Raw genomic sequence first — 55,915 nt, forward strand, 5'->3', positions numbered from 1 at the left:
GTGACAAAACCTGAATCCTGGTCGTTAAAGTGTTTGTTTGCACTCATATTTTAACTGTTAGGACTCAGGTTTTTTTATTTAAAGCAAACTATGGGACAGCAGTGCTCCTCTGAGTCCTTTTTTAAATTCTAACTTTATTTAAAGAAATAACCGGTTTCAGGTGAACTGGCATTGGCCATACGTTTACGAGGCATACGGCCTGCAAGGAATGCTTCGCGACCCGCTTCAACCGCTTTTTTCATCGCAGAGGCCATTAAGATAGGATTTTGCGCCGCAGCAATAGCAGTATTCATCAATACGCCGTCACAACCCAATTCCATTGCAATCGCGGCATCACTGGCAGTACCTACACCAGCATCGACCAGTACTGGAACTTTGGCATTTTCCTTAATAATAGAAATGGTATGCGGATTTAAAATCCCTAAGCCTGAACCAATCAGACTGCCTAGAGGCATAATGGCTACACAGCCCATGCTCTCTAATTCCTGAGCAATAATCGGGTCATCCGAGGTGTAGACCATAATCTCGAAACCATCATCAATTAAGGTACGTGCTGCTTTTAAGGTTTCGGTAACATTGGGGTAAAGGGTTTTTTCATCGCCGAGTACTTCCAGTTTTACCAGGTTGTGCCCATCCAGCAGTTCACGCGCCAGCATACAGGTACGCACAGCACTGTTTGCATCAAAACAGCCTGCGGTATTAGGCAGAATGGTATATTTTTCTGGTGGGACTACAGAAAGCAAATTCGGCTGATCAGGATGCTGGCCGATATTGACCCGACGGATTGCGACTGTGACAATCTCTGCACCGCTGGCCTGAATGGCTAAATCGGTTTCAGCTAAATCTTTATATTTACCTGTACCAACCAATAAGCGTGAATTAAAAGTACGAGAACCAATTATAAGTGGGGTGTCTTCCATGGGAGCTCCGATTAACCGCCACCGACGGCATGAATAATTTCAATATGATCTTCAGCGCAAATTAGGGTCTGTGCCAACTTGCTTTTGGAAATGATCATTTCATTCTGTTCTACAGCAAAACGTTTACCTTCAAGTTCAAGCTCTTGAATTAATTCTAGTAAATTAGTGCATGAGGTGTTTTTTTCTTCGCCATTCAAATAAATTTGCATCGTTAATTACCTTATTCTATTTCACGTATTTAAAGGCATTCCATGCCAGTACCAGCCAGCCTGCAATCATTAAAGCGCCGCCAATTGGGGTAATTGCTCCTAAACCGCGGGGTAGGCCTAAGGCCATGACATAGAGTGAACCACAGAAAAAGAAAATACCGACCTGAATCAGGATAAAACTGGCTTTAATGGGAAGTTGGGGGATGACTCTGGCTAAAATGGCCAGCGCCAAAAGCCCAAGCGCATGATAGAAAAAATAATCAGTTGCGGTATGCCACCACGCCAATTGAGCTTCTGTTGCACGTGTTTTTAAGCCATGTGCACCAAAAGCACCAAGCATGACAGCAAAAGCTAAATTGAGGGCTGAAATTGCAATCCACATAAGCAATGACTACCTGAGTAAATTTGCCCCATAACTTAGCATATTCTGGTACTTGCACGGAAGGCAAAAAGCAACATTACTGCAGCCTGCATATGAAAAAAGAGCACTTGGCCCTTTTTTCGAAATACCTTGCATATGTTCGGTCATCTAGTTGGAAGACATGGCCACTTTAATTTTTTCCATGGCGTTTTTTTCAAGCTGGCGAATCCGTTCCGCAGATACATTATATTCAGCGGCCAGTTCATGCAGGGTTGATTTTTCATCATCCAGCCAGCGACGCTGTAAAATGTTGCGTGAACGGTCATCCAGTTGATCCATGGCATCATGCAGGGCAGAAGTACTTTGTTCTTCATAGTCGTCTTCTTCAGCCAGGCGTGCCGGGTCATAACGGTTATCTTCCAGATATAAGGCTGGAGCAACATGGGTTGAACCTTCATCGTCATCATCGCCTTGCGCTTCAAAAGCAGCATCGTAGGCGGTCAGGCGGCCTTCCATTTCCAGCACCTGTTCAGGTGTGACATTCAAGTCATTGGCAATGGATTGTGCTTCATCCAGAGTGAGTTTTTTACTGGATTTTTTTAAACTGCGTAAATTGAAAAACAGTTTACGCTGTGCTTTGGTCGTGGCAATTTTAACAATACGCCAGTTACGGATCACGTATTCATGAATTTCAGCTTTAATCCAGTGTACGGCAAATGACACCAAGCGCACGCCCATATTTGGGTCGAAACGTTTCACTGCTTTCATTAAGCCCAAGTTGCCTTCCTGAATCAGGTCGCCTTGCGGCAAACCATAACCGGCATAACTGCGGGCAATATGAACCACAAAACGTAAATGAGACATCACGAGCATTTTCGCAGCATCTAAATCTTGGTCATAAAAGTAGCGTTCGGCCAACTCTTTTTCTTGTTCAGCCGTTAAAATAGGAATCTGATTGACAGTACTTATATAAGCACCGAGATTTACCCCTGGTGCCGATAATGACAGGGGCATCAATTGATTGCTGCTGTCACTCATGTGTTCTCCTTGAGAGTTGGATGACATAACCATCTTAATAAATTTATCTTAATCCAATATTTCAGCGAGTTTAGGAAATTTGGGTAGAGAAATGTAATTTTTTATGCACATTTGAAACGTTCTAGTTTAATTGAAAATAATTAAGATTCAATTAAGTAGTGATATTCAAAATCAGAAATTTTAGTCATATTGCAGTTCATTTGATGCATTGAACAATAACGCGTTACATCTTGCTGACTATGTGGATCTGAAGATTTGAGTAAAAATATGCCGCCTGATTTGTTCTTGATCGCTCGCTTAAGCATCAATAACGGCATGGGGCAAGGCTTACCCATGGCATCAATGATTATTGCTGAATTGGTCAGATCATTCATCGCATTTAATATCTAATTCAATTTCGATAAATATTAGCAAATTTAGTGCCAAAGCCCAATAAAATTATAGAACTTCAACATAAAAGTACTTCTCTAAAATAAGGAAATAATTAGTAAAAAAGAAGCCGAATCAAAAAGAAGATTAATCAAAAAAAACAGTATGAATTGTCATAAACCCGTGTTAAGCTCGTTGCGTATTCAAATTTATGACAGCATTTTAAATGTCTTAAAATTGGATATTGCAATGGATGTAACCGGGATTTTGTTAATAGTAATACAGAATGATTACAAGCTTAGAAATAATAATTATTTTTAAACCTTGTTTACTCTGCTGTTTGCAACACCGGGTGGTCCTTTAATTAAATACAATGAGGATTAACTTATGACAGCTCGTGAACAAGGCGTAGTTAAATGGTTCAACGACACTAAAGGCTTCGGCTTTATTCAACGTAACGGCGGCGACGACGTATTCGTTCATTTCCGCGCTATCCAAGGTGACGGCCACCGTTCACTTCGTGATGGTCAACGTGTTGAATTCAGCGTAGTTAAAGGTCAAAAAGGCTTCCAAGCGGAAGAAGTACAACCTTTAGACTAATCGCCTGATTATTCATGAGAACGCCCCAATGTAATTTGGGGCGTTTTTGTTTATAATAGATTCCTATTTTTCCTGATCATTAAGTTAGAGCACCTTTATATGTCATCTGGTTTTGAAACCTTAAATTTACATCCGAAACTGAAACAGGCGATTGATGCTTTAGGTTTCAAAGAAATGACACCTATTCAGGAAAAGGTTTTAAAATTCACTTTGGCTGGACATGATGCCATTGGCCGTGCACAAACCGGTACAGGAAAAACAGCGGCTTTCCTGGTCAGTGTCATTAATGATTTGCTGAATAATCCGATTAAAGAACAACGCTTTCGTGGCGAGCCGCGTGCGCTGATTCTTGCGCCTACACGTGAGCTGGCTTTACAGATTGAAAGTGATGCCAAAGAGCTGACCAAATTTACCGACCTGCATCTGGTGACTTTGCTGGGTGGGGTAGATTTTGATAAGCAGAAAGCCCAGCTGGATAAAAATTTTGTCGATATTATTGTGGCGACACCAGGTCGTTTAATCGACTTTGTGGAGCAAAAAGAAGTCTGGCTGGACCAGATTGAATTTTTGGTGATTGATGAAGCAGACCGTTTGCTGGATATGGGCTTCATTCCATCGGTAAAACGTATTGTGCGTTTTTCTCCGCGTAAAGAACAGCGTCAAACTTTAATGTTCTCTGCCACCTTTAGCTATGATGTGTTGAACCTGGCGCAACAGTGGTTGTTCGAACCGGTGACTGTGGAAATTGAGCCGGAAAAGAAAACCAATGCCGATGTAGAACAGCGCGTGTATATGGTTGCCAAAACAGATAAATATAAGTTGTTGCAAGAAATCCTGCGTGATGAGCCGATTGAAAAAGTCATGATTTTTGCCAACCGTCGTGACCAGGTACGCAAGCTTTATGATCATCTGAAAAAAGATGGTTATAAGGTGGTAATGCTTTCAGGTGAAATTGCACAAGACAAGCGCCTGAAAATGCTGGATCAGTTTAAGAACGGTCAGCATAATATTATGATCGCAACCGATGTTGCAGGTCGTGGTATTCATGTGGATGGTGTTTCCCATGTCATCAACTTTACCTTGCCTGAACAGTCGGATGACTATGTTCATCGTATAGGTCGTACCGGTCGTGCGGGAACGCGTGGGGTAAGTATCAGTTTCTTGTCTGAAGATGATGCGTTCTATCTTCCGGAAATTGAAAAAGCGATTGGCCAGAAATTACCTTTGACCCGTCTGGAAGGGTATTGCTAGTTTTAAGAAATTTATTGCCGCATTAAAGAGTAGATACAACAAAAAAGCCGCTTCAATAAGCGGCTTTTTTGTTTGGGCTTTAGACAGCTTTATTCAATGAGTAAGATGAAATAGAACATTATTTGAATGTTTAGTTGGCTCGACAAGTGAAGGTCAGTACGGTTTGATAGTCTTCATCGCGTGCCAGACTGCCGCTTTTGCCAGCCAAGGTGCCAAGGACGGTGGTTGCAGCCTGAATCATTTGTCCGGTTTGCTCATCGACTACACCTTTTAAGGCACCGTTGTATTCGGTTTTTTCATTCACGATGACAGGGGTGGCTTTTTTGCCACAGGCGTTATTTGCTGCAGTAATCGCGTTATTTTTAGATATTAAACTGCTTTTACCAATTCCCGTCACTTCATATTGATTATTTTCTTTTTGAATCGCTAAAGATGTGGTCGGATTGGATGCACAGGCAGTTAAGGCGAGAGCAACGACAACAGTTGAAGCGAGTGCAAAGACTTGTTTCATCTTTTTCCCCTGGATTGTTTTAAAGAGAATTTAAGCTATTTGAACATGATTTTTTGAATGATTTTTGAAGGACTTGTATGAAATATGCAGCTTTATATGAACTCTCTGTGACTGAAGCTTAGTTCAGTGGGCCATTGTGGAGTAGACATTCACTTAACGCTCTAGAGTAACTGAACAAGATTATGCTAATCTTGGTGAAATATTTTAGTACACAGATATAAAAGTCAATGACGGATTCAGTGGTAGATACGGTTCATCAGAATATTCATCAGCGTCAGTCGATTGGGCATTTGGTTGAACCTGCTCCGAATGCAGAGCAACTGGAGAAAGCCTTTCAGGCGGCTTTGACTGCGCCGGACCATCATCGGTTAAAGCCCACCCGTTTTGTTGTTATTCCGAGTGATCAGCGTGAAGCCTTTGGTGAGTTGCTCTCCAGAGCTTTGGCGGATTTAGGTGAAACTGATCCTGTTCAATTGGATCGGGTAAAAAATCATCCATTTCGTGCACCATTACTGGTTTTGGCCTTAACCCAATTTCAGCCACATCCGAAAGTGCCTAATTTTGAACAGACCTTAAGTTCAGGCGCAGCAATTGAAAACTTCTTGTTGTCTTTGCAAGTGCAAGGCTTTTCAACTATGTGGCGTAGCGGGGCAGTGGTTGAGTCGCCATTGTTTAAGCGAATCTTGGGGCTGTCAGAAGATGATTTAATTTCTGGAATTATTTATATTGGAACCGCAGCGAAAGCGATTCCAGCGCGTACAGCAGTGGATACACAAAACTATGTCAGTTATTGGAATAAGTAACTGTATTGAATCATGAGTTGAGATATAAAAATAATGTCAGAGTTGAAATTTTCAGATCTTGTTGAACCGGTTGCAATTGATCAAAAAACGGCCTTGCGTGTAACCGTGTTGGGTGGTGGCAGTTTCGGTACGGCAATGGCCAATACTGCTGTACGCAATGGTTGTGACACCATGATCTGGATTCGTGATGAGGCAGCAGCAGCAGAAATTAATCAGACCCATATCAATAAACGCTATTTACCCGATTTTGTTTTGGAGCCGGGTTTAAAGGCGGTATCGGATTTAGAAACGGCTGTCTGTAATCGTGACATTATTCTGGTGGCTATTCCTAGCCATTCTTTTCGCGATGTACTGAAACAAATCAAGCCTTTTATCAGCTCGCAGGCCGTCATTTCCTTAACCAAAGGCATTGAGGCGAAAACCTTCCATTTCATGAGTGATATTATTCGTGAAGAATTGCCTCAGGTTCCCTATGGTGTGCTTTCCGGGCCGAATCTGGCCAAGGAAATTATGGCCGGGCAACCTGCAGGAACGGTGATTGCCAGTCAATCTGAACTGGTACGTTATGCTGTACAGCAAGCATTGCATAGTGCATTGTTCCGGGTTTTTGGTAGTGATGATGTGCATGGTGTGGAACTGGGTGGAGCTTTAAAAAATATCTATGCGGTTGCCATGGGCATGGCTGCTGCTTATAAAGTGGGTGAAAACACCAAGAGCATGATTCTGACCCGCGCACTGGCAGAAATGAGCCGTTTTGCGGTGAAACTGGGTGCAAACCCGTTGACATTCCTGGGATTGTCTGGCGTGGGTGACTTGTTTGCAACCTGTAATAGTCCGCTCAGCCGTAACTATCAGGTGGGTTTTGCCTTGGGTTCAGGGAAGCCCCTGGAGCAGGCCACCCAAGAATTGGGTCAAACTGCGGAAGGGATCAATACCATTGTGCAGGTGCGCAGCCGTTCGGAAGAATTAGGTGTGTATATGCCCATTACCAGTGCTTTATATGATGTGATTTTTGAAGGTGCGCCACCTTTAAGCATTGCACTTTCACTGATGAAAAATGGCCACCGCAGTGATGTAGAATTTGTTTTACCTCACAATGAAGTGTAATTTTTAAATCATCTTATTGCGTTCATAAAGCTTGGTTATAATGGCTGCATATTTGAAAATAAGGAATTTTTATGCAACTTACCTTAGTCCGTCATGGTGAAGCCGCTCCTGCGGTGCATGGCAATGATGACAAGCGTCCTTTGACCGAGCGTGGACATACGCAGGCCCAACTTACCGCAGAATATTTAAAGGATATTATCCGGCCTGATGCTTTTGTGGTGAGTCCCTTATTGCGCGCGCAGGAAACCCTGGCACATTTGCAACATTATTTTCGTGATGTACCCGTACTGGTGTGTAATAAGATTAAACCGGATGATGATGCAAAATTGGCAGTGGACTGGCTGTCACAGCTTCCTTATGAGTCTATTGTGGTTGTGTGCCATATGAATGTGGTGGCGCATATTGCAGCATTGTTGACCGCAGAACCTTTTCATCCGTATGCTCTGGCTGAAGCGCGGATATATGAACAGGCAGTGATTGCAACAGGATTATCAACACAGTTAAAAAGTTTTATTCCAAATGTATAAAATATTAATTAAAACGGCAGAAAAATATTGATGTTGTATTTATGGATGCCTGAAGCCAATGGGGTTTGGCACTGGTCAACTGGAGAGAGTTGGTCTCAGGCCTTTAGTCTTGAACAATTAATTCAAGATATTCAAGGCTATCATGGACAAGAAGCTGTGGTATTTTTTCCCAGTCGTGATGTACAAATGCTGCAACAGAGTCTATCCAGGCCCCAGTACAAGAAATTGGGTACGGATGGGGTTAAATATTTATTAGAAGAATTTGTGCTTTTGCCCATCGATTCCATGAAAATATTGCATCATTTTCAAAATCCCGATCAGTTAATCATTTTGGGTGTGGCAAATAGTACGGTTGAAACCTTGCAACATGCTTTGAACTTAATCCCGGTTAAAGTTGCTTCCTTATTGCCCGATTTTCTCATTTTACCAGCTCCAGAAGTGGGGCAGATCATCATTGCGAACCTGTCCGGGCGCTTGCTGGTGCGTGAAAGTGAATTTATGGGCAATTCGGTGGATGATCTGGCACTGTTTTTAGATTATCAGCCTTCGGGGCAATCTTATAAAATCAGTAATTTTACCGCTGAACAAATGCAAAGCCTTGAAGCCATGGTGACGCAGGAACAGATTGAATCTTTCCATTATGAAATACCGGTATTAAAAAAAGCGCGACTTCATCCTTTTAATATTCTACCTAAAGCTAAAAACAGTCAGGCTATGTCCGGTTATTGGAAAGCCTGTGCTGCTGTCTTGGTTGCTGCTATTGTTGTCCAGTTTGGCTATGATGCAACATGCTGGTATAAATATAAAAAAGTGGCAGACCAGACTGCGTTGCAAGCGATTGATCAGTATAAGTACTGGTTTGGACAGAGTAGTCGTGTGACCGAGCAGAATTTAAAAAGCCAGTTTGAAAGTCATGTACGCTTAAATAAAAGTGCCAATACTCAAGCTTTACAGCTGCTAAGCCGGATTGGTCCAGTGCTGATGCAAAATCAGATCGTGGCTAATCGTATCAATTATGAAGCTTCTATTTTAAATATGGAATTGAAAGCCAATTCTGCGGCTGCTTTGCAAAATTTAACCCAGCAGCTCAATCAGCAAGGCTTTAAGGCAGAATTAGGCACTGTTCAGCCCAATGGTCCAGGTGCAATTGGATTGGTGAAAATACAATAATGAATACATCAGAAAAACTGCAAAACTCGATTGATCAATTCATTGAAAGAGTCACGGATTATCTGGACCAGCTGTCGCAACGTGAACGTTATATGGTGATCTTTACCACTATTTTTGTTGTGATTGCGGTTATTGGTTCGGCACTCTGGTATATGCATGCCGCTGCGAATAAACAGCAGAATCGGGTCAATGATCTTAAGGATATGATTGTATGGATGCAAAGTAATGCAGTCACCATGAAACCTGCAGATGACGTGCAGTTAACTGCTGCAGAAAAGGTTCAGCGTGTTGCCCAGCAGCAGGGATTATCGGTGGCTTCCCAGCAAACGGGTGAGCAAATCCAGATTGTTGCGGCACATGAAAATTATGCCATCTTGGCAAATTTTTTAACCCAATTAGTACAAATGGGTCTAAGCCTTGAGAAAATAGAACTAATTTCTGATGCTGGTCAGATTAAATTAACAGCGACAGTGCAATAAAGGGTAAAAATAAAGATCTGTGAAGCATGGCGTTTTCTGCGGGCTATGCCTATAATATGCCGACTTAAAAAGCAGTAGACTTTTATAGATATGTTGTATTCTCTTGCCCGCCCTTTGTTGTTTTCTTTAGCACCAGAGCGTGCACATGAGCTCACACTATCGTTATTGAAATCAGCTCATCGCATGGGCATGATGCGTCAAAACGTAGCGTCCAAACCTGTGACCTGTATGGGAATTGAATTTCCCAATCCGGTAGGTTTGGCAGCTGGTCTGGACAAAAATGGCGCTTATATTGATGCTCTGGCTGGGCTGGGCTTTGGTTTTATTGAAATTGGAACCATTACACCACGTCCCCAATCGGGCAATCCACATCCCCGTTTATTCCGTTTGCCTGAAGCCAAGGCCATTATTAACCGTATGGGATTTAATAATGACGGTGTAGACAAGCTGATTGAAAATGTCAAGGCAGCAAAATTCAAAGGTATTTTGGGCATTAATATTGGTAAAAATGCCGATACCCCGGTTGAAAATGCTGTAGATGATTATCTGATCTGTCTGGAAAAAGTCTATAACTACGCTTCCTATATCACGGTCAATATTTCATCGCCGAATACTAAAAATTTGCGCAGCCTGCAAAGCGGCGATGCGTTAACAGAATTGCTGCAAACCTTGAAAAAACGTCAGCTTGAACTGGCGGAAGAGTATCAGCATTATGTACCTTTAGTGCTTAAAGTTGCTCCTGATCTGACCGACGAAGATATCCAGTTCATTGGGAAACAGTTAATCCAGTTTAAAATTGATGGTTTGATTGTGACCAATACCACCTTGTCTCGTGAAGGGGTGGAAAACCTGAAATATGGCAATGAAGCGGGTGGTTTGTCCGGTGCGCCTGTATTTGAAAAAAGTACCGCTTGTCTTGCTGCTTTTGCTAAAGTATTAAAAGGTCAGATTCCATTGATCGGGGTAGGCGGGATTTTGTCGGGCGAACAGGCTGTTGCGAAACAACAGGCCGGTGCCAGCCTTGTACAAATTTATAGTGGTCTCATATATACAGGTCCAGCCCTGATTAAAGATTGTATTGATGCTTTAAACACACCATGAATACACTGGATATCTTTATACTGATTATCTTGCTCATTGGAGGGCTCAACGGTTTGCGACAAGGATTGGTTTCAGCCTTTGCGAACTTGGTAGGATGGGTTCTTGCGCTGGTCATCGGTGCAAAATACGCAGCCATCCTGGCACCTTCGATGGTCTCGCTCAGTGGAGATCCAGTGGTACAAAAAATAGCAGCTTTTGCATTTATTGTATTGGTCATGGTGGTGTTAACCTGGATTGTCACCGCATTTCTGAACAAAGTATTGAAGAGCCTGAAACTCGGCCCATTGAACCGTTTGGCAGGTGGTGCTTTTGGCTCTTTAAAAGGTTTATTGATTGTACTCATCACCATGCAGGGCCTGGGTCCCTGGGTGGAAAGTTCTCCTCACTGGAAACAGTCTAAATTTGTACAACTCCTTATTCCGTATGCGCCCTGGGCGACCGAACTTTCTAAAGAAGCGGCGCAAGGGGCACTTGCTCATATCAAGTCTGAAGACGCAGCGTCATCTTCCGACTCATCGTCTGAAAAAACGCAGAAGCATGCAGCGCGTACAGGCGAATCAACAAATAATCCTTTTTATTAATCCTAGCTTGTTTGCGAGGTTGCTATGTGTGGAGTAGTTGGTATAGCTGGTAAGTCACCCGTTAACCAAATGTTGTTTGATGCATTAACGATGTTACAGCATCGTGGTCAGGATGCAGCCGGAATAGTAACCTGTCATAAAGGGCGGCTATTCCTGCGTAAAGACAACGGTATGGTACGAGATGTCTTCCATACGCGTCACATGCGTGCATTGCTAGGGAATTACGGTATTGGTCATGTGCGTTATCCGACAGCGGGTTCTTCGAGCAGTGCAGAAGCACAGCCATTTTACGTGAACTCGCCTTACGGAATTACCCTGGCGCATAACGGTAACTTGACCAATGCTGAAGAAATTCATGAAGATTTGTTTAAAACAGATCTTCGTCACATGAATACCGATTCGGATTCTGAAGTACTGTTAAACGTTTTTGCTCATGAAATGCAGAAAAGTGGCGAGTTGAATCCGTCGCCGGAAGATATATTCAATGCGGTGACACGTGTACATGAGCGCTGTAAAGGTGCCTATGGTGTGGTTGCCATGATTACTGGACATGGTCTGGTGGGTTTCCGTGATCCAAACGGTATTCGTCCATTGATTTATGGTTCTCGTGAAACGGAAAAAGGCCTTGAATATATCATTGCTTCCGAGTCTGTAGCGATTACCGCTTTAGGCTTTAAAGTTGAACGTGATATTGAACCAGGCGAAGCTATTTTGATTACTTCAAAGGGTGAGCTGTTTAGCAAACAATGTGCTGAAAATCCTGAATATCGTCCTTGTATTTTTGAATATGTATATTTTGCACGTCCAGATGCCATCATTGACGGCATTTCAGTGTATAAGGCACGTTTAAAAATGGGCGAAAAGCTTGCCAGCAAAATTATCCGTGAATGGGGTGATGAGCATGACATTGACGTGGTGATTCCAATTCCGGATACTTCTCGTACTTCCGCTTTGGAACTGGCAAATAGTTTGGGTGTTAAATTCCGTGAAGGTTTTGTGAAAAACCGTTATATCGGACGTACCTTCATTATGCCGGGTCAGCAGCAACGCGAGAAATCGGTACGTCAAAAGCTCAACCCGGTTGAACTGGAGTTTAGAGGCAAAAACGTTTTACTGGTGGATGACTCGATTGTACGTGGTACCACCTGTAACGAAATTATTCAAATGGCACGTGATTCCGGGGCGAAAAAAGTATTCTTTGCTTCGGCTGCACCGATGGTAAAATATCCAAACGTGTACGGTATTGATATGCCAGCAAAAGCGGAACTGATTGCCTCAAACCGCAGTGTTGAAGAAATCCGTGAAATTATTGGTGCAGACCGTTTGATTTTCCAGGACCTGGAAGATCTAAAAGGCGCAGTTCGTACCAACAAGGTACCAGCATTACAGGAATTTGACTGTTCGGTGTTTGATGGTGTGTATGTAGCGGGCGGTATCGATGAAGCTTATCTGGAGGAACTGGAAAGCAAGCGTAATGACTCTGCTAAAAAAGCTCAAGATGGTTATATTGATGTCAATATTGATGCGGCGTCAGTGGACTTGACTGGCGTGAAAGAAGAATAAATTCTTCTTGCATGCGATGAAAAGCGGGAAATTCCCGCTTTTTTAATTTATGATGAGTAGATAAATACAATGTAATAAAGGAACTTTACATTGAAGAGTGCGGGTTATTCTTTTATTCAAAACAAAAATATGATTTGGTCTGCAAGTATCTGTGTACTCGCGGTGTTGCTGACATTATTTATTTTAAATACCATTTTGGGGTTGAATGTTTTTTATTTTGATCAAACTCAATCCATCTTCTGGCATGTGTTAAGTCCCTATTTGATTGCTTTATTACTGAGTGTGATGGCTGTTTCTATAGGGTATGAGTTCTATGTTTTTCGTTCTGGTGGACATTCACTGGCGAAACAGATGGGGGCTCGTCGTTTAAATTTAATCGAAAGTATTCCTGAAGAAAGCATAGCCCTAAAAATTACCGAACAGCTGGCTGAAACCTTTTTAATTGATACACCTACGGTATATGTGTTGCCTGATGAAGTTGGGGTAAATGCACTGACAGCCGGATTTTATCCACGTGATATTGTGATCATTTTAACCTGGGGTGCTTTGCAGAATCTGGATGAATTAGAACTTTATGGTTTGTTAAGTCATGAATTCAATAAAATTTTATCGGGTGAAACAGCTGAAAATACGCGTCTAAAAATTCTTTACAGCAGCCTGACGACTTTGAGCCAGTGGGGCAGTAAAATTGCCAAATTAGGCTTTACCAAGCATGGTCGGGCATATAGGCATAAACTTGCGACTTTCTTTGTAGCTATGGGTGGGCTGATCTGGTTGGTTGGGAGTTTAGGGGTTTTGATTACCCGTTTTATTAAATATATTTCACTCGGTAGCCGCACTTTTAAGAATGATCAAAAAACCAGGCGTCTGATTCAAAATGATGCCAATGTGCAAACCTTATTGAGAATTCATGTACATCATTCAGGATCACAAATTCATAGCGAATATGCAGAATCCATTTCGCATATGTGTTTTGCTAATTCTTTAGGTCCACAAAACTGGATGAATATTCATCCGCGTATTGATCAACGTATTTATGAGTTGAATCCTGGTCTGGTGCAGGATTTACAGCTTGAAAATTTGAAGAAATTACGCAATCAGCCCTTATTTAGCCTGTTTCGTTCGCTTGAAGAGCTGAACAGTGAAGTTTATATACCCTGGAGCTCCCCGCAACCCTTGCCATTGCTGCGTCTATCACCGATCAGTTTTGCCCTGAAGGATGCCATTAAACCCTTAAATCCAGAAATTCGAAACAATATGCAGCGTCCTGAATTAATCCAGCGTGCATTGCAGACTGCTACGGGTTCACGGGAAGTGATGGTGGCCATTTTAATGATTCGGCAGTACCGTGAATTTATTCCGGCTGAAGCCGAAGTCAGCCGTGCCATTGTGGATTCATTACTGCATTTAGATGGACGGGTTCATATCTCGATCTTTCGCGAGGCATGTAAAAATATTGGCTCTATGCCAGCGACCATTGCACGCCAGTTTTTGATGAAACTGGCGCGAATTATTCAGGAAGATGGTGAAATTGGTTTATTGGATGCTTTATTGCTTGAATATGTGAAACATGAATTGAATCTTTTACCGATTCATACTCCAACGTCTTTGGATGAGGTGAAACCGCATATTGTGCGTTTGATTGATGCCTTATTGCATGTGCAGCAAATTAATAGCCACAATCAGCTTGATGTGCGTGAAAAAATCCTGAAACGGGTATTAACTGTAAAAGAACTGGAAATTTATGCTGAAATTTCGGACGAGCCGATTGATTTAGCAGAAATTTTGAATGATATTGCGGGTTTACTACTGCGTGACCGTCTGAGTATTTTAGGCATTGCAGAATTATGTTTGTGGAATGATCGTATTATTACCCAAGATGAACTGGATGTTCTGGAGCTGTTGTATTGGCGTTTTGGTTTTGAAACCGATGAAATTGTCGAGTTGATGCAGAAGAAAAACAGTTTGATGATAGTCTAATCCCCATACGACAAAATGCCGGATGATTCAATAAAAGCCCAGCAAAAAATCGCTAATCTCGTTAGAATATCCACTATTCAATTGGTGATGAAAAAAGATGATAGGGCATCAGCGTGACATATTGGCAACTTTAGGAATTGATATCTGGGTTCCTCGGGATGTTGTATGTCAAAAAATGCCATCTTCATCGCTGTGGCGAGATCAGGCAGCAGCTGAATATCAGACTGAAATTGTGCTGGCAAAAGCACCAGCCGTACTACCACTAGCCCTTAAAGCAGACCAAAGGCAAGAGCCTGAACGCACCGAGTCTTTAATCTCTCCAATTGCAGCAGTAGAAAAAAAAATAGAAATTGTCGCCGAGGAGATAGCAACACGTCCGGCACAGCAAATTTCCCCTTTTCAACTGCAAGCATTCGCTTTATCACACTGTGTAATTGTAGTGGACACAACAGAAATTACCGCTGAGCAGCAGCAACTTTGGCATAATATTCAACATGCAGTATCGGGTGAATATAATGAATTGCAGTGGCCATTTCCTTTAATGAGTTTTCAGGATGGTCACGGTGCGGAAAGTTATGTACAAGGCTTTTTAGATGCAATCAGTGAAGATAAAAATATTATTTTTCTGGGGCAGAGTGCTTATTTAAAACATTCAAAAAGCATCAATCTGGCGGGTTTGCAGGAAATGCTGACTCAGCCCCTGTTAAAAAAACGCTTGTGGCAGTTTATGCAAAAATCGTCTCAAAACACGGATAGAACATGAACAAGAAAGTCGTGGTTTTTAGCCAGTTAGATCAGGATATCCTTCAGCGCTTGCAACAGCAATATCAGGTGGTCATCATTAACCCGAAACAGGGGGATGTCAACCAACAGATTCTTGAGCAAGTTAAAGATGCCGATGCAATGATTGGTGCAGGGCGGTTATTGAATGAAAATAATCTAGCAACTGCGCAACAGCTTAAAATTATTTCCAGTGTCAGTGTGGGTTATGACAATTACGATCTGTCCTATTTAAACCAGCAAAAAATCTGGTTATCCAATACCCCGCATGTATTAACCGAAAGCACTGCCGATTTGGCGTTTAGTCTGCTGATGAGCGCAGCACGTAAAGTTCCGACTCTGGATCAGTGGGCCAAGCAGGGTAAATGGCAACGCACTGTGGGGACGGCGCAATTCGGGCAGGATGTTTTTGGTAAAACTTTGGGGATCATCGGTTTGGGCAATATCGGTGCTGCGATTGCACGCCGTGGCTTTTATGGTTTTAACATGAACATTCTTTACCATAACCGCCGTGAAAAACTTGAACTGGCGCAGCCTTTAAATGCCCGTTATTGTGCTTTGGATGAGTTGTTGCAGCAGTCTGATTTTGTAGTGGTTGCTGTTGATCTCAATGCTGAATCTCAGGCCTTGATTGGGCAGCACGAGTTCGATCAAATGCAGTCGCATGCAGTTTTTGTCAATATTGCCCGTGGTTCTGTGGTGGATGAGCAGGCACTCATTAATACACTTAAAGCCGGCAAAATTTTTGCTGCTGGACTGGATGTTTATGTAAAAGAGCCTTTGCAGGAATCAGAACTTTTTGCTCTGGAAAATGTGGTGACTATGCCGCATGTCGGTTCTGCGACTGCGGAAACGCGTAAAAAAATGGCTGAGCTGGCCTATTGTAACCTGGTGGATGTGCTGGAAGGCCGTACACCGCCTTATCTGGTGAATCCGGCCTTTGCTTAAACTTTGATAACACTTCATTGCAAATTGCTCCAATTTTCAATGTTATAGTCAGGTGAATTGAAAAAAGCAGTTTGAGAACATCACATTGAAACGGTTTTTATGGGCGTGTAACCTGACTTTGATTTCAGCAATCACATTAACGCACAGTGCAAATCTCAATTTAACCTCACAATTTAATGTTCCTGAAATTGGTAGCGGTGTTGGTCTGATTGACCAGCAAAAAGAAAAAATGATTGGTGAAAAGGTCTTTCGTGAAGTCCAGCACCAAATGCCTGTCTTGCAAAATCCGTGGCTTGAAGATCAGTTGGGGAGTGTATTTTCACATATTTTAAGCCAGACCCAGCTGGGTCAGCCCATAGGGCTGGTGATTATCGATGATCCTCAAATCAATGCTTTTGCCGTTCCGGGTGGATTATTTGCCATCAATACGGGCTTAATCACTTCTGCCCGAAATATGGATGAAGTGGCTGGGGTGATGGCTCATGAAGTGGCCCATGTGTCACAGCGTCATTACAGTCGATCACAAGAGGCGTTTAAGGGGCAGGGCCTGTTAACTGTGGCAGGATTACTGGTTGGCGCGCTAATTGCTTCTCAAGCTGATGGTGATGCTGGAACTGCAGTCATGCTGGGTTCTCAGGCGGCATTGATGGATAAACAGCTGAACTATAGTCGGAATCAGGAGCGTGAAGCAGACCGGATTGGCATGCAGTATATGTATAGCGCAGGCTATAACCCACAAAGTATGGCGGACTTTTTTGAAGTCATGGACCGGGCAACCAGTAAAGTCAGTTTCTTGCCTGATTTCTGGCTCACCCATCCACTCAGTACAGAACGGATGAGCGAAGCGCGTTTAAGAGCTAATCAATTCCCTCTGGTAAAATCAAATTTACATGATGAAGATTTTGAAATACTGAAGTGGTACAGCAAGGTCATTTCTAACCAGACCACAGAGCAACAACTTCAGGTTTTGGCGAATCGCAATAATTTTGCCGGCCAGCTGGCATTGGCTGCATTTTATTTAAAACAAGGCGATTATGTTTTAGCTCAGCAAGTTTTAGATCAGGCAAAAGCACAGCAGCGTTTAAATAATCTGCTGGTTCTTATTCAAACCGATATTTATTTGGGACAAAATAAAACCGAGCAAGCTTATCAGGCGATTCAATCAGCAGCACGGATTATGCCGGAAAACAGGGCTTTGGCTTTTAAACTGGCGGAAGTCTATATCCGTCAAAAAGAGCCTGCACAAGCTTTCAGTCTGATCCAACGCTTTATTAATAAAAATCCGCGTGATATTCAGGCTTGGCGCCTGATGCAGCAAGCGGCCAATATAGACCGGTTGTCACCGTTTAGAACGGTGAATGTGCTGCGTTATCGGGCAGAAGTAGAATACTGGTCGGGTTCGGAAGAAAATGCGATTAAGTCTTTATTACATGCACAGCGCTTGGCTAAAGATAATGCTGTGTTAGCTGCAAAATTAAAAGTACGGATTCAGGAAATGCAAAAAGAGCGACAGCTCAGAATTTAATTGCATATGATTATGTTGCCGTGATAATAAAAACAAGGAGTAACACATGCTAGAAGGTCAATGCTTATGTGGAAGGGTGAAATATCGTTATCAGGGTGAAATTGAAAAAACCATCGTCTGTTACTGTAAAGATTGTCAAATGGCGCAAGGCTCAATCTTTGCCTGGAACAGTCCGTTACAGCAATCAAAATTTGAAATTACCACTGGACTTAAATTTTTAAAAGAATATTTCCATAGCCCGAATAAAGCACGGGTTTTTTGTCAGGAATGTGGTAGTCCAATTTATTCTTATCGGGTCGATTTACCTGACATTATTCGTTTACGTTTGGGAACGGTCACTCAAGGTCATTTACCTGCGCCTTCCGAGCAAGCCTATGCACAATATAAACCTGATTTTCTGTATATGGATGAATAAAATCTGCAGCTGAATTTGCTCACTTTGTGATAATCTGCGGGTGAATTTATGGTTTTAATGATTAAATGTATTAATTTATGAAAAAAATATTATTTTCCTTAATATTGTTGGGGTGTGCAGGATCAAATGTAGCGGTTGCGAGTGTTGAGCAATACGTCGCAGCGGTGGATCAAATTTCTGCTGAATATAAGCAACAAACGAGAAATTTTTTTACAAGCTTAGATCCACAGCAAACCACCTTTACTTCACAGCAGCAAGCACAGTTTTGTGGAATCGTGGGTAATTATGTCGAGCAGTTATATCAAGCGGCAGATCAGAACAGGGAGTCTTTAGATCGTCAATTTAGACATATGACCAAGCAAGACGTCATTAATAAAGTGATGTCATCAAAAGAAATGCTGATTTTGAAAAAATATAATATTCAGTGTGATCTGAAATAATCGGGAATGTTTATAAGAGATTAGATGAAACATTTGAACTGTCTTTGCTTAAAGGCAGTTCAACAATAAAGAACGATTTTAGAAGTGGGGTTAGCTAAGTTTAGCTTTAATTTTAGCTGAAACTTGTGCAGGATCGGCGCGCCCGGCTATGAGCGGACGCAGAGAATTCATCACCTTACCCATATCTTTCATGCTAGTAGCTTCTTGTGCAGTAATCGTCTGCGCAATGATAGAATCAAGCTCTTCCTCAGTCATAGCTTCTGGTAGAAATTGAGATAACACTTCAATTTCGGCTTGTTCCTTACTAGCTAAATCATCTCGGCCAGCGCCTTTAAAGGCTTTAACCGATTCTTTACGTTGTTTAATTTGCTTTTCAATGACCGCAAGAACTTGAGCATCGTCAAGCTCTTTGCGCTCATCGACTTCGATTTGCTTAATTGCTGCCTGCAGACTACGAATAACCGTCAACTTATTCATTTCTTTAGCACGCATTGTTGCTTTCAAAACTTCAGTGATTTGGTTTTTTAAAGTAGTCATTTATTTAGTCCAGGCAGTCAATCACAAATTAATCTTAGTAAAGGCGTGTAGTACGAACTGATTCGCGAGCCAATTTCTTTTGGTAACGTTTAACAGCAGCAGCTTTTTTACGTTTACGTTCTTGAGTTGGTTTTTCGTAGAATTCACGTTTACGAACGTCAGCTAAAACACCTGCTTTTTCGCATGAACGTTTGAAACGACGGATAGCTACGTCTACTGGTTCGCCTTCTTTCAATTTAACTTGTGGCATGAAGAATCCTCATTAAGTTATGGATAAGATCTAGGCTGAATTGCCTTCGATCACAAGTGAAGTGCAGTATTTTACTCATTTACATCTCATATCACAAGTCTATAATAGCTTTAGCAATATTTAGATACGGGTAAAAGGCAGTTTAATGATCGTTCTGGGCTTGGAAACTTCTTGTGATGAAACTGGGTTAGCACTCTATGACAGTGAAGTCGGCTTAATAGGACAGGTGTTATATAGTCAGATTAAACTGCATGCCGAATATGGTGGAGTGGTCCCGGAACTGGCTTCACGCGATCATGTGCGTAAGTTAATTCCTTTAATGAATCAGTTGCTTGAACAAAGCAATATTAAAAAATCAGATATTGATGCAGTCGCCTATACACGTGGTCCCGGCTTGATGGGAGCGCTTATGACCGGTGCACTGTTTGGTCGTACCTTGGCGTTCGCGTTAAATAAACCAGCGATTGGTGTGCATCATATGGAAGGTCATATGTTGGCGCCTTTGTTGTCTAAAACTCCGCCAGAATTTCCGTTTGTCGCTTTATTGGTCTCTGGCGGGCATACTCAGCTCATGGCAGCTCATGGCATTGGTCAATATGAATTGCTGGGTGAATCAATTGATGATGCTGCTGGTGAAGCTTTTGATAAAGTGGCAAAGATGATGGGCTTGCCTTATCCAGGTGGTCCGAACATTTCAAAACTGGCTGAGCAAGGGAATCCAGAAGCCTTTGCTTTCCCGCGTCCAATGCTGCATCAAGGTCTGGATTTTTCATTTAGTGGTTTAAAGACGGCTGTTTCCATTCAATTGAAAAAAGTGGAAGGTCAAGGTCGTGAAGCCGATATCGCAGCAAGCTTCCAGGAAGCGCTGGTAGATACATTGGTAAAAAAATCGGTAAAAACACTGAAACAGACCGGTTTAAAACGTTTGGTGATTGCAGGTGGTGTAAGTGCCAATAAGCGCTTACGTGAACGTTTGGAAGCGGATTTGGCTAAAATTAAAGCCCAAGTCTATTATGCAGAACCCGCGTTATGTACTGATAATGGTGCCATGATTGCCTTTGCCGGTTATCAGCGTTTAAAAGCAGGGCAGCATGATGGTCTGTCTGTGACGACTACGCCACGCTGGCCAATGACAGAGTTGACCAATCCAAGCGAAGCTTAAATATAAAGAATTAAAAAAGAGGCGAGAGCCTCTTTTTTAATTTTGGAAAAGAATATGAGAGATTCTTTTCCAGTGTTCACAAATTTAAGCTAATTATTGAGACTGAAGTAGTTGTGATCCAATCCAATGCTTAGAGAATTGATACGCTGCACGCCCTGAACGCTGTCCACGTGCCTGACACCATCTTAAGGCTTCGGCGCGTACTTCATCTGTCATGGACATACCAGCTTTTGCTAAATAGTGCTGCACGATTTCCAGGTATAAGTTTTGATCCATCGGATAGAACGACAGCCACATACCGAAACGGTCAGACAGTGAAATTTTTTCTTCAATGGCTTCTTGTGGGTGTAGCTCGGTGTATTGAGGAACATCCATACGCGTTATCGGGGTGTTTTCATGCATAAATTCCGGCAATAAATGACGGCGGTTGCTGGTGGCATAAATAATAAAATTGCTTGAACCGGATTGTAATGAACCATCCAATACACTTTTTAAACTGCGATAGTTTTCATCTTCTGCGTTAAAAGCCAGGTCATCACAATAGACAATAAATTTTTCAGGACGATTTTCAATCAATTTCTGAATCATCGGCAAATCGGCCAAATCATCACGTTCAATTTCAATTAAACGCAAGCCTTCAGATTCATACTCGGTTAATAATGCACGTACAATTGAGGATTTCCCTGTGCCGCGTGAGCCAGTCAGTAGTACATCGTTGGCAGGCAAGCCTTTTAAAAATTGCCGGGTATTTTGAATCACTTTTTCTTTTTGTTTTTCTATACCTTTTAAATCGTCCAAATAGATTTTTTTAGGCTGCTGAATGGCGTTTAATTGTTTATTTTGCCACTTATAAGCCGAAGCTTCAAAGTTGGTTTCTTGTTTCAGTTCAGGTAGGTTTTGCTGTAGCTGTTGGAGTACAGTCGAAAGAACTTGTAATATATTGTCAGGTAAATCAATTGTTGCCATGATGGTTCAGCTTATACGGATAAAGTGAAAAAGGTCATTTTACATGGAAACTGTATGTCAAATAGCCATAGTTTGCCAATTGAATAGGCGGTATGATGATGGATTAATCACTTGTTGATTGTACAAAGATGATGTTCGATACCCGATCAGGGACAGGAAATAACAATGAAAGTGTTTGAGGGATAGATATGTTATTTAATGATTTCACGACAAATATTAATCCACATCAAGCATACCGTATAAAAAAATTAAAAAGTCAGCTCGCTGCGGCTGAAACATATGAAGAATGGAAAAGCATTGCCCTAAAAATAGATGAAGAATCCGGTGCTCAAGAATGGAAATTGGATAACTGTTCACCTTATTTTGATGCCGAAATTATTTCTGGGCGATTAAGCAGGTTAAAACGCTACCGTTTTCAAAAACGTACCCAAGATCTCATGTATATATTGCGTGAAGGTTTAAGCTACGATATCGCAAATATTGCACATCCCATGCTTTTTAATGCTACCTATGTGGGCACTAAAAAAATTATTGAAGATTATGTGGAAGAAGTCAGTGACAGCCTGGCTTATATTGCTTCGAGCAACTGTACTTGCTTGCCTATGGAAAAAAAAATAGAGTTCTTTCAGCAGTGTAAAAAAGCTTATGGCCAGCCTGCGATCATGTTTTCAGGTGGAGCAACTTTAGGACTGTTTCATACCGGCGTATGTAAAGCACTGCTTGAACAGGATTTAATGCCTAAAGTATTATCCGGTTCGAGTGCCGGGGCAATCATGACCACCATGCTCGGTACTTCAAAACCTTCAGATATTACCGGTCTTTTAAATGGTGAAAACTTTTTTACCGAAGCTTTTCACTTTCGTAAATTTGGTGACCTTTTAAAGGGAAACGGTGGTTTTGCCGATGTAAAATACCTGAAAAAATTCCTGATTGAAAACTTGGGTGATGTGACATTTGAAGAAGCCTTTAAAACTTCCGGTTTACATATTAATGTCGCTGTAGCACCTTATGACACCTCACAACAAGCCCGCATCATGAATACTTATACTTCGCCAGATTTACTGGTTTGGAGTGCGGTGTTGGCATCCTGTGCTGTGCCCATCCTGTTTCCACCAGTTAAGCTCACCAGTAAGCGTTACGATGGCAAATTGACCCCTTATATGTCCAATACCCGTTGGGTAGACGGCAGTGTAAGAAGTGATTTCCCGCAAGAAAAAATGGCGCGACTGTATAACTTAAATTACACCATTGCCAGTCAGGTGAATCCACATATTGTGCCATTCATGCAAAGTGATGCAGAACGCTACCGTCGAGATGTGATGAGCTGGCCAGAGCGCATTGTACGTCGTCAGGGCAAAGTTATTACCAAGGGAATTATGGATTTTGCGCGTGGCCGAGTCGGAATGCTTCCTCCTGTACGCCGTTTGCTCGATCATGGATATGGGGTGATTGATCAAGGTTATTATGGGGATGTGAATATCGTAGGTGATTATAGTCTGCGCCATTATAGTTACATGTTCCAGAATCCACGCCCATATTTGTTCAAGTTATTGCAAAGAGAAGGAGAGCGGGCAACCTGGCCGAAAATATCTTCTATCGAAACCCATGCCCGTGTCGGTAAAACCATTCAGCACTGTTTAGAGCTTTTAAGTTATCAGCATGATCCAGAGAAAAAAACCGCAGAATTTATTGCAGTTTAAAGATGTGGATTTTTCTAATATCCATTTAATGTTAAAGACCAAGCCCAAAAGTTTAACTTTTGGGCGTTGTTTATATACCTTTGAATATCAGCAACAACGTTATTGGTTAAAAACCCAAAGCTTAAATAGCCACCCCAGTATTGAAGACGGGTTTCGAAATGAACTGCTTTTTTATCAGCAATTTTTAGCTCAAGCTAATTCTGCCAGCAGCCAGCCTGATTTTTTATTACCTTTTCAAATGATTTCTCATTTTAAAAGCCTGGCTGAATCACACATGTCGGGCAGTGCAGCATTGATTCTAAGCGATGCAGACTTATTGCTTGGTAATTGTGCCGAGATGTCACTACAACAGATCAAACAGACATTCTTGAAGCTTTTAGATGCCGTGGATCAGTTGCATCAGTTGGGTTGGATTCATGGTGATTTAAAACATGAGCACCTGGTTAAATATCAAAACCGCGCATGTTTAATCGATTTTGAGCAGGTACAAAAAGTCAATGCAATCCACAATCCGAAAAATCTAACGGCAACACCACGCTATATGGCACCTGAACTTTTTCAGGGTTCTGAAAAAACCGTGCAAACGGATATTTATGCGTTGGGTATTATTCTGTATGAATGGTTGAACAATCAGCGCCTGAGTGCAAAAAATTATCACGATTGGGCCTATTTGCATTGCCAGCAGCTAAATATTGAACTGCCACAACCTTATTTAGCATTTAAACAGCTTTTATGTGGCATGTTGGCCAAGCAAAAACAGCAGAGATTTACCGACATTGCTACAATAAAATGCTGCTTAGTCACTGAAAATGCTTAAGAAAAATACAGAAAAACGGTTTTTGTTTTTTATTTAAACAAACAAGTGGATTTTTCATAAAAAGGTCTTGTCATCAGGAATCGATCTCTATAATATACACAGCCATTGGGGACGTGGCGAAATTGGTAGACGCACTGGATTTAGGTTCCAGCGCCGCAAGGTGTGAGAGTTCGAGTCTCTCCGTCCCCACCACTTAAATATCAGCATAGTTTGATAATTAGGTTACAGAGGATTGGTGTAATGGTAGCATGACGGTCTCCAAAACCGTTCGTCAAGGTTCGAATCCTTGATCCTCTGCCAAGCTTTAAAAAATCCAACACACAGTTGGTACCCTGATGGGGACGTGGCGAAATTGGTAGACGCACTGGATTTAGGTTCCAGCGCCGCAAGGTGTGAGAGTTCGAGTCTCTCCGTCCCCACCATCATATTAAGGCAAGGTAAGCTACCTTGCTTTTTTGTTGTAAGAAAAATCCAGCACTAAGCTGGTCCTGACGGGGATATGGCGGAATTGGTAGACGCACTGTGTTCAGGTCGCAGCGCCCTCTGGGCGTGAGAGTTCGAGTCTCTCTATCCCCACCATATTAAAGCAAGGTAAATAGACCTTGCTTTTTTATTGCCTGTAAAAAGTGAACATAAATAAAAAGCCCAAAAAATGGGCTTTTAAAAATAGATTTAAAATTATTATTGTTTTGTCCTAATCCAAAATGACCAATAGTCTTTTAAGCTTTTAAATGATCTTCGAATTCTTCACCAAGTTGCATGGCAAGTGCATTACCTGCTAAATCACATGTGACCAGACCGTATTCTTTTTTGAAGCTAAAGGTAAACCCACGATTATCAGTCAATGATTTTACTGAATAGCCCAATTTTTCTAACCAAATACGAAATGCAATTAAATTTTTTGCCTTAACAACTTTCTTCACGAGAGAACTCCTTGTGTATTAGATACTGACCGCTATTAAATAATTAATAGGGATGCAGATATTTTTTTAAAGGGTAGCTTGAACAGGTTTTTTATAAAATAAATATTTTGTATTTTTTTTATGCAAGAAATGCGTAAATAATAATTAAATTGCGGATAAAACTAATCTTGTATTCAAGGAATTATTTTACATATTATTGATTTTTATTTATTTTAGTCTATTTTCTTGATTTTTTGAAATGGAAATATTTAAACACAATTTTAAGTAGAGCATGAATGTTTTTATCTTTGAGCAGTTTTGGGGAAGAATAAATTGGGGGGAGAATACCGAACTGAAGTGGAACAGCCATGTCATTTTATTCACAAATCAATAGCCGCCAAAAATGACAGTGCTTCATATTTAAAAAAAAGATAAAATATATGGCATTGTACCAAGAGAATTTATTGAATTCTGGCAGGTGCAAAATGTTGATCAAGGTGAAGACTGGATTGTAATGACCACAGAAACTATTGAACAGAATGTAATCAAGCAAATTCAGCAGATGCAGCAACAAGGTCAGGTACCTGTTGCTGTTATGCTGGGCCATGAGGACTGGCTATTTTTCGGCGAACAATCCAAAGTGTCCTATACGCCTTTTGGCAGCGCCCGTCGTTATCAACCGGCTTTAGGTGGGTTACTGCTAGTTCGTGTGGACGAGATGCATGTCACCAAAGTGGTTACGCAAGCCGAGCTCGATGCTTATACCCAAACCCATCAAATTTTATAAACTGTCATCGCTGCTACATGCTACACCCATTAAAAGTTATCTTTTAACTGTCGTATGTACCGAAATTCTTCCACGCTGTCCACCCTTAAAAAGGGATTGGTTTGCAGTTCCAGTTCAATGCTACTTGGTAAGGTACTTTGACCGAGCATACGCAGTGCTTCCACCTGTTCGAAGCGCTGCTGAATCGCCAGGTTGTCAGGTTCGACATGTAAAGCAAACTTGGCATTTGCCAGTGTATATTCATGGGTGCAGTAGACTTTGGTACGTGCTGGCAAAGCAGCCAGACGGTTCAGCGAATGGTACATTTGCTCATATGTTCCTTCGAACACACGGCCACAACCCATGGCAAACAATGTATCGCCACAGAAAAGTACATCCAGCGCATCAATAAAATAAACGATATGCCCCAGTGTATGTCCAGGTACGGCAATAATCTCAATATTTAAATCATGAAAACTAAGATGATTTTCATGTTGCAGGGGATGAGTGATAAAAGGAACTTTGCTTAATTCTTCCCGTGGACCATAAACGGGGATATGACGATTTTGTAAAAGCTCGGGCACACCGCCAATATGGTCTTTATGCCAATGTGTCAGCCAGATCTGAGTCAGCTTTAAACCTTTCGCTGTACAAAATTCTTCGACCAGATGTGCTTCAGTAGGGTCAACTGCAACTACTTCTTTACTCGGGATATGTTCTAATAACCAGATATAGTTCTGCAATTGATTTTTCACATCAATCATATGGACTTGAAAATGCATAAGATAGAAATCAATGATATAGATATGGATAAGCTAGCCTTAAAGCCAGGTTTTTTCCAGGGGAAAATCGCAATTAATAGGCCAGTATTTATACATAAAGTTGCTGATCTGCAGGCGGATACAAAAACAGTCTTTCTCGATCAGCTTTTTGTTTAAAAAGCACGCTATGGAATACTTGCAGCAATAATGTCTGTATTACATTTAGAACATACAAAGTGCTGAATCTAAAATTGGGGAGATCAATATGAAAATGTATCAGGTGGATGCCTTCACAACGGAACTGTTTAAAGGAAATCCTGCGGCAGTGATTGTGACTGAATACTGGCTGGATGAGGTCTTGATGCAAAATATCGCCTTAGAAAATAATCTGGCAGAAACTGCTTTTGTAAAAATGCTTGATGCAGAAAACTATGAAATCCGCTGGTTTACCCCAACCACAGAAGTGAACTTTTGTGGACATGCAACGCTAGCCAGCAGTTTTGTACTATTCAAAGATTATACCGCTGCGAAAACTCTTCGGTTTCATGTTAAAGAGCTCGGTATTTTTGTAGTAAGCCAGGAGGCTGATGGTAAAATCAAAATGAACTTTCCGATTCGCCGTGCAAAAAAAATTACCCATTATCCTGAAGTTTTAAAGCAAATTTTAAGCAAGCCATTTAAAAATGTTTATTTAAATCATCAGGCCTACATTATGGAATATGCAAATCCACAAGATGTACGGGATGAAAAGCCCAATCTGGAATTATTCAAACAATGGACACTCAATCAAGCCGAGAAAACCCAACCCAAGCGTGTTCTGGACCTGGCCATTACTGCTCAGGCTGCTGCGCCTTATGATTGTATATCGCGTTATTTTGCTCCCGCTAATGGCATTGATGAAGATCCGGTTACTGGTTCAATTCATACCGCGATTGCGCCACTTTGGGCAGAGAAATTGGGCAAAAAAGATATTCTGGCTGATCAGGCATCTGCACGTGGGGGAAAATTATATTGTGAACTGCTTGAAAATGAACGGATTGAAATTTCAGGTTATGCAAAATTATATATGCAGGCAGAGCTACATTTGTAACATCTGGATATAAATGAACGACAAAGCTGTTGAAATAAACGGTAATGCTTGCAAAAAGTAACTACTCAACATCATGATCATTTTCTAAGATGTGATGCTTAAAAATTCATATGACTGAATAAATTGGAATAATTATGCTCATGCGGTTCAAACAACTTACTATCTCATTATTATTTGTTGGTTTTAGTGCAACTGCCTGGGCACAACCGATCTTGGTTAAATCTGAGCAGAAGATTGAAGAATATACATTAGACAATGGTTTTCGCGTGGTTCTGGCGCAAAATGATAAAGAAAATAAAGTCTTTATGAACACGGTCTATCTGACCGGTTCACTTAATGATCCGCAGGGCAAAGGCGGTTTGGCACATTTGCTCGAACATCTGGCATTTAAGGGTACACAGAATATCAAAGGTGAAGAATTTCAGCGCCGTCTGGATCAATACACCTTAATGACCAACGCCAGTACAGATTATTATTCCACCAAATATACCAATGTGATCCGTCCTGAACAGAATGCGATTAATCAAGTGATTCATCTTGAAGCTGAACGTATGGACAAGCTGGTGCTGCAAGAAAAGTTTGTCCCTTCTGAAATTGCCATTGTGAAACGCGAACGTGAAGTTCGTATGGATCAGCCTTTTGCAGTGATGATGGACCAGATGTGGAAATCGGCTTATGGCAATAAGTATTTGGGACGTTTGCCGATTGGCGATTTAAAAGAATTGCAGTCCATTAAAATGGATGAGCTGAATAAATTTTATCGAACCTGGTATGCGCCGAACAATGCCGTAATGATCATTTCCGGTAAATTTGATAAAGCCGCTGTGTTAAAACAGATTGATCAACAGTTTAGTCCAATAGCAACTCGTCAGGTTCCAGTACAGACCAAAGTTCCTGTGCTGGACTCAGCCAAAATTCAGCATAGAAATTTTGTTGTAAAAAAGGGCAGTGATCTGGCTAAATTCAATATTTACCTGAATGGCAAAAATGAAAAGATCAAATCTGCTTTGGCACTGACACCTTATTTATATACCATGCAACCGAGTGGGCATCTTTATCAAAGCATGGTGGAAACCGGTTTAAGTACCGGCGTTCAATCTACTACCTGGCTAGATCAGGACTTTAATCTGGTCTTTATGGGCGCCATTTATGCACCGAATCATGATGAGAAGAAAGTGCAATCCGAACTTATTGCGGGTGTGGAAAAAAGTCAGCTATTTAATGAGACTGAACTAAACCGGGTAAAAAATCTGATTCAGAATCAGGCAGACAGTGTACTCAGTAATGCTGCCGCTTTGGGGGGGCGTTTAAGTGATTATTATGTGGCTTATCAGGGAGACTGGTCGCAGTACTTTACTGATTTGAATAATGTGAAGCAATTGAAGCTTGCTGATGTCAATCAAACCCTGACCCGGTTTTTAGTGCCAGAACATCGCATTTCTGGAGATATTAAACCGACCCCGGAAGATCAGAAAAAAGCATTACAACAACAGGCTGCCGAGCAACCTAAAACCTTAGATCAGGCCAGTGTGCAAGAAGAGCCGCTTAAAGACAGCAGTGCCTATAAGCAGGAAGTCGCGGAATACGTCAAAACCTCAAAGCAGTATTTGGTGGATACTGAAAAGAAAATCCAGCGCGGAACGTTGAAAAACGGTATTGCATACGCTTTGTATCCGACCTCTACCCGTGATGATAAAACCTATGCCACCATTTCTGTTGACTTTGGTACTGACAAATCTTTGTTTAATAAAGGTGAAGTACTGGATTTAATGGCCTATTTACTCTTGCGTGGCTCAGATCAGTATAGTTTGCAGGATATTGCAGACAAATCGATTGAGGCGGGTGGTGGAGCAACGGCTACAGCATCTGCAAATAGCATTACCATTCAGATTGTGGCAAAAAAAGAGAAATTTGATGATTATTTCAAATTTATGCTTGATGTTCTGAAAACACCGAAGTTTGAACAATCGCAATTTGACCTGATCAAGTCACAAAGCTTGTCGAGCCTGGATCGTCCATATACGGAACCTGAAACAGTTGCCGCATTGACCATGACCCGTTTATTGGAAACCTATCAGCCAGGAGATTTACGCTATCATTTTGAACCTGAGCTGTCTAAACAGCAGCTTAAAGCAGCAACAGTTGAGCAAGTGAAAAAATTATATCAGGATTTCTTTATCAGTCATCATGCACAAATTGCGATTACTGGTGATTATCAGGCTCAGCCGATGCTTAAATTGCTACAAAAAGAATTCTCTGGATGGAAAGCCCAATTGCCTTATCAACGCTTAAGTTCTGATTATCAGGCGTATAAGGCACAAAAAATCCATGCTTTATCAGAACAACGTGAATTTGGTAATTATCAGGCCATTTTGACCTTGCCGGTGGGTTCGAATCATGCCGATGCGCCAGCCTTAATGGCGTTTAGTTATATTCTGGCTGACTCGCAGCTGTCGTCACGTTTAGCCCAGGAACTCCGTGAGAAAAATGCCTTGGTATATGGATTTGGCAGCAATCTGGATCTGGATGAATGGATTGATTCAGGGGCACTCACCATAGAAGCCAATTATACGGCAGCAAAGTCGGCGCAAGTATCACAAGCCGTGCATAAGGTACTGAATGATTTACTCACTAAAGGGGTAACTGAACAGGAGCTGGAAGCGGCCAAAGCCAATATTCTGAAAAAACGGGTGACTGCTTTGGAAGATGAACGCAGTATTCACGCGATGCTTTTACCGCAACTGGAACATAATCGCGACTTATTATTCCGTGAAAAGCGTGATCAGGCTTTTAAAAAACTTAGCAAAGCAGATGTGGATACCGTAATCAAGAAATACATCAAACTGGATCAGCTGGTGGAAGTTATGGCAGACCAGTATGGAAAGCCACAAAACAAGTCATAACTTTTAAACGCTATTTTCTATCCTGCTATTCATATATTTGTTGTGCTTTTCCCCTCCTTTTAGGAGGGGTTAGGGGAGGTTTCTTTTAAAGCTGATAAAACTGCTTTGCATTATGATGAAAAACTTGTTTCAGTGCATTCGGATCATAGACCCCACTACCACATCACTAAAGGCATTAATGATGTTCAGCAGTGAGCTGTTGATGACCCGATCCATGGGAAAGTTGAAGGCAAATATGACCCGGTAATTGCCAAAGTGGCGCAGTACATGGCTAATCAGTGGAAAGGCTAAATCATAGATTTCCTGTTTGCTGGCTAAGCGGTCTTGTTTATGAAACTGATGACCTAATACAGGCATAACAGGCCCGATATCTTGGTATAAATATTCGGGCAACTGGCCAGTTTGGCAATATCCTCCTGCCAGCGCACCAGAATGTTTTCCCGGGCGACTCTGATCAACCCGGTCAAAGTACCCACTTGACCAAAAAGACCGGCAGGCGTGCCAAAATGGTCCAGTACAATAGAGGTTTCCGGAAACTGTCTCCAGCTATTGTATGGTCAGTCTTTGGTTCAGTAAATCTCTGTCATGTCACCATACACTAAGGTATTTTGGCTTTGGATGACCTTTCATCCAAAAACTCAGCACATAAAAAAAGCCCCGTAGGGCTTTTCATTAATGATCGTGATTGTGGTCATGATCATGCTTGTTGGTATGAAATTCTTCGTTACGACGGAAGCGAAGATAGTTTTCAAACTGTTCGCAATATTCGTCATAGTTATCTTCCAGCATCATCTGGAATTGCTGCATGATGTACGACATCACCTGATCTTTGGCATCACGCATTTCATTGCCATCTTTAAAGTTATTGGCAGCTACCCAAGTATTAAAACGGGCAGTAGCAAATAACATGGCAGCGCTGACTTGTCCGCGCATTTCAGCAGGTTTCACGGCTGAACCTTTTTCGACACGGCAAAATTCGTTGGCCTGTTTAATAAATTCATCAGCACGTTCAAAAAAAGCAGCATTTAACGCTTCTTCTTCGGTTACATCTGTTGCTTCAATCTTTTGAACCATGAACTTTTCCTGCAAAAACGATCTAATGGCTTATTATAGGCAAAGCCTTGCAGAAACTAAACCTTTGGCTTAATCTAAAAATAGCCTAAGCATTAAAATGGATAATCCAATGCAAGATGCCATTGCTGTACAAAGTTTAAAAAGTAACATCGCCTTATTGCGTCAAAATATTTGGCCGCCTGCAAATCTGGCCAATGTTGAAGGCTTACCTATTTATTATGGTTCTAAAAAAGAAGTCGATGAATATTACCGGCAATGGATCGGGTTAATTGAACGAGCACAAGATCTATTCCAGCCTTTTATGCAAGATGAAACACTCGATGCGGTGCATTTACCCAGCCATTTGAATCTACCGCTGTTCTATTTTCATGTTGACCGCATCCGAATTAATAAAACCCGCGCCAAAGAGTCGAAAACCTTTCGCGGTATTGCCAGCCTGGTGGATAAGTGTGGACAATATGAGCCTGCACAAATTCAAGCCATGAATGCCTGGTTAGAAAGTGATGATACCGCAGTTTTGGTGGCACATCGCGAATTTATCGACTTACGCACTTATGTGTTCCAGCATGGACAAAGTGAATATACTCGTACGCGGTTTTATGTAAATGGTATTGTACTGAGTACAGAGCCACATTTTGAGCTGGTAGATGCCCGTGACAAGCCGCGCAAACAGCGCAATGACAGTTATAGTGATCCACTGGCGGATAATGGAACCTGGAAAATATTTGGCAAATATCGCTAATATTAATTTTACATTTTCTACTTACCAGAAAGTATCGGTTTTAGAATAATCGTCTAAATGCTGCTGAGCCTGTTGCAGAACGTATTTTTTCTCACTGGCAATCCAGCCCAAGGCAAACCACGATTTTTGTTTACGTTTAACCATATTCTGAAACAGCGTTTCGGCCACCATCAAATCGTTATATTGTCCCAAACTTTCCTGGGCGGGTTTTAAATCTTTGAGATAGTGCTTTACATCTTGAACAGGATAAAGCGAAGCCACGAATTCTACACAATAACGCAAGCGTTTGACCCGTTTGCGGGTACGATGCCGGGATGGAATATCCAGCTGTAAAAATTGATCGGCATCTTTGCAAATTTGTTGATGCATTTTTTGCAGTTTTTTGGAGATATCTTTTTTTAATCCGGATTTTTTCTGTTCTTTACTTGGCTGATCGACAAAGCGTAGCAGATGAAGAATCAATTCTACAAAGTCTGAAGAACGTAATGATTCATCAATGGGAATGCCAGATTGTTCAGGCGTATCTGGAACCTCAACAAAAGGGGCACCTGCCTGTTCGAGCTGAGGTAAAAGTCCTTCACTCAAGGCATCGCGATCACGGGTTGAACCCAGTTGGCGGAACAGATGAGTCAGCTGCTCTTGCCAGTCTGGATTGACATCTTTTGACCAGTCGTCAAAAACACGTAAGGCACTTCTTAAACGGCGAATGGCAACCCGAGTCTGGTGCACATGTTCGCTATCATACTGTCCGGAAGCGATGGTCGATGCATTTGGCAATAGGTGCTGCAAGGTATTATTGATGATCTGCTTTAAAGCTTGATCTGTTGAGTCCTGTGGATTCAGTTGCAGTGGGCTGGCAAATTGAGCGGCAGGATTTTTTAAATTCTGTGCCAGCAAATCGCCGCGTTGAGCTTTACTGCGCACATCTAGCCATAAATGATATCGCTGCACCCAGGGGTGAATAAATTTGATCAGGTCTTGTATGGAACCTTGTTTAAGCTCAAATTCAATTTCATAAATTGATACGCTCTGATCGTTATGTCGAATTTCGCCGCGATCCAGACTGACTTCAATTTTTGAACGGTTAAAATGAATCACATGCACCAGACGTTGAACGACTGTTTCATATTGCACAATCAGGTTTTTAGCCTGTTTGCCCAAAGCATTTTGCAGCAATTGTTTTGCTTTCGAATCGGATTGATAAATCTTAAGATCTAAATCCGGGTCTTTTTGCTTGCCTAAATCACTTTCCAGTTCAAAACGTTGTAAGGAATGATCGCTGGGCGCTTTTAAAGTTTGTATCCAATGATCGTCTTCAAGACGTTGCCGTAATGAAATATTTTTTTCAGCCAAATGCCGTTCGGGCGTGTCATAGTATTTTGCGTATAAAGAAATCAAGCGAGCATTCTTGTTCAAGAAGAGCTGATAGAGCTTTTCTTGATCTGATGCGGGAATCTGAAATTTTAATTCTACTTCAAGCATGTTAAAACTCCTGACGCTTCATCATCCGATAGGGCCATGACTTTCATTGTAAGCCAGTATCAAAAAAAGAGTAGGGTTTTGCCAGAAAGTAGATCAAGCGTATATCGCCCCACTCATTGGTGTGCATTAAAAGATCATGCCATACGCTTTGATTTGACTGGTTTAATTTTGTCGCTTTATTTGTTACTTAATAAATTTACGACTCACCAGGAATTGTTCTGTCGCTTCCAGCAGGTTTTGTGCATACACTTCCTGTTTTGCTGTCAGCCAACCCAACACAAACCAGTCACTGGCTTCCAGTTCAGTTTGCTGAATATACTCGGCAGAAGAGGCCAGAATCTGATATTCACTGGCTGCAAGTTGCGCATCATTCAAGGCTTTGCTGTATTTTTGCAAATTTTTGACATCATAAATCGAAGTTAGAATCGGGAAGCTAAATTTCAGTTCATGAATTTTAGTGGCTAACTGATCCAGACTTTCAAAATTGGCAATATCGGTATTTGCGAGATGATCTTGGAGTTGTTTATATTGATTTTGCAGGGTATTTTGCGCAAACCACTTTAAGTCGTGCACTTGGGACTTATCCTTGTGGTCCAAGCCAAACATCAATAATTCCAGATAATGATGTACGTTTTGTGTTGAACGTACCAGATTGGCCAATTTTTCTTTAGCATACAAAATATCTTTGGCTAAATTTGATGCAGTATTGGGATTCTGTAAAAATGCGCCTAAAGTCGACTGCATGTGCTGCAAATGCTGTAAATGATCAAACTGATGCTTAAATGCACCCAGCTGCACCGCCCATTTGTCGGAAACTGCCTCATTCCAGTCTTTAAATAACGACAGGGTCAAATGTAAATGATCCAGGGCAATTTGTGCCTGCTGAATATGGGTTTGCTCGGCAACACCTGCAGCAATAGCTGCGATATTTGGCAGTAAATGCTGTAACTGCTGGGCAATCAGCATGCGCAAGTTTTTATTGGCGGGGTCTTTTTTACTTAAATGAAATTCCTTGGCTAATTTTGCCGGACTGACGGGTTGCTGGATGGCCAGAAGATTGCCGATTTCGGCCTTACTGCGCACGTCCAGCCAAAGGTGATATTTTTTCACCCATTCAAAGCTAAAGGCGAGAAGAGATTGGACTGAGCCTGACTTCAATTCAAATTCAACTTCATGTACTTCACTCTGCGCTGTTTCGGTACGCACTTCACCAACATCTAGACTGACTTCTATCTCGGTTTCTTCAAAATGAATGACGCGAAAGGTACGCTGTATATCAGTTTCAAACTGTAATTTAAGTTGATCCTGTGCCTCACCCAAAGCATTTTTCAGGATGTGTTGTGCTTCAGCATCCTGCTCATAAATAGATAAATCCAGTTGCGGTGCCTGTTCCAGTTCACCCAGGTCATGATTGTGCTCAAAACGATGTAAGTGGCTTTTCCCGGCAGCTTTCAAGGTTTGAATCCAGCGTGTGCCTTCCAGACGTTGTCTTAAGGCAACACCATGCTGTGAGAGTAAGCGTTCCGATGTGTCGTAATATTTGGCTTTCAGTTGAATAATTTCAGATTTTTTAGGATCCAATGCTTTCAGTAAAGCATTACGTCTTGCTTCAGGAATTTGAAATTTTAATTCAACTTCAATCATGATTTTTCATCCTAATTTTTTGATGCGATGTCAGCAATGCAAACATTATCTATAGCTTACACATGCATTATGAAATCTGTTCTTTTATAGCGCCGGAAATAGCATTGTTCATTCTAAGCTGATGATTGTAGCGAAAATGATTTTTGATGTAAGACTTGACGAACGGATTCTTGACTGGTTGCTTTGCAAATGATCAAAAAAATGATAAAAGCGGACACTTTAATTTGGCTGAAATATGAGCTAACTTGAATCAAAATAGGCAGGACTATGACCATGAATACAACAATCCAGCTCAAATTTGAACATCATCCAGAACCGGAATTTCAGCTGCCGATTCAAAACTATCATGAATTCTATCGGTTTTATTTAACTGAGCATCGTAATATCATGAGTCGCCGTTTGCATATATTCGGCAGTAGTGTCGGGGCATGCTTATTAAGTCGTGCCATTGTAAAAAGAAAGCCAAAGTATCTGGTTTATGGCTTATTGTTTGGCTATGCCAGTGCATGGGCAGGTCATTTCTGCTTTGAAAAAAACAAACCGGCCAGTTTTAAACAGCCGCTCTATAGTTTTATTTCAGATTGGCGCATGTTTTCTGATGTGTTGCGTGGGAATTTAAGTTTGAAAGATCGTTCCCTGGATAAAATTCCCAGTTAGTTAAAAAAATCACTTATATTATGTGAATAGTGTTGGAAAAATTTACCTAAAAATAAAATATTTGTAAATTTACGGAATGTAGACTTGCAATGGTAGAGTGAATATTCTATTAATAGAACAGGCATTGAATAAATTGATTTCTTACTTCGAGCGTCCTACTTTTAAAGTTTTCCAAGCCTAGAGCGACCTTCTCTAGGCTTTTTTTATTTAAGGAAGGTTAGATAAAAGCTAAAGTTTTTGAATCAAGATTAAAAAATATATGGAATTAAAAATTTACAAGAAATGCTTTGTCAGAGTTGAAGATATTACCTAATTTTAGCGGAATAAAAATAGAAAGACTTCCTAATCCTTCATTGGCTTCCCCCAAGCGCATTTTATAATCAAGGATCAGGAAGTCTTTTCATTGCTTCAAGTTTTTGTTTTATAATTATTATTTATTTTTATTTTGTGGTTTATTTAATCGTTTAATCTTCAGATGATCTATCCCTGAAAATAGGTATTTTCACACTATTTAACTCAAAGTTGCTACCGTTTAAGTTTTCTAATTTTTGATATTCATCTGCTGTAATTTTAAGGAATTAAGACAGTTCCGCTGAATCTTGTCCCTGATATGCCTATAATAAGGCAGTTTTAGTTTTGGCAGTTTGTTATGCGCGGTTTATATCTGATCACCAATGATGATCCTTTAGAACTTTTATTGGCTAAGCTTGAAGGTGCAATGGCCAATGGCGGTATTTCAGTATTGCAATACCGTCGTAAAAAAGTCGCCAAAGAAGATCAATTTTATGAAATTGAGTACATGAAAGCCATGTGTGCTGAATATCGCGTACCTTTCGTGATTAATGACGATCTTGAAATTGCGGTTAAATACGGTGTAGGTGTGCATCTGGGCCAGGATGATGGCTCTATTGTCGATGCGGTTGCACGTTTGCCAGAAGGTGTCCTGATTGGTCGCAGTTGCAACAATTCACTGGAATTGGCAGAACAGGCGATTGCCGATGGTGCAAATTATGTGGCATTTGGTGCAATTTATGCGACTGAGAGTAAGCCTGAAGCCGGAAACATTGGTTTGGAAACATTAAAACAAGCCAAAACGCAACTAAATGTGCCGATCTGTGCCATTGGCGGGTTAACCGTTGAAAATTCAAAGATCGTGGTTGAATCTGGTGCAGATTATTGTGCAGTGATTAGTGATATATTAGGTCGTCCTATGCATGCCATTCCTGAGCGTCTTGATGAATGGTCTGCACTTTTTCAAGACAGCCTTTAATAATATAGATTTAGATTGATTTAATTTTGAGTTGAGTAAATTCATGAGCCTATCTCCAAAGCAAGAACAATTGTTTAAACAAGCCAGCAAACATATTCCGGGTGGGGTGAATTCACCGGTACGTGCGTTTAATGGGGTGGGTGGTACGCCTGTATTTATTGAAAAAGCCAAAGGTGCCTATTTATACGATGTCGATGGTAAACGCTATGTGGACTATGTTGGTTCATGGGGACCGATGATTTTAGGCCATGCCCATCCTGACATCATTAAAGCCGTACAAGAGGCTGCTGTTGATGGCTTAAGCTTTGGTGCACCAACAGTTCATGAAACAACCCTGGCTGACATCATCTGTGAAATCATGCCGTCGATTGAACTGGTTCGTATGACCAATTCAGGTACGGAAGCAACCATGACAGCAATCCGTTTGGCACGAGGCTACACAGGCCGCGATAAGATTGTAAAATTTGAAGGCTGTTACCACGGTCACTCAGACTCGCTTTTAGTTAAAGCGGGTTCAGGCATGTTGACTAGCGGTGAAGGTGAAGCGACTTCTGCGGGTGTACCGGCTGATTTTGCCAAGCACACTTTAACCCTGCCATACAATGACATCGCGACTTTAAAAGAATGTTTTGCTAAATTCGGTCATGAAATTGCTGGCGTAATTGTTGAGCCAGTCGCAGGCAACATGAACTTGGTGAAACCGATTGACGGTTTCCTGCAAGCAATTCGTGATGTATGTGATGAGCATGGTTCGGTTTTCATCATTGATGAAGTGATGACCGGTTTCCGTGTCGGTCTAGGCGGTGCACAGGCACATTATGGCGTAACACCTGATTTGACCACTTTGGGTAAAATTATTGGTGCAGGCCTGCCAGTCGGTGCGTTTGGTGGTAAACGAGAAGTGATGGAATGCATCGCGCCACTGGGTAAAGTCTATCAAGCAGGGACATTGTCAGGTAATCCACTCGCGATGCGTGCCGGTATTGAAATGTTTAAACATTTACGTGCCGAAGGTTTTTATGAAAAATTAACTGCGCAACTCGAAAAACTGCTTGCCGGTTTACAAGCTGCTGCGGATGAAGCAGATATTCCATTCAAGACTCAACAAGTGGGCGGGATGTTCGGTTTGTACTTTACCGATCAAGAAGACATTACCAGCTTTGATTCAATGCTGAAATGTGATGTGAATGCCTTCCGTAAATTCTTCCATGGCATGTTGCAGCGTGGGGTGAATTTTGCGCCATCTGCATTTGAAGCTGGCTTTATTTCAGCTGCACACAGTGATGAAGATATTGAATTTACTATTCAAGCTGCGAAAGAAACCTTTGCTGAAATGAAAGCATCCGCTTAATTTTGAGCATGTAAATGAAGCCCGTTTTATAGCGGGCTTTTTTATAAAGAATTTTTGAGAGCGAATATGAAAACCAAACATTATTTGACTTTAAGCGATGCGGAATTTTTACTAAATTCAGCTTATGAATATGCACTTGAACATGATTTTAATGTCAGTATCGCCATTGTAGATGAAACGGGTAATTTGCTTGCGATGAAACGTATGGATGGGGCATCACCTATGACAGCCAATTTATGTCTAGAAAAAGCCAAATGCTCGGCAATGAGCCGCCGTCCATCCAAGCTATTTGAAGATATTATCAAAGGCGGTCAAATGGGCTTTCTGACTATGGAAACGTTCTCGGGCATGTTAGAAGGTGGTGAGCCGATTCTGTATCAAGGGCAGTTGGTCGGAGCGATGGGGGTGTCAGGTGTGAAGTCGTTTGAAGATGCGGAGATTGCACAGGTAGCGATTGAGAAGTTTTTAGCGCAGGTTGAGGCTTAATGTTTTATCCATTACCCAAAAAGATCCAACTCCCCCCCTCCCAAGCCAAATGGCAGCTTTCAGCAACTGAATCGGTTTTAGTGTTGGTGGGATTGCACAACCTAAGGATGATGGCAGGCATACAAGACAGCGACCTCATGACCCATCTTGTTCAGATCACTAATAAAGCCAAAGCTTTAGATATTCCGATTGTTGATTTGTATGGTGATGACCTGATGCAGGGCATGCAGCAACTCGGTGAATATGCATCATCGCATCCACAACTGATTTTTGCCGGGCAGGTCACGCCGATGCTCAAGCAAATATTGCCGCATCTACAAAGTGTCACCGAGCAAATCTGTGTAGTAGACGATGCGATTTTATTGTCGAATCAAGACCAGCATATTCAATGGATTGATAACATTTCGATACACGGCTTGCATCATATGAATAGCTATAGTTTGACTAGATTATGGGATTTAAGTGCGCCATCCAATTATGTGCTTTCCCCCAAGGGAATTATGCTTGCGGTTGCAGAGCAACTGAACATGGATGCTCTGGAAATTGATCCTGATCTTGATCTGAAACAGTACGGTTTGGATTCTGTTGCTATTGTCACTTTAGTGGGGATTTGGCGAGCGCATGGGGCAAACATTACGTATGAAGATGTCCTAAAACACAATTCACTACATGCGCTGGTCAGCTTTGTATTGCAATCAGCACGTTGATAACACGGGATTGAAATAATTTTTGAGCAAAATCGGAAAAACCGTCACCAATTCGAATATTGTGCATTGTAATTCTGCGCCAAGCTTTCTATCATTGCCGCCTTGTTTGCGCGATCAGCCTGGGATTGAACATTGAGTAATTTTCTAACCGAACATCTGATACATCGTGATGAAGATTTTATGGTCATCCATAAACCTGCAGGTGTACTCACCGTTCCTGGCAAAACCGAAGATTTACAAGATTGCGTGATCAACCGATTATTAGAAATAGAACCCAAAACACTACTGATTCACCGTCTGGACCGGGATACTTCAGGCATTCTGGTGTTTGGCCTGAGCAGATGGGGACAAAAAACCATTTCCCGCCAGTTTCAGGAACGTCAAACAGATAAAACCTATCAGGCGATTGTAGCAGGGCATCTCGAAGGGGAAGGTACGGTTGATGTACCTGTTGTCTATGATCCTGAACATCCACCTTTACATATTGCCGATCCCAATCATAACAAGCCTGCACTGACACATTGGCAGGCCATCGAACATTTTGAAATTCAAGAGCAGGCGGTGACGCGGGTCAAACTTAGCCCGATTACAGGCCGTTCCCATCAGCTACGCGTGCATATGCAATATCTGGGTCATCCTATTATTGGTGATACTTTATATGCCACTCCTGAGCAGCAACTGATGATGCCGCGTCTGTGCCTGCATGCTGAAAACTTAAGTTTTTATCATCCGCAAACAGAACAGCTGATGGAGTTTTATGCTCCAGTTCCTTTTTAAAGTAAAAACTTTTTAATCCTCATAGATTTTGCGCACTTTTTAGTGGGCTTTATGTCAAAATATATTGCTTAAAGACCTGGTTTTTTGCTCAAATACCAAGCAGATTTTGGGCTTGAAATTAGTGTCCTCATTTTTAGATAAAGGTGGAAAAATTGCATCAGTTTGCTATTGGTCAGCGTTGGTTATCAGATACGGAAACAGAACTCGGTTTAGGGGTTCTTATAGATGTAGATGAAAGATCGGTTAGCATCTTATTCCCAAAAAGTGATGAAACACGTGTCTATGCACGTAACAATGCACCTTTATCACGTATTGTGTTCAATGTGAAGGATGAACTGCAGGATCAGGAAGGCACTCAATGGACAGTTGAGTCTTTGGAAGACCGTCATGGTGTGGTGCGCTATAACGTCGTGCGTAATCTGGAAGATGGCTCAGAAGAACGTAAGTCACTCAATGAAACCCGTATCGGTGCGACCATCCAGCTGTCTAAACCGCTTGACCGTTTACTGGCCAGTCAGGTCGACTATAAAGAATGGTATGACCTGCGTATTGAAGCTTTACTGATGCAAGCCAATATGAAGAACAGTCCTCTGCGCGGCATGGTCGGTGCGCGTGTAGGCCTGATTCCGCACCAGCTTTATATTGCCCATGAAGTGGGACAGCGTTTTGCACCGCGTGTCTTACTTGCGGACGAAGTCGGTTTGGGTAAAACCATTGAAGCGGGCCTGATTATTCATCAGCAACTCAAAACATCGCGTTCTGAACGTATCCTGATTCTCGTGCCAGATTCACTGCAATATCAGTGGATGATTGAAATGCGCCGCCGTTTTAATCTGGAATTTTCACTGTTCGATTTGACCCGTACCGCATCCATCAAGGAACATGATCCTGATCTAAACCCATTCCTGACCGAGCAGCGCATCATTGCTTCTGTTGATTTGATGGTGGATCACGAGGATTTACGTGAACAGGCTTTAGAAGCTGGTTTTGATCTTCTGGTGGTGGATGAAGCTCATCACCTGATGTGGAGTGAAGAAGAAGGAGGTAATGACCGTTACGATTTGGTTGAAGAGCTGGCGGAAAAAACCCCGGGTGTGTTACTGCTTACAGCAACACCTGAACAGTTAGGTGTAGAAAGCCATTTTGCCCGTTTACGTCTGCTTGATCCACAACGTTTCAGTTCACTTGATCGCTTCCTTGATGAAGAAGAGCAGTATCATCAGACTGCAAAAATTGCTGAAGTGCTGATGTCAGACCTGCCTTTGGAAGAAGGGCATTTAAAAGCGATTGAAGGTTTATTGGGTCATAGCATTCAGGATGAGCCGGAACAGCGTTTCCGTGCTATTCACGAATTATTAGACCGTCATGGTACTGGCCGTATCTTATTCCGTAATACCCGTGAAGCGATTCAGGGTTTCCCGGGTCGTGACTGTCAACCAGCACCTTTACCAGCACCTGCAAACTGGTCAAAAGACGGTAAGCTACGTGAACAGATGTGGCCGGAAGAAGCTCAGCTGGATGGCGCATGGATGGAACATGATCCACGCGTGATGTGGCTGATGGAAAAGCTGCGTACTGATCTTAAACACAAAAAAGTGTTGCTGATTGCACGTAGTGGTCCTGTAGTGGAAGCACTGGAAAATGTGCTGCGTTTACATGCTGGTATCCGTACTGCCATGTTCCATGAAGGTATGAGCCTGCTTGAGCGTGACCAGGCAGCGGCTTATTTCGCTGAAGAGTCTTATGGGGCACAAATTCTATTGTGTTCTGAAATCGGTTCAGAAGGGCGTAACTTCCAGTTTGCCTCTGACCTGATCTTATTTGATTTGCCTGCGAACCCGGATGTGCTTGAACAGCGTATTGGTCGTCTGGACCGTATTGGTCAGGAAAACCGGATTCAGATTCATGTGCCTTATCTGGTTGGTACAGCGCAAGAGCGTATGTTCCGCTGGTACAACGAAGGCTTAAATATTTTCAGTAATATTTCCCCGACGGCACAAACACTGCAAGAAAACTTTATTGTGAAATTAAAAGACTGTTTACTGGCAGATTTAGGCCAGCAGTTTGAAGATTTGCTGGAAGAAGTTAGTGTTCAGCGTGAAGCGCTGGAAGCTGAATTGCAGGAAGGCCGTGACCGTCTGCTGGAATACAACTCTTGCCGTCCAATCGTGGCACAGGAAATTGTGCAGGCGCTTGAAGATTATGATGACAACACTACTTTGCCGATGTTTATGAAACGCTTCATGGCGTCGACCAATATCGATTTTGATGAGCAAAGTAACGGTACGGTGATCATCAAGCCGACCGATCAAATGCAGGTACAAGGCTTGTCTTTAGATGAAGAAGGCATGACTGCGACCTTCTATCGTGATCAGGCGCAGGTTCGTGAAGATGCACAGTATTTAACCCTTGAGCATCCATTCACTGAAAGTGTGATGGAAATGATCAATACTCAATCTTTTGGTAGCACCAACGTTGCAGTATTAAAATCAGCAGCCTTGCCACAGGGTTCGGTATTGATGGAAGTCTGGTTCAAGGTGGATGTGGTTGCACCGAAGGCATTGAACCTGCCATCCAGCTTGCCACAACAGTTGATTCGTGTATTGCTTAGTGAAAAAGGTCAGGACCTGTCTGAAAAGATTGCTCCGGAAATCCTGAAACCTTATTTGCATCACCTAGATGGCAATAGCTGCCGTCAAGTGGTGAAAGCACGCCGTGAAGTGATTGAGCAGCGTTATGCACAAGCCTTGGATATTGCCAAATCTGCATTGCCAAACTTCAAGCAGCAGGCAAAAGAAGTTTATGGCAATAAATGGCAATATGAAATTGACCGTTTAACTTACCTGAAGCAATTCAACCCAAGTATCCGTGAAGATGAAATTTCACGCTTACAGAAATTCCAGAAAGAAGGCTTGAGCTTGTTGGATGGCTTATCTGTCATACCGGAAGCCATTCAGGTGATGGTTGTGGTTAAACCATAATTTGGAATTGAAACAAAAAGCACCTGCGGGTGCTTTTTGTTTTTAAGATGAAGGAGTTCTGACTCATCTAGCTTAAAATTCAACTCATGCTAAAATAAGAAAATAATTTTTATAAAGTACAAGAAGAATAACAATGGCTCAGTCTTTAATAACCCTCGGTTCTACCACCTCGCACGGCGGTATAGTTTCGGAATGCGATTCTTCTTTTATCATAAATGGAGTGGCTGTGCATTTGCATGGCATGAAGCATTATTGTCCGAAATGCCAAACTGTTGTGTCCGCGATTGCTGCTGAACAGTCAACTACTGTGAAAGGACGTGGGGTGGTGATTGCAGGTGATAAGACAACTTGTGGAGCGACTTTTTTCGGTAGTCAGTTTCTGGTGGTTTCGCGAAAATAAACAGCAGCAGTCAAATCATTTGGTGTACAGAATTCTGTAATTAAGCCTTCTGACTTGCAAGTCAGGGAGTTAAGCATTTAGTGATTTCATCCAAGCCTGCTTTTGCTTAAGCTATCGCACTACTACGGGAACAATTTTAACAAGAGCAGCTTGTATGGCAGATGAATTATTCAGAAAAAATGCGATTCATTTTACTCATGCCAATGGTATTCCTTCTGCCAGCTATCAAAAGTTTTTTCGCTCTTTTGAAGAAGAATTTGATATTAAAGCTATTCCAGTGATTGGAATGAGTCCTGAATATCCCGTCACTTATACATGGACACATCTGGTGGATCAGGTGATTGCCGACATTGAACAGCAGTTTCCAAACCAGCAGGTGATTGGCTTGGGTCACTCATTTGGTTCTTTGCTCACTTTAATGGCGGCCTATAAACGCCCTGATTTGTTTTCACAACTGGTGATCATGGATCCACCTTTTGTGATTGGGCCTAAGTCTGCCATTTTTGAAGTTATGCAAAAGCTGAAATTAAAAGCAGTCGATAAAATTACTCCTGCAGCTATGACTTTGAAGCGCAACGATCACTGGCCTGACTATGAAACGGCATATGCATCTTTGCGAAATAATCGCCTGTTCAAGAGTTTTGATACGCAGTGTTTTGATGATTATTTTGCGCATGCTATTACAGAAGATCAAAGTAGAGGAGGCGTGACCTTAACTATTCCTAAAGTCATTGAAGCAGAAATTTTCAGAACCGTTCCAGCCTGGTGGTGGCGTACACCACGTCAAGCACCGAAAATGCCTGTACATTTAATTACGGCAGAACAGAGTCACTTTTATAAACAGGGCTTGCCGCAAGGAATGAAAAAAATCTATGGAATTGAATTTAGTGTGGTTGAAGGTGGGCATATGTTTCCTTTAGAGCAACCTGAAAGCATATCCCAATCAGTGAAGAAAATTATTTCAGCACAGCAAAATATCGAATGTATAGTGAAGAATCCATATGTGTATTCTTCACGAACAATAAAATTATAAATTACCGGATTTTCGCTTCATCCAGATGGCGTGCACCTTCTAGAATCATCCGAATCATGATCATGGTTTGTTCGGCAATTTCTTTACGTTCCTTCGCAGAGATATCAATCACTGTTGCACCCATATTAAATACCAGCTGGGTAATAGCTTTTGCGGCGATATCGGGGTGAGAAAGCCTGTTGTTATTGAGGCGTTCCAGGCGAATGAGATCTTCCTGTAATTCTTGCTGGAAATAATTTAACTGGCGTTCAACCGCTAATTTATATGAAGCGGAGCCGGTATAGGCTTCACGCAGCAATAAACTTAAATTGCCTTCATCTGCATCTAACTGTTCAATAAAAACTTCGACTGAACTGCGAATAATGCTGTTTTGCTTGGAGGCCTTTAAGCGCGCTTGGTGCAAAATTTGACGCAATACAATCCCGGCACGATCAATCAGCTCAATCGCAAGTTCATCTATATCTCTGAAATGCCGATAAAAACTGTTGGGCGCAATGCCAGCTTCACGCGCAACTTCACGTAGGCTCAAGGAAGAAATGCTTTTTTGCGGTCCAATTAAGTTCAATGCAGCTTGAAACAGCTCTTCTTTGGTAATGGTTGCTTTTCGTCCTACAGTACGGACGGTTACCGGTTCATGAACAACATTCTGTTTATCAACAGGAGCATCAATATTTTTTTTGATTGAAGACGGGTTCATATTTTTCAAGGGATTAGAGATACGAAAACATTATAACGGTTGCATTGCAACTTGGGAAATGAATAGAAACAATACAAATATATATACAAGTATATATACATGTGTATAATAATTAAAAATCGATCGCGTGGTACTGACTATGCATGTTGTAGAAAAAATGAAAAAATCTCCCCTAAGTTCATTGGCTGAAAGCGTTATTGACCAGTACGCAGCTGATTTCTGGTTGCAAAAAATCAATCCCCTTTGGTCAGTCAATCAGGCCTTGGGTAAAATTGTCCAAAAAGAAAATTCTGCGCAAAATATGATGAGTTTAACCATTCAGGTGAACCGTCATTTTAAAATGGGGCAAGCAGGGCAGCACCATCCGGTTTTTGTGGAAGTCAACGGTGTTCGCTATGAGCGTAGCTATAGTCTGACGCAGCTTGATACTCAACATGTCTTATTAACAGTTAAAAAAGTTGATCAGGGCAAAGTCAGCTCCTGGCTGGTTGAACATGCTCAAGTTGGCGATATTCTTGAATTTGGTCAGCCTTATGGGGACATGCTGTTACCAGAGCAGGCTCAACCGATGATATTGCTTGCGGCGGGTAGTGGTATTACCCCAATGCTAAGTTTACTCAAAGCACTCTCTAAAACAGATCGCATGACTCAAGCACCAATCCAGCTGTTGTATTGGGTTAAGCAATATGCTGATGTTGCTTTTAAAGCACGTTTTGAACAATTGGCTGAACAATATCCGAATTTTTCTTTTCAGGTTTTTTATACCCAGGAAGAAGATGAGGGCAAACGTTTAAACCAAGAACACCTAGCTTTGGTGAATAATATTGAAAATAGTCTGGTGTATGCTTGCGGTCCATCCGGATTTGTTGCACAGGCGGAACAGCTGTTTGCAAATGCACAGAGTTTCAAAAGTGAAGCTTTTAGCATGACCCCGGTTGAAAATTCGGATATTGGCTTTGTGAATATTACTTTGTTGAAATCCAATAAAGTACTGGTCATCCCTAAATGCCAGTCTATTCTGAGCAGTCTGGAACAACAAAATATTAAACCTACTCATGGTTGTCGCATGGGCATTTGTCATAAATGTGTGTGTAATAAAGTTGAAGGTTCAACTAAAGATCTAGTGAATGGTAGTCAAAACTCCGAACCTGGTAATTTATTAAAAATCTGTGTCAATTCAGCACAGTCTGACCTTGTCATTGATTTATAAGTGAGATAAATATCATGAATATGCCTGTTAAAATAGAATATTTTAAAAATCCGAAAAATGGTGAGCTCACACAATCTCAATTAGATGATTTGGCTCGTGAACTGGATGCGATTAAACAAGAAGTGCTTGATGATATCGGCGAAAAGGATGCGGAATATATCCGCCGAGTTTATTCAACCATCCGTTATGCTTCCATTGCCGGACGTGCCTGTTTATTTGCAGGCTGGTTCCCGCCAGCATGGGTATTAGGTACCGGTTTACTGGGCTTTGCCAAAATCATGGAAAATATGGAACTGGGGCATAATGTCATGCATGGTCAATATGACTGGATGAATGATCCTAAATTCTATGGTCCAACGTTTGAGTGGGATATTGTCGGGACAGCAGACAATTGGCGCCAAACCCATAATTATAAGCACCATACCTATACCAATATTAAAGGGATGGATGATGATATCGGTTATGGTTTACTTCGTCTGTTTCCTGAGCAGCGCTGGAAGCCTGGTTATTTATTGCAGCCAATTTACAGCATTCCATTTTGCCTGCTGTTCCAGTGGGGCGTAGCCATCCAGAATCTTGAAATTGGTAAGGTTTGGAAAGGACGTAAATCTAAGGAACAGGCCAAGAAAGAATGGCAACCCATGCAGAAGAAAATCGGCAAACAATTGTTTAAAGATTATGTATTCTTCCCGTTGATTGCCGGTCCAGCAGCTTTACCTGTATTTACAGGTAACTTGGTGGCGAATGGTATCCGTAACATCTGGACATTCAGTATTATTTTCTGTGGTCATTTTACTAAAGATGTGGAAGTGTTCCCGAAATCGGTACTTGAAAATGAAAGTCGCGGTCATTGGTATATGCGCCAGATTCGTGGTTCATCAAACTTGACAGGTTCAGAAGCATTCCATATTTTGACCGGTCACTTAAGTCATCAAATCGAGCATCACTTATATCCAGATATTCCGGCGCGCCGTTATCGTAAAATGGCACCTAAAGTTCAGGCAGTTTGTGAGAAATATGGTTTAAATTACAATAATGCCAGCTTGGTTAAACAGTATGGCAGTGTGCTTAAACGTATCGTTAAATATGCGTTCCCGTTTAAGAAATAATCTTGTATTCATAAAAAAGCCACTTCTATTCAAGTGGCTTTTTACTGATGTATATAAGCTTTAAGTGTTTTTGTTAAGTTTATGTAATTTCCATTATTTGCCATAGTTATGACCTGACAAATTTCCTGTTGAGTCCAGCTTTGACGACTTGCCTAATAAGAAAATAAGGACAATAGAACAAATGAATTTTCGCCAAAACGGATATCTATACCTTTGAATAATTTTGCAGCTCTTAAATGGCGATTTGTTGTATCTTTTTTGGCAATGCAGGAATAGTCTCATTGATACCCACCATGTAAGCATAATGGGCCATCGCAAGCATTTCCTTATCTTCATGACTATTACCATAGGCATAAATTACAGCATAATCAGTTAAATGATATTTTTCTAAAATTCGTTGTCTTTTCTGTTCCGAACTGCAATCGGGTGTGGTGTATTGTCCCGTATAGATATTATTGACTTGTTCAGTATGAGTGCAAATTAAATCAATATTTAATAACTCACAGACAGGCTTGAGATAGACATCGACCGATGCCGAAACCAATACAACATCATCGCCTAAGGCTTGATGCTGTTTAAGCTGGTTAAGCAAAGGCTGATTTAATTGATTCATTAAATTTACTGCATATTCCTGTGCCATTTGTTGCAGTTCTAAGGCATTGGCATTGCTAAACATGGCACGAAACAATTTGGAACGCATGGCAGGTGCAGAATAGACATTCAAATAATAAGCTTGAATCCAGGGCAAAATTTTAATGCCTTGTTTGACAATATGGCGTTTGGATAAAGCATAGAAGATAAACCCTGTAAAACTGTCCTTTTTACACAGGGTTCCATCAAAATCAAAGAGCGCTAAATTTTTATTCTTTTTGCCCGTTGCATACATGATTGATATCTTCCGTTTACGCGTGTTGCAAACCAGTTGGTATTATAATCACGACTCAGTTTAGGACCAGAAATGACTACTTCAGGCATGATAGCATAAATTGGATCTTTGCCTGTTTTCTCTTGGTAGAGCTTGGTTACAGCACGATAAGTTGCTGTATCTTCGAAATCTTTCTCTTTTTCTTTTTTTAGGTCAGAACGGATTTGTCGTGGTGTAACCAGAATATTGTTGGCTGCAAATACACTGATCAGTTCGCGTTCGGACTGACTGGCTGCTGAACGGACTGAGCCATCTTTCGTGTAAAGTAACAAATCACCATCCAGGTCAAGCTCTGTTGCCGTCAAGTCATTGAGCATGCTTTGAAAAGCTGCGTTGCGACTTGAATACATGCCAGAGTTATAATCCGCAAAACGATAAATCGCTTTATCATAATCGGCAGGGTACATCATCAAGCGGTGGATACCGTAATACAAGCCACCATATTGACTATATAAATCAGTACGTAATTCGGCCATGTTACCACCTTGACGTTTATGTTCTTTGGCATAGCCAATATGAACCTGCATGGAACCTAAAGTGGTAATCGGATTTAATTTTTCGCCCATGTCTTGACCGACCAGTTTGGCTGCACCGGTTAAGGCACTGACATGATAATGTTTTGACATATAGTCAAAAATTTCACGATAGAGTTCATCTAATTCACGCTCGGTTTTCACGCGACGCATTTGACTTAAATAATTATTTTCAGGGGTGGGCTGATTTTTCAGAACCTGCTCAAAATAACCGGCCATGGTTCCGCCCAGAGTATCGCCCAATTTATCTTTAAATTTTTCATCCAGCCGATCTTGAACTTCTTTCACCGCTTTTTCACCTAAACCGGGAACTTGCGGGTCAGCAACGAAGTTGGATTCCTGATCCACCACAGCCACAATACTGCAAATATTTTCTTTGGTTTGAGGAATACCGAGCTGATCGGTAATGTCGTAAATGTCTTTGGCCCAAGAACTACGTTCATTAACACGGGGTGGAATAAGACGCTTGACTTGATCTTCTTTTAAGGTGGGTTCATTGTTTTTTGACCACCATGAGTTATCGCCACAGGCCATCAGGCTCAAAGACAAAGCCAGAATACTCAAAGATTTAAACCGAGATGAAGTAAAAAGAGTTTTTTTCATAATGATGAAAACATGTTCCAAAAGGATGAGCCCATACAGCAGATGCAGTATACTATGCCGGTCGAAAAAGTGATGAATTTATATGTATATTGGTCCATATCAACTGTCAAATAATTTAATTGTTGCTCCCATGGCAGGTGTTACGGATCGTCCCTTCCGGACGTTGTGTAAATATTTTGGCGCAGGCCATGCCGTCAGTGAAATGATGACTTCAGACCAGACTTTACGCATGAGCAAGAAAAGTCTGTACCGTGCCAATTTTGATGGTGAACTTGCTCCGATATCCGCGCAGATTGCCGGTTCTGAACCCGGCGAGCTGGCAGAAGCGGCACGCTATCAGGTGGCGAATGGCGCACAGATTGTTGACATCAATATGGGCTGTCCGGCCAAAAAAGTCTGTAATAAATTAGCAGGTTCTGCATTATTAAAAGATGAAGATCTGGTGGCACGAATTTTAGATACGGTGGTTGCGGCAGTAGATGTCCCTGTGACTTTAAAGACCCGTTTAGGATATCTAAATGGCCATGAAAATATTCTGCGCGTTGCCAAGCGTGCTGAAGAAGCGGGGATTGCTGCATTGGCACTGCATGGCCGTACCCGTGAAGATATGTACTTGAATACAGCACGTTATTCTTTGATTAAAGAAGTCAAACAAATGCTGAATATTCCCGTGATTGCTAATGGGGATATCGACAGTCCTGAAAAGGCTAAATATGTGCTCGATTATACCGGTGCTGATGCAGTCATGATTGGGCGCGCTGCACAAGGCAGACCGTGGATTTTTCGTGAAATTTCCCACTATTTGGCAACAGGTAAGCACTTGGCTGCACCAAATATTCAAGAAGTTAAAGATGTGCTGTTAGGACATTTATCTGAACTTTATGATTTCTATGGTGAATACTCAGGTTGCCGTATTTCTCGTAAACATATTGCCTGGTATACCAAAGGTTTACGTTCAAGCAATGAATTCCGCCAAAATATGTATAAGGTTGAAAGCACGGCCGAGCAGTTTAATGTCGTAGAAGATTATTTTAACCAGCTTCTTGCTCAAGGTGAAATTATGAGTGACGTACAGGTGGAGCAGGTGAATTTGCTCGAAACCAGATAATTTTTATTGCTCCATTTTAAATAGATTACTGCTCTTTATTGCAAAGAATTTCAGCAAAAAAAGAGTAGTAACTTTTTCTTTATCAAAACTTTTTTTCGTAATTTGTATAAAACAATATTCAAAGAATTACATTCTACAACATCTCATCACCCATTCAGGACACTTATAAGACATAGCTTATTCAGAAGTGCTTTATGCTGAATTTTTCTACAGCTTAAATAAGCTGCTTGTCTAAACATTTTGTATATAGATAGGATAGAAGGAGAAAGCGAATGGTCAATATAAATCGTCCTATGACGGAAGCTGATCTTACTCATCCAAATAAACGTCCAGAAGAACCAATAACAGATGTGCACGCTGATCCTATTAACGATAAGGGAAGTAATCGGGTTCCTGACATGAATGAAGCAAATGATCACCCTGTGGGTACAAGTATTGGTACAGTGGGTGGTGTAGCAGCTGGTGCTGCCCTTGGATCTGCAGTTGGTCCTGCAGGTGCGGTAGTTGGCGGTATTGTCGGGGGCATTGTTGGTGGAATTGAGGGTAATGACATCGTAGAAACAGCGAACCCGGAAGAGGAAGATGCCTATTGGCTCGAACAGCACCGTGATAGACCTTATTTCCATGAAAGCCTGAATACCTATGGGGCTTAGATTATGAGCGCGATTACCGGAGTGCTTATCAGGTCGGATATGGCAGCCGATTTCAATACTACAGTAATGTCGAGTTTGAGCATGTTGAGCCGGACTTAAGAAGCAAATGGGAAACTACCAAGGATCAGTCCCGTCTCAGCTGGGAAGAAGCCAAATATGCAGCTAAAGATGCATGGCTTCGTGCTCCATGCTAGATGAATGTTGAACAAAAAACCTCTCAACTGAGAGGTTTTTTATCGAATATATACGCCAGTAAATTAGGCTTGACTAATTTCCAGAACCAGCTGATTAATTAAATCCGCAGCTTCCATCTCCCGAATTTGGGCGACATTGGTTCCCGCCCAAAATGCTCCAAAACCATGGTCACCTTGTGCAGCGGCTGCGGCATGCAGTTGTTTACCCAAGTCATAGCAATAGGGGTAAGTGGCAACTGGAGGACGTTCAGGTCGATCGATTTGGGTATGCCAGTGGTTAATTAGACCGCGAGCAGGTCGTCCCGAAATGCTTGCAGTCATTTGGGTAATCGGTTTGCTAAACAGGGCTTGTCGATAGGCCGTGTTGACATTGGAACTTTTGCACTGTACGAAAGCGGTGCCCAATTGAACAGCTTCGGCACCTAACTGGATTAGGAGCTGAGCCTGGGTGCCATTCATGATTCCGCCCGCAGCTACAACAGGCTTGCTACAGTACTGTTTTAACAATTGTACCAGATCAGAAGTTTTGACTGCGCTGTCAAATGTTTCATTAAAAATGCCACGGTGCCCACCGGCTTCAATGCCTTGCGCAATAATGATATCAATCCCAGCCGCTTCAATCTGCAGTGCTTCAGCCAGATTAGTCGCTGAAACCATCGTCAGGATACCGGCCTGTTTTAAGGCCTGAATTTGATGAGGATGCGGAATGCCGAAGTGAAAACTTACTGCCTGAGGTCGAGTTTCTAAAACCAGATTTAAATAGTCATCGTTATCGAGAAAGCTGGGATAGATACATTTTAATTCTGTCGGCGGAGTTGCATGATACTTCTGAAATTGAGGGGATAAATATTTAATCCACTGATCTGCTATATTTTTGTCGAGCGAGGCGCTTTGATGACAGAAGAAATTGACCTGAAATGGTTTATGCGTAAGTGCTTGCGTTTCTAAAATTTGTTGACGTGCTGCCGCAACTGTACTGGCACCCAAACCCAATGAACCCAAACCGCCTTGATTGGAAACCTCAGCTGCCAGTTGGGGAGTAGAAACACCTGCCATCGGTGCAAGGAAAATAGGATGTTTAATTTCAAGTTGTTCTAATAAAGTCATATTTGGCTCCTATGCATCTCATCACTTTGCCCAAGCCCTATAAATTAAGCAAATAATATTCGTTATTTTTTTATGAAATAAAAAGTTTTTTACACCTAAAAATAAATGAAAATGCAGTGATAAATAAAGCGTCAAACCATGTCGCATAAAAGACCGCTGCCCATGTAGTTTGAGTTGAAAATTTTATAATACAGATTTATCTTTTTAGCGCTGTTTATCCATGTCTGATCGTATCCGTGAAAAACTGCAAATTTTAGCCGATGCTGCCAAATATGATGTCTCCTGTTCCTCAAGTGGCAGTAACCGAAAAAACAAAGACAAAGGGCTAGGGAATACCGGCTCCGGTATTTGTCATAGCTATACCGAAGATGGTCGCTGTGTATCTTTGCTTAAAATTCTGTTTTCCAATGTGTGTATTTATGATTGTGCTTACTGCGTGTCACGTCGCTCCAATGATGTAAAACGGGCAGCTTTTACCGTTCAGGAAGTAGTAGATTTAACCATGAACTTCTATCGCCGGAATTATATTGAAGGTTTGTTTTTAAGTTTAGGGATTTTTAAATCGGCAGATTACACCATGGAGCGGATGCTGCAAGTGGTGAAAAATTACGTCTGGAAGAAAATTTTAACGGTTATATTCATTTAAAAACCATTCCTGGAGCATCGCAGGAAATCATTACTGAAGCGGGGCTGTATGTTGACCGGATGAGTATTAATTTAGAAATGCCGACTGAAGCAGGACTGCAAAAATTTGCTCCTGAGAAAACCCATGCCGAAGTACGGAAAGATTTAGCTCTTGTGCGTGACCGTTTAATCCAGTTCAAAGATGAACGCAAACTGATTCGTTCAGTTCCCAAGTTTGTTCCGGCAGGGCAAACCACGCAAATGGTGGTAGGGGCATATAACGAAAGCGATCAAGATATTATTTTAATGGCAGACCGGCATTACAAAGAGTTTAAACTGAAACGGGTGTATTACTCGGGTTATATTCCAATTAATGAACAGGAAAAAGCCTTGCCTGCGATTGGTTCAGCACCCCCCTTATTAAGAGAAAATAGGCTTTATCAAAGTGACTGGTTGATGCGTTTTTATGGTTTTGAGGCGACAGAACTGGTCGATGAAAAACACCCGAATTTGGAGCTGGATGTTGATCCCAAGCTGGGATGGGCATTAAGGCATCCTGAACAATTTCCAGTGGATCTGAACCGGGCGGATTACCGCATGATTTTACGTGTTCCGGGTATTGGTGTGCGCTCAGCGAAAAAAATTGTCCAGGCGCGTTGCTTTGGCAAAATTTATATCGATCAACTGAAGCGTATGGGCGTTGCATATAACCGTGCGCAGCATTTTATCCGCTGTGCCGATACGCCAAAATTTATTAAGGAGCAGTTGCCAGGCCAGATTCGAAGTCAGATTTTTCAGTCGGGACAGTCCAAATATGTGCAGCAGTTATCGCCACAATTGGGTTTTGGTTTTTAATGGCAACTTACTGTTTTGATAGCAGCATGACTGGTCTGTTGAGCTGCGTGTTTCGTGCCTTTCAATTTAAAGAGTTTCGGGTGCAGGTGACGAGCAATCCACATGCGCAAAAGGGTTTGTTTGATGATTTTATACAGGTCGCATCGAATGAAGAGCATGCACAGCGGGTCTGGCGGGGATTGAAGAAAAAAACATCGGGCCAGAGTCAGCGTAATTTTTACTATACTTTTCTATCTGAAAATCAAACTGCTTATCAACATCTGTTTAACTATTGCCTCTATGTTTTTCAAACTCGCTACAAGGTCGATGAAAACTATGGGCATGCTGATGTGCTGGCTTTATCGCAATGGGCAAAGCAGGTTGGTCGTGAAAAGCATCGTATGGAAGCCTTTGTACGCTTCAAGAAATGTCAGGACGGTCTGTTTTTAAGTCTGGTTCGGCCTGATTTTAATGTATTGCCGCTGATTGAACGGCATTTTAGGGCACGTTATCAAGATCAACGCTGGCTGATTTATGACGAAAAGCGTAAATATGGCATTTATTATGATTTGCAACAGCTGCATCAAATTGAAATGGATGCTCATCAGGTCGATGCCACATTCGCGAGTGGTTATAGTCAGGCGTTTACTGTAGAACTGGATGAACAGGAATTACTGTATGACCAGCTGTGGAAAGATTATTTCCGCAGTGTCAATATTCAGGTTCGGCAAAATATGAAACTGCATATTCAGTATGTGCCGAAGCGTTACTGGCGTTATATGAATGAAAAATCAATATAGCTGCATATTTCAGGCATACTATTGCAAGATTTAGTGATGAGGACAATTTATAATGAAGCCGTTCGTTTTGGCGACTTTAATTTTAAGCGTAGTACTTTCAGCATGTTCATCTTCCGAACAGCAAAAAATCCAGATTGATCCTCAAAAATATAAGGTGCAGGATGCAGCCAGATTGCAGCAGCGCTTTGAAAGCTTAAATCAACAATTATCTAAAGATTATCAGGCTTTTAAAAAAAGCAACAATATTGCCTTTTCAGACCAGTCGCTACTTGATGTGAATCAATTACAGACTTTAAATCTGCATGCCGTGAGCAGCACTTCCTTAAAACCGGTCAAACAGGCATATTGTCAAATGATGAATGGCTATTTTGCCGAAATGTAT

At 41.6% G+C, this 55,915-nt stretch carries 57 protein-coding genes, 4 tRNA genes and 3 pseudogenes (1 of these 64 cut by a window edge); 45 read left to right on the forward strand and 19 right to left on the reverse strand.

All coding sequences use genetic code 11. From position 1 onward, the window contains the following. Positions 1 to 134 precede the first annotated feature (134 nt). The 5 genes from ACE01T_RS00645 to ACE01T_RS00665 form a co-directional block, all read right to left on the reverse strand. Entirely contained in the window at positions 135 to 920 is a 786-nt protein-coding gene (locus tag ACE01T_RS00645; RefSeq protein ID WP_395518554.1) for a thiazole synthase, read from the reverse strand. 11 nt (positions 921 to 931) lie between these two features. Then, complete coding sequence (gene thiS, locus ACE01T_RS00650; protein ID WP_395518555.1) at positions 932 to 1,129, reverse strand: sulfur carrier protein ThiS; 198 nt, start codon at positions 1,127 to 1,129, stop codon at positions 932 to 934. Positions 1,130 to 1,145: 16 nt separating this feature from the next. After that, on the reverse strand, positions 1,146 to 1,511 hold the full coding sequence (locus ACE01T_RS00655; RefSeq protein ID WP_086195567.1) for a DUF423 domain-containing protein: 366 nt from the start codon (positions 1,509 to 1,511) through the stop codon (positions 1,146 to 1,148). 147 nt (positions 1,512 to 1,658) lie between these two features. After that, entirely contained in the window at positions 1,659 to 2,528 is an 870-nt protein-coding gene (rpoH, locus tag ACE01T_RS00660; RefSeq protein WP_086195566.1) for an RNA polymerase sigma factor RpoH, read from the reverse strand. Positions 2,529 to 2,668: 140 nt separating this feature from the next. Beyond that, complete coding sequence (locus ACE01T_RS00665; protein ID WP_395518570.1) at positions 2,669 to 2,845, reverse strand: sulfurtransferase TusA family protein; 177 nt, start codon at positions 2,843 to 2,845, stop codon at positions 2,669 to 2,671. Between ACE01T_RS00665 and ACE01T_RS00670 the strand changes: the two genes are divergently transcribed. The 3 genes from ACE01T_RS00670 (at position 2,784) to rhlB (ending at position 4,748) form a co-directional block, all read left to right on the forward strand. Continuing rightward, positions 2,784 to 2,918, forward strand: coding sequence for a hypothetical protein (locus ACE01T_RS00670; RefSeq protein WP_395518573.1), 135 nt, complete (start codon positions 2,784 to 2,786; stop codon positions 2,916 to 2,918). The genes ACE01T_RS00665 and ACE01T_RS00670 overlap by 62 nt on opposite strands. 366 nt (positions 2,919 to 3,284) lie before the next feature. After that, positions 3,285 to 3,497 carry a cold-shock protein gene (locus tag ACE01T_RS00675; RefSeq protein WP_004648643.1) on the forward strand — a complete coding sequence of 71 codons (213 nt, stop codon included), beginning with the start codon at positions 3,285 to 3,287 and terminating at the stop codon, positions 3,495 to 3,497. A 99-nt stretch (positions 3,498 to 3,596) separates the two neighbouring features. Continuing rightward, positions 3,597 to 4,748, forward strand: coding sequence for an ATP-dependent RNA helicase RhlB (gene rhlB / locus ACE01T_RS00680; RefSeq protein ID WP_092818448.1), 1,152 nt, complete (start codon positions 3,597 to 3,599; stop codon positions 4,746 to 4,748). A gap of 130 nt (positions 4,749 to 4,878) precedes the next feature. Here the strand turns inward: rhlB and ACE01T_RS00685 are convergent, their stop codons facing one another. Continuing rightward, positions 4,879 to 5,259: a hypothetical protein gene (locus ACE01T_RS00685; RefSeq protein WP_395518556.1), complete on the reverse strand. Its 381-nt coding sequence runs from the start codon at positions 5,257 to 5,259 to the stop codon at positions 4,879 to 4,881. A 227-nt stretch (positions 5,260 to 5,486) separates the two neighbouring features. Between ACE01T_RS00685 and ACE01T_RS00690 the strand changes: the two genes are divergently transcribed. From ACE01T_RS00690 to ACE01T_RS00755, 14 genes are all read left to right on the forward strand, one after another. Next, positions 5,487 to 6,062, forward strand: coding sequence for a nitroreductase family protein (locus ACE01T_RS00690; RefSeq protein ID WP_395518557.1), 576 nt, complete (start codon positions 5,487 to 5,489; stop codon positions 6,060 to 6,062). A 33-nt stretch (positions 6,063 to 6,095) separates the two neighbouring features. After that, positions 6,096 to 7,169 carry an NAD(P)H-dependent glycerol-3-phosphate dehydrogenase gene (locus ACE01T_RS00695; protein ID WP_395518558.1) on the forward strand — a complete coding sequence of 358 codons (1,074 nt, stop codon included), beginning with the start codon at positions 6,096 to 6,098 and terminating at the stop codon, positions 7,167 to 7,169. Between the two features lie 71 nt (positions 7,170 to 7,240). Then, positions 7,241 to 7,696 (forward strand): phosphohistidine phosphatase SixA, encoded by a 456-nt coding sequence (gene sixA / locus ACE01T_RS00700; protein WP_395518559.1) that lies wholly within the window; start codon positions 7,241 to 7,243, stop codon positions 7,694 to 7,696. Between the two features lie 30 nt (positions 7,697 to 7,726). Then, complete coding sequence (gene gspL, locus ACE01T_RS00705) at positions 7,727 to 8,866, forward strand: type II secretion system protein GspL (protein ID WP_086195559.1); 1,140 nt, start codon at positions 7,727 to 7,729, stop codon at positions 8,864 to 8,866. Next, on the forward strand, positions 8,866 to 9,345 hold the full coding sequence (locus tag ACE01T_RS00710; protein WP_086195558.1) for a type II secretion system protein M: 480 nt from the start codon (positions 8,866 to 8,868) through the stop codon (positions 9,343 to 9,345). Before gspL ends, ACE01T_RS00710 begins: the two co-directional genes overlap by 1 nt. Positions 9,346 to 9,435: 90 nt before the next feature. Next, positions 9,436 to 10,446 (forward strand): quinone-dependent dihydroorotate dehydrogenase, encoded by a 1,011-nt coding sequence (locus ACE01T_RS00715; RefSeq protein WP_395518560.1) that lies wholly within the window; start codon positions 9,436 to 9,438, stop codon positions 10,444 to 10,446. Further along, a complete protein-coding gene (locus tag ACE01T_RS00720) occupies positions 10,443 to 11,027 on the forward strand; it encodes a CvpA family protein (RefSeq protein WP_180041771.1) in 585 nt (194 codons plus the stop codon). Before ACE01T_RS00715 ends, ACE01T_RS00720 begins: the two co-directional genes overlap by 4 nt. 24 nt (positions 11,028 to 11,051) lie before the next feature. After that, positions 11,052 to 12,590, forward strand: coding sequence for an amidophosphoribosyltransferase (gene purF, locus ACE01T_RS00725; RefSeq protein WP_086195555.1), 1,539 nt, complete (start codon positions 11,052 to 11,054; stop codon positions 12,588 to 12,590). A 129-nt stretch (positions 12,591 to 12,719) separates the two neighbouring features. After that, positions 12,720 to 14,570 carry a M48 family metalloprotease gene (locus tag ACE01T_RS00730; protein ID WP_373423497.1) on the forward strand — a complete coding sequence of 617 codons (1,851 nt, stop codon included), beginning with the start codon at positions 12,720 to 12,722 and terminating at the stop codon, positions 14,568 to 14,570. Positions 14,571 to 14,667: 97 nt separating this feature from the next. Next, on the forward strand, positions 14,668 to 15,333 hold the full coding sequence (locus tag ACE01T_RS00735) for a hypothetical protein (RefSeq protein ID WP_395518561.1): 666 nt from the start codon (positions 14,668 to 14,670) through the stop codon (positions 15,331 to 15,333). Beyond that, entirely contained in the window at positions 15,330 to 16,298 is a 969-nt protein-coding gene (locus tag ACE01T_RS00740) for a 2-hydroxyacid dehydrogenase (RefSeq protein ID WP_395518562.1), read from the forward strand. Before ACE01T_RS00735 ends, ACE01T_RS00740 begins: the two co-directional genes overlap by 4 nt. Before the next feature lie 112 nt (positions 16,299 to 16,410). Further along, a complete protein-coding gene (locus ACE01T_RS00745; protein WP_395518571.1) occupies positions 16,411 to 17,823 on the forward strand; it encodes a M48 family metalloprotease in 1,413 nt (470 codons plus the stop codon). Between the two features lie 46 nt (positions 17,824 to 17,869). After that, entirely contained in the window at positions 17,870 to 18,238 is a 369-nt protein-coding gene (locus tag ACE01T_RS00750) for a GFA family protein (protein ID WP_200222689.1), read from the forward strand. 77 nt (positions 18,239 to 18,315) lie between these two features. Next, complete coding sequence (locus tag ACE01T_RS00755; RefSeq protein ID WP_180041761.1) at positions 18,316 to 18,678, forward strand: hypothetical protein; 363 nt, start codon at positions 18,316 to 18,318, stop codon at positions 18,676 to 18,678. 90 nt (positions 18,679 to 18,768) lie between these two features. Here the strand turns inward: ACE01T_RS00755 and ACE01T_RS00760 are convergent, their stop codons facing one another. After that, the gene (locus ACE01T_RS00760; RefSeq protein WP_395518563.1) at positions 18,769 to 19,215 is read right to left on the reverse strand and encodes a GatB/YqeY domain-containing protein; all 447 of its coding nucleotides are present in this window, start codon (positions 19,213 to 19,215) and stop codon (positions 18,769 to 18,771) included. A 34-nt stretch (positions 19,216 to 19,249) separates the two neighbouring features. Then, positions 19,250 to 19,465: a 30S ribosomal protein S21 gene (rpsU, locus tag ACE01T_RS00765; protein ID WP_001136722.1), complete on the reverse strand. Its 216-nt coding sequence runs from the start codon at positions 19,463 to 19,465 to the stop codon at positions 19,250 to 19,252. A 145-nt stretch (positions 19,466 to 19,610) separates the two neighbouring features. Here rpsU and tsaD point away from each other — a divergent pair, with 145 nt between their 5' ends. Continuing rightward, positions 19,611 to 20,627 carry a tRNA (adenosine(37)-N6)-threonylcarbamoyltransferase complex transferase subunit TsaD gene (tsaD, locus tag ACE01T_RS00770; RefSeq protein ID WP_086195547.1) on the forward strand — a complete coding sequence of 339 codons (1,017 nt, stop codon included), beginning with the start codon at positions 19,611 to 19,613 and terminating at the stop codon, positions 20,625 to 20,627. A 93-nt stretch (positions 20,628 to 20,720) separates the two neighbouring features. On the opposite strand, the gene ACE01T_RS00775 is transcribed toward tsaD, so the two are convergent. After that, positions 20,721 to 21,593 carry an ATP-binding protein gene (locus ACE01T_RS00775; protein ID WP_166166599.1) on the reverse strand — a complete coding sequence of 291 codons (873 nt, stop codon included), beginning with the start codon at positions 21,591 to 21,593 and terminating at the stop codon, positions 20,721 to 20,723. A gap of 188 nt (positions 21,594 to 21,781) precedes the next feature. Here ACE01T_RS00775 and ACE01T_RS00780 point away from each other — a divergent pair, with 188 nt between their 5' ends. From ACE01T_RS00780 to ACE01T_RS00805, 6 genes are all read left to right on the forward strand, one after another. Next, entirely contained in the window at positions 21,782 to 23,293 is a 1,512-nt protein-coding gene (locus ACE01T_RS00780; protein WP_395518564.1) for a DUF3336 domain-containing protein, read from the forward strand. Continuing rightward, complete coding sequence (locus ACE01T_RS00785) at positions 23,253 to 24,110, forward strand: protein kinase domain-containing protein (RefSeq protein WP_395518565.1); 858 nt, start codon at positions 23,253 to 23,255, stop codon at positions 24,108 to 24,110. Before ACE01T_RS00780 ends, ACE01T_RS00785 begins: the two co-directional genes overlap by 41 nt. A 107-nt stretch (positions 24,111 to 24,217) precedes the next feature. Beyond that, positions 24,218 to 24,302 (forward strand) — tRNA-Leu (locus tag ACE01T_RS00790). A gap of 34 nt (positions 24,303 to 24,336) precedes the next feature. After that, positions 24,337 to 24,410, forward strand: a tRNA-Trp gene (locus ACE01T_RS00795). A 37-nt stretch (positions 24,411 to 24,447) separates the two neighbouring features. Continuing rightward, positions 24,448 to 24,532 (forward strand) — tRNA-Leu (locus tag ACE01T_RS00800). 71 nt (positions 24,533 to 24,603) lie between these two features. Continuing rightward, a tRNA-Leu gene (locus ACE01T_RS00805) sits at positions 24,604 to 24,689 on the forward strand. Positions 24,690 to 24,829: 140 nt separating this feature from the next. Here ACE01T_RS00805 and ACE01T_RS00810 read toward each other — a convergent pair. After that, a complete protein-coding gene (locus tag ACE01T_RS00810; protein WP_086176023.1) occupies positions 24,830 to 25,033 on the reverse strand; it encodes a hypothetical protein in 204 nt (67 codons plus the stop codon). A gap of 493 nt (positions 25,034 to 25,526) precedes the next feature. Here ACE01T_RS00810 and ACE01T_RS00815 point away from each other — a divergent pair, with 493 nt between their 5' ends. Beyond that, positions 25,527 to 25,799, forward strand: coding sequence for a hypothetical protein (locus ACE01T_RS00815; RefSeq protein ID WP_166167792.1), 273 nt, complete (start codon positions 25,527 to 25,529; stop codon positions 25,797 to 25,799). Between the two features lie 29 nt (positions 25,800 to 25,828). Here ACE01T_RS00815 and gloB read toward each other — a convergent pair whose 3' ends face one another. Further along, positions 25,829 to 26,560 (reverse strand): hydroxyacylglutathione hydrolase, encoded by a 732-nt coding sequence (gene gloB / locus ACE01T_RS00820; RefSeq protein ID WP_180082302.1) that lies wholly within the window; start codon positions 26,558 to 26,560, stop codon positions 25,829 to 25,831. Here gloB and ACE01T_RS00825 point away from each other — a divergent pair. From ACE01T_RS00825 to ACE01T_RS00835, 3 genes are all read left to right on the forward strand, one after another. After that, positions 26,555 to 26,716 carry a hypothetical protein gene (locus ACE01T_RS00825; protein WP_395518566.1) on the forward strand — a complete coding sequence of 54 codons (162 nt, stop codon included), beginning with the start codon at positions 26,555 to 26,557 and terminating at the stop codon, positions 26,714 to 26,716. The genes gloB and ACE01T_RS00825 overlap by 6 nt on opposite strands. 88 nt (positions 26,717 to 26,804) lie before the next feature. Continuing rightward, entirely contained in the window at positions 26,805 to 27,629 is an 825-nt protein-coding gene (locus tag ACE01T_RS00830; protein ID WP_180082301.1) for a PhzF family phenazine biosynthesis protein, read from the forward strand. Between the two features lie 134 nt (positions 27,630 to 27,763). Next, positions 27,764 to 30,532 (forward strand): M16 family metallopeptidase, encoded by a 2,769-nt coding sequence (locus tag ACE01T_RS00835; RefSeq protein ID WP_180041751.1) that lies wholly within the window; start codon positions 27,764 to 27,766, stop codon positions 30,530 to 30,532. A gap of 85 nt (positions 30,533 to 30,617) precedes the next feature. Here the strand turns inward: ACE01T_RS00835 and ACE01T_RS00840 are convergent. Then, a pseudogene (locus ACE01T_RS00840) lies at positions 30,618 to 31,074 on the reverse strand (amidohydrolase family protein); the annotation flags it as partial. 130 nt (positions 31,075 to 31,204) lie between these two features. Continuing rightward, positions 31,205 to 31,606 (reverse strand): DUF3144 domain-containing protein, encoded by a 402-nt coding sequence (locus tag ACE01T_RS00845; protein ID WP_086195539.1) that lies wholly within the window; start codon positions 31,604 to 31,606, stop codon positions 31,205 to 31,207. A 109-nt stretch (positions 31,607 to 31,715) separates the two neighbouring features. On the opposite strand from ACE01T_RS00845, the gene ACE01T_RS00850 reads away from it, so the two are divergent. After that, the gene (locus ACE01T_RS00850) at positions 31,716 to 32,348 is read left to right on the forward strand and encodes a hypothetical protein (protein WP_395518567.1); all 633 of its coding nucleotides are present in this window, start codon (positions 31,716 to 31,718) and stop codon (positions 32,346 to 32,348) included. A gap of 21 nt (positions 32,349 to 32,369) precedes the next feature. Here ACE01T_RS00850 and ACE01T_RS00855 read toward each other — a convergent pair whose 3' ends face one another. Both ACE01T_RS00855 and ACE01T_RS00860 read right to left on the reverse strand, forming a co-directional pair. After that, the gene (locus ACE01T_RS00855; RefSeq protein WP_395518568.1) at positions 32,370 to 33,830 is read right to left on the reverse strand and encodes a CYTH and CHAD domain-containing protein; all 1,461 of its coding nucleotides are present in this window, start codon (positions 33,828 to 33,830) and stop codon (positions 32,370 to 32,372) included. 183 nt (positions 33,831 to 34,013) lie between these two features. Beyond that, positions 34,014 to 35,474, reverse strand: a complete 1,461-nt coding sequence (locus tag ACE01T_RS00860; protein ID WP_180041747.1) for a CYTH domain-containing protein — start codon at positions 35,472 to 35,474, stop codon at positions 34,014 to 34,016. A 273-nt stretch (positions 35,475 to 35,747) separates the two neighbouring features. Here ACE01T_RS00860 and ACE01T_RS00865 point away from each other — a divergent pair, with 273 nt between their 5' ends. From ACE01T_RS00865 to ACE01T_RS00905, 9 genes are all read left to right on the forward strand, one after another. Next, entirely contained in the window at positions 35,748 to 36,131 is a 384-nt protein-coding gene (locus ACE01T_RS00865) for an Mpo1-like protein (protein WP_166166573.1), read from the forward strand. A 649-nt stretch (positions 36,132 to 36,780) separates the two neighbouring features. Further along, positions 36,781 to 37,401: a thiamine phosphate synthase gene (gene thiE / locus ACE01T_RS00870; protein WP_180041744.1), complete on the forward strand. Its 621-nt coding sequence runs from the start codon at positions 36,781 to 36,783 to the stop codon at positions 37,399 to 37,401. A 43-nt stretch (positions 37,402 to 37,444) separates the two neighbouring features. After that, positions 37,445 to 38,752 (forward strand): glutamate-1-semialdehyde 2,1-aminomutase, encoded by a 1,308-nt coding sequence (gene hemL, locus ACE01T_RS00875; RefSeq protein WP_180041742.1) that lies wholly within the window; start codon positions 37,445 to 37,447, stop codon positions 38,750 to 38,752. A gap of 66 nt (positions 38,753 to 38,818) precedes the next feature. Continuing rightward, positions 38,819 to 39,238, forward strand: a complete 420-nt coding sequence (locus ACE01T_RS00880) for a GlcG/HbpS family heme-binding protein (RefSeq protein WP_180041740.1) — start codon at positions 38,819 to 38,821, stop codon at positions 39,236 to 39,238. After that, positions 39,238 to 39,945 carry a phosphopantetheine-binding protein gene (locus ACE01T_RS00885; RefSeq protein ID WP_300044604.1) on the forward strand — a complete coding sequence of 236 codons (708 nt, stop codon included), beginning with the start codon at positions 39,238 to 39,240 and terminating at the stop codon, positions 39,943 to 39,945. Before ACE01T_RS00880 ends, ACE01T_RS00885 begins: the two co-directional genes overlap by 1 nt. 132 nt (positions 39,946 to 40,077) lie before the next feature. Continuing rightward, entirely contained in the window at positions 40,078 to 40,722 is a 645-nt protein-coding gene (locus ACE01T_RS00890; protein ID WP_300044607.1) for an RluA family pseudouridine synthase, read from the forward strand. Positions 40,723 to 40,865: 143 nt separating this feature from the next. Further along, the gene (gene rapA / locus ACE01T_RS00895) at positions 40,866 to 43,703 is read left to right on the forward strand and encodes an RNA polymerase-associated protein RapA (RefSeq protein WP_180041734.1); all 2,838 of its coding nucleotides are present in this window, start codon (positions 40,866 to 40,868) and stop codon (positions 43,701 to 43,703) included. A 133-nt stretch (positions 43,704 to 43,836) separates the two neighbouring features. After that, positions 43,837 to 44,103 (forward strand): PAAR domain-containing protein, encoded by a 267-nt coding sequence (locus ACE01T_RS00900; protein WP_300044611.1) that lies wholly within the window; start codon positions 43,837 to 43,839, stop codon positions 44,101 to 44,103. A gap of 154 nt (positions 44,104 to 44,257) precedes the next feature. Next, complete coding sequence (locus ACE01T_RS00905) at positions 44,258 to 45,136, forward strand: alpha/beta fold hydrolase (RefSeq protein WP_300044614.1); 879 nt, start codon at positions 44,258 to 44,260, stop codon at positions 45,134 to 45,136. A gap of 1 nt (position 45,137) precedes the next feature. On the opposite strand, the gene fabR is transcribed toward ACE01T_RS00905, so the two are convergent. Then, positions 45,138 to 45,833 carry an HTH-type transcriptional repressor FabR gene (gene fabR / locus ACE01T_RS00910; protein WP_086195526.1) on the reverse strand — a complete coding sequence of 232 codons (696 nt, stop codon included), beginning with the start codon at positions 45,831 to 45,833 and terminating at the stop codon, positions 45,138 to 45,140. 139 nt (positions 45,834 to 45,972) lie between these two features. On the opposite strand from fabR, the gene ACE01T_RS00915 reads away from it, so the two are divergent. Further along, the gene (locus ACE01T_RS00915) at positions 45,973 to 47,043 is read left to right on the forward strand and encodes a ferredoxin reductase (RefSeq protein WP_300044617.1); all 1,071 of its coding nucleotides are present in this window, start codon (positions 45,973 to 45,975) and stop codon (positions 47,041 to 47,043) included. Positions 47,044 to 47,057: 14 nt separating this feature from the next. Further along, the gene (locus tag ACE01T_RS00920) at positions 47,058 to 48,152 is read left to right on the forward strand and encodes a fatty acid desaturase family protein (RefSeq protein ID WP_131288163.1); all 1,095 of its coding nucleotides are present in this window, start codon (positions 47,058 to 47,060) and stop codon (positions 48,150 to 48,152) included. 232 nt (positions 48,153 to 48,384) lie between these two features. Here ACE01T_RS00920 and ACE01T_RS00925 read toward each other — a convergent pair whose 3' ends face one another. Together ACE01T_RS00925 and ACE01T_RS00930 are read right to left on the reverse strand one after the other, a co-directional pair. Continuing rightward, complete coding sequence (locus ACE01T_RS00925) at positions 48,385 to 49,038, reverse strand: HAD-IB family hydrolase (protein ID WP_300044622.1); 654 nt, start codon at positions 49,036 to 49,038, stop codon at positions 48,385 to 48,387. After that, on the reverse strand, positions 49,005 to 50,213 hold the full coding sequence (locus ACE01T_RS00930; RefSeq protein ID WP_131288144.1) for a DUF1615 family protein: 1,209 nt from the start codon (positions 50,211 to 50,213) through the stop codon (positions 49,005 to 49,007). The genes ACE01T_RS00925 and ACE01T_RS00930 overlap by 34 nt, the downstream gene beginning before the upstream one ends. Before the next feature lie 82 nt (positions 50,214 to 50,295). On the opposite strand from ACE01T_RS00930, the gene dusB reads away from it, so the two are divergent. Both dusB and ACE01T_RS00940 read left to right on the forward strand, forming a co-directional pair. Continuing rightward, complete coding sequence (gene dusB, locus ACE01T_RS00935; protein ID WP_200222676.1) at positions 50,296 to 51,321, forward strand: tRNA dihydrouridine synthase DusB; 1,026 nt, start codon at positions 50,296 to 50,298, stop codon at positions 51,319 to 51,321. Between the two features lie 272 nt (positions 51,322 to 51,593). Beyond that, a pseudogene (locus ACE01T_RS00940) lies at positions 51,594 to 52,168 on the forward strand (glycine zipper domain-containing protein). Positions 52,169 to 52,231: 63 nt separating this feature from the next. Here ACE01T_RS00940 and ACE01T_RS00945 read toward each other — a convergent pair. Continuing rightward, positions 52,232 to 53,275, reverse strand: a complete 1,044-nt coding sequence (locus ACE01T_RS00945; protein ID WP_300044632.1) for an NAD(P)H-dependent flavin oxidoreductase — start codon at positions 53,273 to 53,275, stop codon at positions 52,232 to 52,234. 220 nt (positions 53,276 to 53,495) lie between these two features. On the opposite strand from ACE01T_RS00945, the pseudogene ACE01T_RS00950 reads away from it, so the two are divergent. The 3 genes and pseudogenes from ACE01T_RS00950 to ACE01T_RS00960 form a co-directional block, all read left to right on the forward strand. Next, a pseudogene (locus ACE01T_RS00950) lies at positions 53,496 to 54,754 on the forward strand (putative DNA modification/repair radical SAM protein). Then, positions 54,754 to 55,533 (forward strand): TIGR03915 family putative DNA repair protein, encoded by a 780-nt coding sequence (locus tag ACE01T_RS00955; RefSeq protein WP_131288128.1) that lies wholly within the window; start codon positions 54,754 to 54,756, stop codon positions 55,531 to 55,533. The pseudogene ACE01T_RS00950 and the gene ACE01T_RS00955 overlap by 1 nt, the downstream one beginning before the upstream one ends. Positions 55,534 to 55,585: 52 nt before the next feature. Next, positions 55,586 to 55,915, forward strand: the 5' portion of a protein-coding gene (locus tag ACE01T_RS00960; protein ID WP_131288125.1) for a putative periplasmic lipoprotein. It continues 189 nt past the right edge of the window; the window shows 330 of its 519 coding nt (coding positions 1-330); the start codon lies at positions 55,586 to 55,588; the stop codon falls past the right edge of the window.

It is taken from the genome of Acinetobacter uliginosus, from assembly GCF_044130295.1.
Classification (GTDB): domain Bacteria; phylum Pseudomonadota; class Gammaproteobacteria; order Pseudomonadales; family Moraxellaceae; genus Acinetobacter.

Bases quoted from the DNA above. Each gene is read 5' to 3' on its own strand.
- ACE01T_RS00645 (WP_395518554.1), bottom strand. From the start codon at position 920: ATGGAAGACACCCCACTTATAATTGGTTCTCGTACTTTTAATTCACGC.
- thiS (WP_395518555.1), bottom strand. From the start codon at position 1,129: ATGCAAATTTATTTGAATGGCGAAGAAAAAAACACCTCATGCACTAAT.
- ACE01T_RS00655 (WP_086195567.1), bottom strand. From the start codon at position 1,511: ATGTGGATTGCAATTTCAGCCCTCAATTTAGCTTTTGCTGTCATGCTT.
- rpoH (WP_086195566.1), bottom strand. From the start codon at position 2,528: ATGAGTGACAGCAGCAATCAATTGATGCCCCTGTCATTATCGGCACCA.
- ACE01T_RS00665 (WP_395518570.1), bottom strand. From the start codon at position 2,845: ATGCCGTTATTGATGCTTAAGCGAGCGATCAAGAACAAATCAGGCGGC.
- ACE01T_RS00675 (WP_004648643.1), top strand. From the start codon at position 3,285: ATGACAGCTCGTGAACAAGGCGTAGTTAAATGGTTCAACGACACTAAA.
- rhlB (WP_092818448.1), top strand. From the start codon at position 3,597: ATGTCATCTGGTTTTGAAACCTTAAATTTACATCCGAAACTGAAACAG.
- ACE01T_RS00685 (WP_395518556.1), bottom strand. From the start codon at position 5,259: ATGAAACAAGTCTTTGCACTCGCTTCAACTGTTGTCGTTGCTCTCGCC.
- ACE01T_RS00690 (WP_395518557.1), top strand. From the start codon at position 5,487: ATGACGGATTCAGTGGTAGATACGGTTCATCAGAATATTCATCAGCGT.
- ACE01T_RS00695 (WP_395518558.1), top strand. From the start codon at position 6,096: ATGTCAGAGTTGAAATTTTCAGATCTTGTTGAACCGGTTGCAATTGAT.
- sixA (WP_395518559.1), top strand. From the start codon at position 7,241: ATGCAACTTACCTTAGTCCGTCATGGTGAAGCCGCTCCTGCGGTGCAT.
- gspL (WP_086195559.1), top strand. From the start codon at position 7,727: ATGTTGTATTTATGGATGCCTGAAGCCAATGGGGTTTGGCACTGGTCA.
- ACE01T_RS00710 (WP_086195558.1), top strand. From the start codon at position 8,866: ATGAATACATCAGAAAAACTGCAAAACTCGATTGATCAATTCATTGAA.
- ACE01T_RS00715 (WP_395518560.1), top strand. From the start codon at position 9,436: ATGTTGTATTCTCTTGCCCGCCCTTTGTTGTTTTCTTTAGCACCAGAG.
- ACE01T_RS00720 (WP_180041771.1), top strand. From the start codon at position 10,443: ATGAATACACTGGATATCTTTATACTGATTATCTTGCTCATTGGAGGG.
- purF (WP_086195555.1), top strand. From the start codon at position 11,052: ATGTGTGGAGTAGTTGGTATAGCTGGTAAGTCACCCGTTAACCAAATG.
- ACE01T_RS00730 (WP_373423497.1), top strand. From the start codon at position 12,720: ATGATTTGGTCTGCAAGTATCTGTGTACTCGCGGTGTTGCTGACATTA.
- ACE01T_RS00735 (WP_395518561.1), top strand. From the start codon at position 14,668: ATGATAGGGCATCAGCGTGACATATTGGCAACTTTAGGAATTGATATC.
- ACE01T_RS00740 (WP_395518562.1), top strand. From the start codon at position 15,330: ATGAACAAGAAAGTCGTGGTTTTTAGCCAGTTAGATCAGGATATCCTT.
- ACE01T_RS00750 (WP_200222689.1), top strand. From the start codon at position 17,870: ATGCTAGAAGGTCAATGCTTATGTGGAAGGGTGAAATATCGTTATCAG.
- ACE01T_RS00755 (WP_180041761.1), top strand. From the start codon at position 18,316: ATGAAAAAAATATTATTTTCCTTAATATTGTTGGGGTGTGCAGGATCA.
- ACE01T_RS00760 (WP_395518563.1), bottom strand. From the start codon at position 19,215: ATGACTACTTTAAAAAACCAAATCACTGAAGTTTTGAAAGCAACAATG.
- rpsU (WP_001136722.1), bottom strand. From the start codon at position 19,465: ATGCCACAAGTTAAATTGAAAGAAGGCGAACCAGTAGACGTAGCTATC.
- tsaD (WP_086195547.1), top strand. From the start codon at position 19,611: ATGATCGTTCTGGGCTTGGAAACTTCTTGTGATGAAACTGGGTTAGCA.
- ACE01T_RS00775 (WP_166166599.1), bottom strand. From the start codon at position 21,593: ATGGCAACAATTGATTTACCTGACAATATATTACAAGTTCTTTCGACT.
- ACE01T_RS00780 (WP_395518564.1), top strand. From the start codon at position 21,782: ATGTTATTTAATGATTTCACGACAAATATTAATCCACATCAAGCATAC.
- ACE01T_RS00785 (WP_395518565.1), top strand. From the start codon at position 23,253: ATGATCCAGAGAAAAAAACCGCAGAATTTATTGCAGTTTAAAGATGTG.
- ACE01T_RS00815 (WP_166167792.1), top strand. From the start codon at position 25,527: ATGACCACAGAAACTATTGAACAGAATGTAATCAAGCAAATTCAGCAG.
- ACE01T_RS00825 (WP_395518566.1), top strand. From the start codon at position 26,555: ATGCATAAGATAGAAATCAATGATATAGATATGGATAAGCTAGCCTTA.
- gloB (WP_180082302.1), bottom strand. From the start codon at position 26,560: ATGCATTTTCAAGTCCATATGATTGATGTGAAAAATCAATTGCAGAAC.
- ACE01T_RS00830 (WP_180082301.1), top strand. From the start codon at position 26,805: ATGAAAATGTATCAGGTGGATGCCTTCACAACGGAACTGTTTAAAGGA.
- ACE01T_RS00835 (WP_180041751.1), top strand. From the start codon at position 27,764: ATGCTCATGCGGTTCAAACAACTTACTATCTCATTATTATTTGTTGGT.
- ACE01T_RS00845 (WP_086195539.1), bottom strand. From the start codon at position 31,606: ATGGTTCAAAAGATTGAAGCAACAGATGTAACCGAAGAAGAAGCGTTA.
- ACE01T_RS00850 (WP_395518567.1), top strand. From the start codon at position 31,716: ATGCAAGATGCCATTGCTGTACAAAGTTTAAAAAGTAACATCGCCTTA.
- ACE01T_RS00855 (WP_395518568.1), bottom strand. From the start codon at position 33,830: ATGCTTGAAGTAGAATTAAAATTTCAGATTCCCGCATCAGATCAAGAA.
- ACE01T_RS00860 (WP_180041747.1), bottom strand. From the start codon at position 35,474: ATGATTGAAGTTGAATTAAAATTTCAAATTCCTGAAGCAAGACGTAAT.
- ACE01T_RS00865 (WP_166166573.1), top strand. From the start codon at position 35,748: ATGAATACAACAATCCAGCTCAAATTTGAACATCATCCAGAACCGGAA.
- thiE (WP_180041744.1), top strand. From the start codon at position 36,781: ATGCGCGGTTTATATCTGATCACCAATGATGATCCTTTAGAACTTTTA.
- hemL (WP_180041742.1), top strand. From the start codon at position 37,445: ATGAGCCTATCTCCAAAGCAAGAACAATTGTTTAAACAAGCCAGCAAA.
- ACE01T_RS00880 (WP_180041740.1), top strand. From the start codon at position 38,819: ATGAAAACCAAACATTATTTGACTTTAAGCGATGCGGAATTTTTACTA.
- ACE01T_RS00885 (WP_300044604.1), top strand. From the start codon at position 39,238: ATGTTTTATCCATTACCCAAAAAGATCCAACTCCCCCCCTCCCAAGCC.
- ACE01T_RS00900 (WP_300044611.1), top strand. From the start codon at position 43,837: ATGGCTCAGTCTTTAATAACCCTCGGTTCTACCACCTCGCACGGCGGT.
- ACE01T_RS00905 (WP_300044614.1), top strand. From the start codon at position 44,258: ATGGCAGATGAATTATTCAGAAAAAATGCGATTCATTTTACTCATGCC.
- fabR (WP_086195526.1), bottom strand. From the start codon at position 45,833: ATGAACCCGTCTTCAATCAAAAAAAATATTGATGCTCCTGTTGATAAA.
- ACE01T_RS00915 (WP_300044617.1), top strand. From the start codon at position 45,973: ATGCATGTTGTAGAAAAAATGAAAAAATCTCCCCTAAGTTCATTGGCT.
- ACE01T_RS00920 (WP_131288163.1), top strand. From the start codon at position 47,058: ATGAATATGCCTGTTAAAATAGAATATTTTAAAAATCCGAAAAATGGT.
- ACE01T_RS00925 (WP_300044622.1), bottom strand. From the start codon at position 49,038: ATGTATGCAACGGGCAAAAAGAATAAAAATTTAGCGCTCTTTGATTTT.
- ACE01T_RS00930 (WP_131288144.1), bottom strand. From the start codon at position 50,213: ATGAAAAAAACTCTTTTTACTTCATCTCGGTTTAAATCTTTGAGTATT.
- dusB (WP_200222676.1), top strand. From the start codon at position 50,296: ATGTATATTGGTCCATATCAACTGTCAAATAATTTAATTGTTGCTCCC.
- ACE01T_RS00945 (WP_300044632.1), bottom strand. From the start codon at position 53,275: ATGACTTTATTAGAACAACTTGAAATTAAACATCCTATTTTCCTTGCA.
- ACE01T_RS00955 (WP_131288128.1), top strand. From the start codon at position 54,754: ATGGCAACTTACTGTTTTGATAGCAGCATGACTGGTCTGTTGAGCTGC.